Genomic DNA, 56680 nt, shown 5'->3' with positions numbered 1-56680 from the left:
CCCTCGAGAGGAACGAGCGATGAATATTCACGAATATCAGGCCAAGGCTGTCTTGCGCGAATTCGGTGTGCCGGTTTCGCGGGGCGTGCCGATTTTTTCCGCCGACGAGGCTGAAGGCGCGGCGCGCCAGCTGCCCGGCCCGCTCTATGTGGTCAAGAGCCAGATCCACGCCGGCGGCCGCGGCAAGGGCAAGTTCAAGGAGCCTTCGGCGGGTGAAAAGGGCGGCGTGCGTCTTGCCTTCTCGCTCGACGAGGTGAAGGCCTATGCGCAGCAGATGCTTGGCGCAACGCTGGTGACCGTGCAGACCGGCCCGGCCGGCAAGCAGGTCAACCGGCTCTATATCGAGGACGGCTCCGATATCGAGAAGGAATTCTACCTCTCGATGCTGGTGGACCGGACATCGTCGCGCGTGTCTTTCGTGGTATCCACTGCGGGCGGCGTCAATATCGAAGATGTGGCGCATGAAACGCCGGAATTGATTCACACCATTCCGGTGGATCCGGCGACCGGCATCATGCCGCATCATGGCCGTTCGATTGCCAAGGCGCTCGGCCTCTCCGGCGATCTGGCCAAGCAGGCCGAGAAACTCAGCGCCCAGCTCTATGCCGCCTTCACTGCCAAGGACATGGAGATGCTGGAAATCAACCCGCTGATCGTCACCAAGCAGGGCCAGCTGAAATGTCTGGACGCCAAGGTGTCCTTTGACGGCAATGCGCTTTTCCGTCATCCCGATATTGTCGCCCTGCGCGATGAATCGGAGGAGGACGCCAAGGAGATCGAAGCTTCCCGATACGACCTCAACTACATCACGCTCGACGGAACCATCGGCTGCATGGTCAATGGTGCCGGGCTTGCCATGGCGACGATGGATATCATCAAGCTTTATGGCGAAGCTCCGGCCAATTTCCTCGATGTCGGCGGCGGCGCCACCAAGGAGAAGGTAACCGCCGCGTTCAAGATCATCACCGCCGATGCCAATGTGAAGGGCATCCTCGTCAATATTTTCGGCGGCATCATGCGTTGCGACGTTATCGCCGAGGGCGTGATCGCGGCGGTGAAGGATGTCGGTCTCAACGTTCCGCTGGTGGTGCGCCTCGAAGGCACCAATGTGGAGCTTGGCAAGAAGATATTGTCCGAGTCGGGTCTCAATGTTCTGCCCGCCAATGATCTCGATGACGCCGCGCAGAAGATTGTCAAAGCCGTGCAAGACGCACGCAAGGGGGCCTGAGCATGTCGGTTCTTATCAACAGTGAAACAAAAGTCATCTGTCAAGGCTTCACCGGCAAGAATGGCACCTTCCATTCCGAGCAGGCCATTGCCTATGGCACGAAAATGGTCGGCGGCACGTCGCCGGGCAAGGGCGGCTCCGTGCATCTTGGCCTGCCCGTATTTGATACGGTCGGCGAGGCAAAGATGGCTACCGGCGCCGATGCCTCTGTCATCTATGTGCCGCCGCCGGGTGCGGCAGACGCCATCTGCGAGGCCATAGCCGCCGAGATCGGCCTTATCGTCTGCATCACGGAAGGCATTCCGGTGCAGGACATGATCAAGGTGAAGCGCGCGCTCTCGGGCTCGAAATCGCGGCTGATCGGCCCCAACTGCCCCGGTGTCATGACGGCGGGCGAATGCAAGATCGGCATCATGCCGGGCAATATTTTCAAGAAGGGCAATGTCGGCATCGTTTCGCGCTCCGGCACGCTCACCTATGAAGCCGTGTTCCAGACCACGCAGGAAGGCCTTGGCCAGACCACCGCGGTTGGCATCGGCGGCGATCCGGTCAAAGGCACCGAATTCATCGACGTGCTCGAAATGTTCCTGGCTGATCCCAAGACCGAATCGATCATCATGATCGGCGAAATCGGTGGTTCGGCCGAAGAGGATGCCGCGCAGTTTCTGGCCGATGAGGCCCGGCGCGGGCGCAAGAAGCCGATGGTGGGCTTCATTGCCGGGCGCACCGCCCCTCCGGGACGACGCATGGGCCATGCGGGAGCGATCATCTCCGGCGGCAAGGGCGGCGCGGAAGACAAGATCGCTGCGATGGAGGCCGCGGGCATCCGCGTTTCGCCGTCTCCGGCACGCCTTGGAAAAACCTTGGTTGAGGTTTTGAAGGGCTGAATATTGATGAGGGATACAGGCGCGCGTGGCGCCTGTATCCGTATTGAAGCGGGAAAAATGCCATGTCACGTCAGGAACAGAACGACATTTTGCTGCAAACCTCTTTCCTCTATGGTGCGAATGCCGCCTATATCGAGGATCTCTATGCGAAATATGAGGTCGATCCGGCCTCCGTCGATGCGCAATGGCAGGACTTTTTCGCCCAGTTGCACGATGATCGCGCCGCAGTAACCTCGAGCGCCCGGGGCGCGTCCTGGAAAAAGCCGAACTGGCCCGTGGCCGCCAATGGCGAACTGGTTTCGGCGCTCGATGGAAACTGGGCCGTTCCTGAACAGAAGATCGCCGAGAAAATCAAGGCCAAGGCCGCCGAGGCCGGTGCGCCGGAGCTGTCTGCCGCCGATATCGCCCGCGCAACCCGGGATTCCGTGCGCGCCATCATGATGATCCGCGCCTATCGCATGCGCGGCCATCTGCATGCCAATCTCGACCCGCTTGGCATAGAGGCCCGCAAGGATCACGAAGAGCTGCATCCTTCATCCTATGGCTTCACGGAAGAGGATTACGACCGTAAGATCTTCATCGACAATGTGCTTGGGCTGGAATTCGCCACCCTGCGCGAGATGCTGGTGATCCTGCGACGCACCTATTGCGGCACGATCGGCTTCGAGTTCATGCATATCTCCGACCCCGCGGCCAAAAGCTGGCTTCAGGAGCGCATCGAGGGGCCGGACAAGGAAATCACCTTCACCAAAGAAGGCAAGCGGGCCATTCTCGCCAAGCTGGTCGAGGCCGAGGGCTTCGAGAAATTCATTGATATCAGATATACCGGCACCAAGCGTTTCGGTCTGGACGGCGGCGAGGCCATGATTCCGGCTCTCGAGCAGATCATCAAGCGCGGCGGTGCGCTCGGTGTGAAGGATATCGTGTTCGGCATGGCGCATCGCGGCCGCCTCAACGTGCTCAGCCAGGTGATGGGCAAGCCGCATCGCGCCATTTTCCATGAGTTCAAGGGCGGTTCTTTCGCTCCGGATGAGGTCGAGGGTTCGGGCGACGTCAAATATCATCTTGGCGCTTCGTCCGACCGCGAGTTTGACAATAACAAGGTGCATCTCTCGCTTACCGCCAACCCTTCGCATCTCGAGATCGTCGATCCGGTGGTGCTGGGCAAGGTCCGCGCCAAGCAGGATCAGCTTGGCGATGTTGTCGAGCGCACACAGGTTCTGCCGCTGCTCATCCATGGCGACGCGGCCTTCGCCGGACAAGGCGTGATTGCGGAATGTTTCGGGCTTTCGGGCCTCAAGGGCCATCGCACCGGAGGCTCGGTGCATTTCATCGTCAATAACCAGATCGGCTTCACCACCTATCCGCGTTATTCGCGCTCCTCGCCCTATCCGTCCGATGTGGCGAAGATGATCGAGGCGCCGATCTTCCATTGCAACGGCGACGATCCGGAGGCCGTGGTCTTCGCCGCCAAGGTGGCGATCGAATTCCGGCAGAAATTCCATAAGCCTGTCGTTATCGACATGTTCTGCTATCGCCGTTTCGGCCATAATGAGGGCGATGAACCGGGCTTCACCCAGCCCCTGATGTACAAGAATATCCGCGCGCACCGCACCACGCTGGAAATCTACGCCGAAAAGCTGATTCAGCAGGGAATCGTGACCCAGGGCGAGGTGGACAAGCTGCGCAATGACTGGCGCTCGCGGCTCGAGGCGGAATATGAGGCCGGTCAGGCCTACAAGCCGAACAAGGCGGACTGGCTGGATGGCCGCTGGTCAGGCCTCAAGGCTGCTCAGGAACTGGCTGACGACGACCGCCGCGGCCAGACCGGCGTCGAACTGGCCCGGCTCAAGGAAATCGGCCTTTCGATCAACAGCGTCCCGGCTGAGTTCAATGTCCATAAAACCATCCAGCGTTTTCTCGACAACCGCGCCAAGATGATCGAGTCCGGCGAAGGGCTGGATTGGGCGCTGGCCGAGGCGCTGGCCTTCGGCACGCTGGTCGATGAAGGCCATCCCGTGCGTCTTTCCGGACAGGATTGCGAGCGCGGCACCTTCTCGCAGCGTCACACGGTGCTGATCGATCAGGAAACCGAAGCCCGCTATATCCCGCTCAACAATATCCGGGACGGGCAGGCGCGTTACGAGGTTATCAATTCCATGCTCTCCGAAGAGGCAGTGCTTGGATTTGAATATGGCTATTCGCTGTCCGAGCCCAATGCGCTCACCATGTGGGAGGCGCAGTTCGGCGATTTCGCCAATGGCGCGCAGGTGGTGTTCGACCAGTTCATTTCGTCGGGCGAGCGGAAATGGCTGCGTATGTCGGGCCTCGTCTGTCTGCTGCCGCATGGCTATGAAGGGCAGGGGCCGGAGCATTCCTCCGCCCGTCTGGAGCGTTATCTGCAGATGTGCGCCGAGGACAACATGCAGGTGGCCAATTGCACCACGCCGGCCAATTATTTCCATATCCTGCGCCGCCAGCTCAAGCGCGATATCCGCAAGCCGCTGATTCTGATGACGCCCAAAAGCCTGCTGCGCCACAAGCGCGCCACCTCGCGGCTTGAGGAATTCGCGCCCGGCACCTCGTTCCATCGCCTGCTTGAGGACGATGCCGAGGTCCTGAAGAACGAAAAGATCAAGCTCGCCAAGGATGACAAGATCCGCCGCGTGATCCTGTGCTCCGGCAAGGTCTATTATGATCTTTACGAGGAGCGCGAGAAGCGCGGAATTGACGATGTCTACATTCTGCGCGTCGAGCAGCTTTATCCTTTCCCGCTCAAGAGCCTTGTGGCGATCCTGTCGCGGTTCAAGCGTGCCGATGTCATCTGGTGCCAGGAAGAACCGAAGAACATGGGGTCCTGGAGCTTTGTCGAGCCTTATATCGAATGGGTGCTGGCTCAGGTGGGCGGCAAGGCCAAGCGTGCGCGCTATGTCGGCCGCGCGGCATCCGCCGCCACGGCCACGGGCCTGATGTCGAAGCATCTTGCCCAGCTCAAGGCATTCCTTGACGAGTCCTTTGCCTGATCTGCCCGCGAATTAAAAATGAATGAGGAAGAACAATGACAACTGAAATTCGTGTCCCGACGCTGGGAGAATCGGTTTCCGAAGCCACCATCGGCAAATGGTTCAAGAAGGTGGGCGATGCAGTCAAGGCCGACGAGCCGCTCGTTGAACTCGAAACCGACAAGGTGACCCTGGAAGTCAACGCGCCTGCCTCCGGCACGCTGGCTGAGATCGTCGCCGCGGATGGCGAGACGGTGGGGGTCGGCGCGCTGCTCGGGCAGATCGCGGCGGGTGCTGGTGGCGTTCCGCCGAGTGCTCGTAACGCAATCCAGTCCGTGACTAGCGAGCACGTCGCTGAGCAGCTGGCTGTTCCGCCCCAATCAAATCGTGCGATCTCATCGACGTCATCGACCTCCATGCCGCTCGCCCCCTCAGCAGCCAAACTGGCCGCAGAAAGCAATATCGACACCAGCGCTATAGTCGGTTCCGGTAAGCGTGGTCAGGTGCTGAAGGGAGACGTGCTCACTGCCATCACTACGGGCGGCGCTTCCGCGTCCACGACGCCGGTTGCGGTTTCATTCCGTGCCCCATCCCCGGCAGATGACGCCGCGCGTGAAGAGCGCATCAAGATGACGAAATTGCGCCAGACTATCGCCCGCCGCCTCAAGGATGCGCAGAATACGGCCGCCATGCTCACCACCTTCAATGAGGTGGATATGAGCGAGGTCATGGCCATGCGCGCCCGATTCAAGGACAGTTTCGAGAAGAAGCATGGTGCCAAGCTCGGCTTCATGGGCCTGTTCGTGAAGGCCTGCGTACAGGCGCTGAAGGAAATTCCAGCCGTGAATGCCGAGATCGACGGCACAGACCTCGTTTACAAGAATTATTACCATGTCGGCATCGCGGTAGGTACCGACAAGGGCCTCGTCGTGCCGGTGGTGCGCGACGCCGATCAGCTTTCTGTCGCCGGAATCGAGAAGAAGATTGCTGAATTCGGCAAGCGTGCCCGCGATGGTCAGCTCAAGATCGAGGAAATGCAGGGCGGCACCTTCACCATCACCAATGGTGGCATTTATGGCTCGCTGATGTCGACGCCGATTCTCAATGCACCGCAATCCGGCATTCTGGGCATGCACAAAATTCAGGATCGTCCGGTGGTTGTCGGTGGCAAGATCGAGATCCGCCCGATGATGTATCTCGCGCTTTCCTATGACCACCGCATCGTCGACGGCAAAGAGGCGGTGACTTTCCTTGTCCGCGTGAAGGAGGCGCTGGAGGATCCGGCACGTCTCGTGCTCGACCTTTAAAAATTCTGCTTGAACAGGCTGAGCGTAAGCGTCCCCTCTCCTTAGGGAGAGGGTCAGGGTGAGTGGGCGTTGTCATTGCGAACGTAAGTGAAGCAATCCATTCCAATTTGCGGATTGCAGCGTCGGCTTCGCCTCCTCGCAAAGACCCCCCCTTTCTCACGCTCTCTTCCTCCTTCGACAGGCTCAGGATGAGGGAGAGGGGAGTTCCAGATCAATTTAGGGAATGTCGCATGTCTTATGATCTCGTTGTTATCGGTACTGGTCCGGGCGGATATGTCTGCGCCATTCGCGCGGCGCAGCTCGGACTGAAGGTGGCTGTCGTGGAAAAGCGCCAGACCTTCGGCGGCACCTGCCTCAACATCGGCTGCATTCCTTCCAAGGCGCTGCTGCATGCCTCTGAGATGTTTCATGAGGCAGCGCATGGTCTGGCGGCGCTCGGCGTGAAGGTGAATGCACCCGAACTCGATATGGCGGCGATGATGAAGCACAAGCAGGATACGGTGGACGCCAATGTCAATGGCGTCGCCTTCCTGCTGAAGAAGAACAAGGTTGAAACATTCACCGGTCTTGGCAGCATTGCCGCGCCGGGCAAGGTGAATGTCACCGCCGAGGATGGCACTTTCAAAACACTGGAGACGAAGAACATCGTCATCGCCACGGGTTCGGACGTGGCAAAACTGCGCGGCGCCGATGGCGAATTCATCGCTGTCGACGAAAAGATCGTCGTGTCCTCCACCGGCGCGCTGACGCTGGAAAAGGTTCCCGGTCATCTCGTCATTGTGGGGGCTGGCGTCATCGGACTGGAGCTTGGCTCGGTCTGGAGGCGTCTGGGCGCGAAGGTCACCGTCATCGAATATCTCGACCGCATCCTGCCCGGCATGGATGGCGAGGTCGCCAAACAATTTCAGCGCATTCTGGAAAAGCAGGGCTTTGCCTTCCGGCTCAGCGCGAAAGTTACGGCTGTCGCTAATTCCGGCGCGGGCGCGGCGGTTTCGTTCGAGCCGGTAGCGGGCGGGGCCGCCGAGCAGCTTGCCGCCGATGTGGTGCTTATCGCCACCGGCCGCACGCCCTATACCGATGGCCTCGGGCTGGAGGCGCTGAACGTTGCCATGGAGCGCGGACGCATCATTATCGACGGCCATTTCGCGACCAATGTTCCCGGCATCTATGCCATCGGCGATGTGGTGCGCGGCCCGATGCTGGCACATAAGGCTGAGGATGAAGGCGTCGCCCTTGCAGAGATTCTGGCTGGCCAGCACGGCCACGTGAATTATGATGTCATTCCCGGTGTTGTCTATACCGTGCCGGAAGTGGCTTCGGTGGGCAAAACTGAGGAAGAGCTGAAGTCCGCCGGCATCGCCTATAAGGTTGGCAAGTTCCCGTTCACTGCCAATGGCCGCGCCCGCGCCATGCGCCAGACCGATGGCTTCGTCAAGATTCTGGCCGATGCGACGACCGACCGCGTTCTGGGCGCGCATATCATCGGCTTTGGTGCGGGTGAAATGATCCATGAGGCGGCGGTGCTGATGGAATTCGGCGGTTCGGCCGAGGATCTGGCCCGCACCTGCCACGCGCATCCCACCATGTCGGAGGCGGTGAAAGAAGCCGCTATGGCGGTGGATAAGCGCCAGATTCACGCGTGACATGCGTCATTGCGAGCGCAAGTGCAGCATCCATTAGCATTGGATTGCCGCGTCGGCTTGGCCTCCTCGCAATGACGGGATCTGATTTTGTAAAATCAGGGCAATTCATGTTTTCATAAACTTAAAAATTCCCTCTCCCCGCTGCGGGGTGAGGGGCGCTATCACTTCGCGCGCGGATGGGCGGCGCGATAGGCGTCCATCAGCCGCACTGAGTCAATCGCTGTATAGATTTGTGTCGTTGAGAGCGAGGCATGGCCGAGCAATTGCTGGATGGTGCGCAGGTCGCCGCCGCCGCTTAAGAGATGCGTGGCGAAGGAATGGCGCAGGGCATGCGGCGTGGCCGTGTCCGGCAGGCCGAGCGCGCCGCGCAGGCGCTCCACCGCGAGCTGGATGAGACGCGGGCTCAATGGCCCGCCGCGCGCTCCCAGAAACAGCGGCCCGTCGCTCAGCGGATAGGGGCAGAGCTTCATGTAATCTTCCACGGCGGCGCGGATCGGCGCAATGATCGGCACGCTGCGTGTCTTGTTGCCTTTGCCGGTGACGGTAAGCTGGTCGCGCAAGCCGACCGGCGCGTCCGCGCAGTCTATCGACAAAGCCTCGGAAATACGCAGGCCGGCGCCATAGAGCAAAGCCAGAACGGCGGCATCGCGCGCCAATATCCAGGCTTCCTGCGCCTCGCCCGCACGGATATCCGGCGAGGCCATGGCTTTGGCCGCTCCCGCTGCAATGGGTTTTGGCAGGCTGCGCGCCAGTTTGGGGCTGCGCACGGCTGAAAAGGGCGCGGCGAGGCCCTTGCCCTCCCGTTCCAGATGGCGGGCGAAGGAGCGGATTCCGGCAAGGCTGCGCATCAGGGTGCGGCTGGACGCCTCTTCCCGCCGCCGCGCGGCCATGAATGCGCGAATTTCTCCGGGTTTCAGGCTTTTCATCATGGCGAAATCAACCGGCGCGCCCATATGCTGCGCAAGAAACGCAATGAACTGGCGCAGATCGCGGGCATAGGCCTCCAGTGTCCGGGGTGACATCCGCTTCTGGTTTTGCATCTCGCCGAGCCAGACCTGCGCTTCAAGCGCGAGAGCTTCGGCGGCACCGGCAAATAGCGCGTTTGGCGTTCTGGTCATGGTTCAGATTTGCTCATAATGCTGAATTGTCCGTTAAGCCGATCATGCGCCGGATATCGGATGCGCTTGCACCCTCGCTCCGCCATTGCCGCAGCGGCTTCGAGAACTGGCTTTTTGCCAGCTTGTTGCCTTCATCATCCAGCAGCAGGCGGTGGTGGCGGTAAAGCGGCGTCGGCAGGTGCAGCAGCGCCTGCAGCAGGCGATGGATATGCGTGGCCGAGAAGAGATCCATGCCGCGCACGACATGGGAGACATTCTGGGCGGCATCATCTACCACAACGGCCAGATGGTAGGATGTGCCGATATCCTTGCGCGCGAGCACAATATCGCCCCACAGCAGCGGCTCGGCACGCACCGGCGCCGCTATTCCTTCCTCGTGCCAGAATAATTCAGGCTGAAGCGCGCAGGCGCGCTGCATGTCAAGGCGCAGGGCACAGGGCTCGGAAGCCATCCGGCGTTCCTGCTCCGCCGGATCGAGCGCGCGGCAGGTGCCGGCATAGAGCGGCGCTCCCAGCGGATCGCGGCCCCGGCTGGCACTACCCAGCGCCGAACGGCTGCAAAAACAAGGGTAAAGCAGCGGCTTGAGTTTGTGCAGCGCTTGCTTGTAGACGGGCATCCGGGTTGATTGGCGCAGGACGGGTTCGGGCCAATCAAGCCCCAGCCAGCGCAGATCCTCGAATATGGCGCTTTCGAACCGGGGGCGGCAGCGCGTGGTGTCGATATCCTCGATCCGCAGCAGGAAGGTGCCGTGCGCAGCCTGTGCCAGATCGAAATTCAGCAGCGCCGAATAGGCATGGCCGAGATGAAGAAAGCCATTGGGCGAGGGCGCGAAGCGGAAAACGGGTGGCGAATGATGTTCTGTCATGGTGAGATGACAAATCTAGCACCAAATCCTGGGGTAAGACATGCCGGTTCATCAATTGCCCACATTCATCCGTTCGGAAGCGGATCTGGAGAGCCATATCATGGCCCTGAGCGGCATCGCCCCTGAATTCGCGCCCATATACGGACAAACCGGCCTCCCGCCGCTGCGCCGGCATGATCCCGGCTTCGGCGGGCTGTTGCGCATCATCGTTTCGCAGCAGGTTTCCGTGGCGGCGACAGCAGCTATCATGGCGCGGATCGAGGCGGCTCTGGCGGCGCCCTGCGCCGCCGACTTTCTGTACATGGACGAGGCCGGATTGCGTGCGCTTGGCCTGTCCGCGCCAAAAATCCGCACACTCAGGGCTTTGAGCGCCGCCGTGGAGGCTGGCGCGCTTGAGCTTGCGCATCTTGAGCATATTCCGGCACAGGAGGCCCGTGCGGCTTTATGCGCCATCAAGGGCATAGGCCCCTGGACCGCCGACGTGTTCCTGCTGTTCAGCCTTGGCCATGTCGATATATTTCCCGCTGGCGATCTCGCCCTGCAGGAAGCGGCGCGGCTGATGCTGGCGCTTGAGCAGCGGCCGGATGCGGCGCAGATGGCGCAGCTTGCTGCACGCTGGCAGCCGTTCCGGTCTGCCGCGGCACGTTTGCTCTGGGCCTATTACCGGCTGACGAAGGGCCGCAGCGGCGTGGTTTAGTCGGCGGCCTTGCCATAGGGCGGTGCGGGAATGTTGTTATGCGCCTGCCGCAGCGCCGCCGACCAGCGCTCCGAGAGATCGTGGAAATAATTGTCGCCGGCATCAATCCGGCGGCTGATGTCCCAGTTCATTTCATTGTCCCGCAAGACGACGACATCCAGCGGCAGGCCGACGCCGAGATTCGAACGCATTGTCGAATCCATCGAGATCAGCGCCAGTTTCAGCGCATCATGCAGGCCGGTGGCATAACGCACGGCGCGGTCGAGGATCGGCTTGCCATATTTATGCTCGCCGATCTGCAGATAGGGTGTATCGACCGTTGCCTCGATGAAATTTCCGGCCTTGTAAAGCATGAAAAGGCGCGGCGGTTGGCCCGGCATCTGCCCGCCGAACAGCATCGAGACGTCGAGCGTCGCGCCGGCCTGTTCCAGAGCCGGGCCGTCCGAGCGATAGACCAGCCGGATCACCTCGCCGATAAACTGTGCGGCGCGGAACATATTGGGCTGATCAAGCAGGGTCTGCGTCCGGCCGTCGATCTCGATACCCTCGCGCAGAAGCGAGATCACCGCCTGCGTGAAGGCCAGATTACCCGCCGTGGCGATGGCCAGCATCTTTTCATTCTGGCGCTCGAATACGTGCAGCTTGCGAAAGGTGGAAATATTGTCGAGTCCGGCATTGGTGCGCGTATCGGCCAGCATCACCAGACCGTCCTTTACCAGCAATCCCACGCAATATGTCACGATCTTCCTCCGCCGGTTCTGTCAGAACAGGACCACATTTGCCCGGATCGGCTGCGGTTTTCAAGTCCGGATGCCTGAATACCGGCCCGGCGCCTTTTCAACTGATCATTCTTCGATGATTTGCCGTGTCGCGCTGACTTCCACCCTGACATTGAGTTGTTCGTCCTGTCCGCCGATACGCGCGCCGCGCACCGGGGCGGCATCGGCTGAATCCAGACCGCAGGCGACACGGATATAGCGATCCGTGGTTGAAAGACCATGGGCCGGATCAAAGCCGATCCAGCCAAGGCCATCGACATGGGCCTCCGCCCAGGCATGGCCGGCATCCTGTTCATGCGTGTCGGTGCGCAGGAAATAGCCGCCAATGTAGCGTGCTGGAATTTTGACAGCCCGGCAGGCGCTGACAAAAATCTGGGCGAGATCGGCGCAAACCCCCTTTTTCTGCGCAAAGGCCTCTGCGGCGGTTGTCGCTGGTGTTGTATCGCCGGGGACAAAGGCGACTTTCTCGTGAATTGCGGCGTTGAGCTTATGCAGGAAGGGCAGGGCCGCGCCGCCTTCGCTGGCGGCCAGCCGCCGGGCGAACATGCGGATTCCGGCATCGGAATGCGTAAGCCAGGAATCGCGCAGCCAGAGGCCGAGGGGAAGCCGCTCTGCAGTTCCCGTGATGAAGCCGTGGGTATTGTGCGTTTCAATCTCGCCCTCGACAGTGACCTTCATCGACTCGATCGGGCCTTCGATTGAAAATGTATGGGTCACGTTGCCGTAGGGGTCCTCATCACGGTAAAGGCGATAATCGGCATCGACCTCAAGCCGCCAGTATTTGACAAACTGGCCATCGTGATTGCGCGGCGTCAGGCGCAGAATCTGCACCGCCGAGAGGGCGGGCGTGCCGTAATGATAAGAGGTCTCGTGCCGGATTTTCAGACGCATGGCGGTTTACTGCAGATATTGCGCGGCCAGCGCTGCGCCAAGCCTGTTGTTGTCGCCGATGAAGCCGGAGAGAAACTCATGCAGGCCCGATTGAAACAGGGCATCGATCCTCCGGTTCTGCAGACTGGTCAGCGTTGAGCGGGCGATGCGCTGGCTCGCGCCCTGACGGCCATAGGTTTCGGCGATCATATCAAGAAACTGATTGATTCCGCCATAGATGGACACAAGCGAGCGCGGCTGCTCGGGCCGCAAAATCAGAAAATCGGCGACAAGCCAGGGCTTGACAGTCTCGCGGTAGACCCAGTGGAACGAGGTCAGGCCCGAGACGGAACGCAGCAGGGAGGTCCATTGGAAATAATCAAGGCCGCCGCCCACGGGCTCGGCATCGGGCAGAAGCACATGGTATTTCACGTCGAGCAGGCGGGCGGTGTTGTCCGCGCGCTCGATCAGCATGCCCAGACGCTGAAAATAATAATGGTCTGTGCGCAGCATAGTGCGGTAGGCCGCGCCATCGAATTGCAGCGACATATCCTTGATGAAATGCAGGAAACGGCCAAGTTCGTTGTTTTTCAGATCCTGCGCCCGGAATTTTTGCATCTTCTGCCAGCATTCATTGATGATTTCCCACATTTCCGTGGTGAGGGCGGTGCGCACGGCGCGGGCGTTGGCGCGGGCAATTTCAATGCAATTGCGGATGGAATTCGCGTTGCTTTCGCCGCTGACCAGAAAATCTATGACATTTTCCCGGGTGGCTTTGTCATGCACCGCGTAGAAACTGGCGTCGCAGCAGGCGGTCGAAATGGCGCCCTCCCATTCGTTCGACGTTCCGGCAAAGGCCGAAGGCAAGGTTGCGAGGCGCGCTGCCACGTCGATGATGCGGGCGAGATTTTCCGCGCGTTCGACATAGCGCGCCAGCCAGAACAAATTGTCAGCAGTACGGCTCAGCATGCTTCAGCTCCGCTCAATCGGCTCATTCCGTGACCCATGTGTCTTTTGTGCCGCCGCCCTGACTCGAATTGACGACGAGCGAGCCCTTTTTCATCGCGACGCGCGTCAGGCCGCCGGGCACGATTTCAACGCCGTCGGCGCCTGAGAGAATGAAAGGCCGCAGGTCGACATGGCGCGGGGCAAGCCCGGCGTCGACAAAACAGGGTACGGTGGACAGCGCCAGCGTTGGCTGGGCGATGAAACCTTCCGGATGCGCTCTGAGTTTGGCGCGGAAGGTCTCGATCTCGGCCTTGCTGGCATGCGGCCCGACAAGCATACCATAGCCGCCCGAGCCGTTGACTTCCTTGACCACCAGTTCCTTGAGGTGATCGAGCACATATCGGAGAGCTTCCGGCTCGCGGCAGCGCCATGTGGGTACATTATTCAGGATGGGCTCCTCGCCGAAATAGAAGCGGATAATGTCCGGCATGTAGGAATAGATCGCCTTGTCATCGCTGATTCCGGTGCCCACCGCATTGGCCAGCGTGACATTTCCCGCCTTGTAGGCCGACATCAGTCCGGGTACACCGAGCGTGGAATCGGGCCGGAAGGTGAGCGGATCAAGAAATTCGTCATCGAGGCGGCGGTAGATCACGTCGACGCGCTGGGGCCCCTCGGTTGTGCGCATGAACACGCAATTATTACGCACGAAGAGGTCGCGGCCTTCCACAAGCTCGATGCCCATCTTATCGGCGAGGAAGGAATGTTCATAATAGGCCGAATTATATTGTCCGGGCGTCAGCAGCACCACGGTGGGTTCGCGCGTTGCGGTTTTCGGTGCGACCGAACGCATGCAGGACAGCAGTTTGTCGGGATAATCCTCGACGGGGCGGATGCGATATTGTGCGAATAATTCCGGAAACAGGCGCAGCATCGCCTCGCGGTTTTCCAGCATGTAGGACACGCCGGACGGCGTTCGTGCATTATCTTCGAGCACGTAGAACGTATCTGCGGCAACGCGCACGATATCAATGCCTGAAATATGGACATAAATATCCGCAGCCGGACGGAACTGCATCATTTCCGGGCGAAAGGCCGGGTTCTGGAAGATCAGTTCTTCCGGAACGATGCCTGCGCGGATGATGTCGCGCCCGCCATATATATCTCCGATGAAGCGATTGAGCGCCTTGACGCGCTGTTCCAGACCAAGGGTAAGACGCTGCCATTCGTCGCCGGACAGAAGCCGCGGCACGATATCGAAGGGAATCAGCCTTTCCGTGCCCTGTGCATCACCGTAAACGGCAAAGGTAATCCCAATTCTGCGGAAAAAGGCTTCCGCTTCGGCGAAGCGGTTGGACAGAACATCAAGCGGCATGGCCTCGAACCAATCCGCCAGCCGGGCGTAGACCTCCCGGGTGGCTCCGTCCGTCCCCCGCATCTCATCGAAAATTCCGGCCATGGAGCGTCGCTTTCATTGATGGTTCCATCCATGATGAAGCAAGACAAATGCCAGCACCAGCCTGTATCCGCAGGCTTGATGCATTTTGATATATTAAATCTGCAGGCTGATTATTTGATGGGCGGCAGCGAGGCGTAATATTCGGCCAGTTCGCGGATCTCGGAGTCAGAAAGTTCCCGGGCGATGAACTTCATTTCGGCATGTTTGCGCGTGCCCTTGCGGAATGCCTTGAGCTGATTGGCAAGATAGGCCACATGCTGGCCCGCGAGATTGGGAATTTCGACGTCCCTGCCAATGCCGTCCGTCGTATGGCAGGGCGCGCAGACGCTGGCGGCGATTTCAGGCACGGGCAGCGGTTCTGCCCGGACGGACTGGCCGACGGAAAGAAAAAGGCCCAAACCGATGACGACGCCGGACAGACGATGTTTCATAGTTTGGGCCTTTCCTAATTATGCGAGCGACCGGGCGAGCACGCGTTCCACACGGGCCGCAAAGGCTACAATATCCTGCGGGGCTTCTCCTTCAAGCAATTTCGCCTGATCGAAGATCAGGAAGGTGCCGTCTTCCAGCAGGGATTTGTCCGAATCATTGACATGATTGGCCAGACTTTTCACCAGCGCATGGCCTGTATTAATCTCGAGCACCGGCTTCGACATGGTGGACAATTGGCCGTGCATGTTCAGAATACGCTCCAACGCGCGGTTCTGCCCGCCCTCCGGGGCGATGAGGCAGGCCAGCGACGTGGCGAGCCGGTCTGATTTACGCACATCGGCGACGGAATCGCCGAGCTTTTCCTTCATGTAGGCGATAAGGCTGGCTGTATTGGCATCGAGTTCTTCCACTTTCGGGGCTTCTGCGCCGTCGAGCAGCGGAATGAGGCCAAGATCGGCTGCACCCTGCGCCACAGATTTGAATGGCTTGCCGTCATAACCCAGCGCGTTCATGGTCCAGAAAGCGTCGATCGCATCGGGCAGCAGCAGCACCTCTATGCCGCGCGCTTTGAAGCCTTCCAGCTGCGGGCTGACGGCGAGGCGCTTGATATCCTGCCCGACGAGATAGTAGATCGCCGTCTGGTTGGGACGCAGGTCCTTGACGTAATCGGCGAGCGTCCGGTTGGCCTCCTCCGATTTTGTCGAGGCGAAGCGCGCAAGTCTGAACAGATCGTCGCGCCGTTCCATCTCCTCGTAGAGACCTTCCTTGATGACGGCGCCGAAATTGTCCCAGATTTTCCGGAACGTGTCCGGGTCATTTTCCGCGCACTTAATCAGATCCTGCAGGATGCGGTTGGCGATGGCCTTCTTGATGGCGCCGAAAACCGGACTTTGCTGAATCATCTCGCGTGAGACGTTGAGCGGGATATCGGCGGAATCGACGACGATGCGCACGAAGCGCAGCCAGCCCGGCAGAAGGTCGGACGAGTCGCTGATGAGCACGCGCCGCACATAAAGCTTGCCCTTGCCCTTGCGCTCCGGCTCGAACAGATCGAAGGGCCGGCTGCCGGGTATGAAGGCCAGCACATGATATTCATAGCGCCCTTCGGCCCGCCAATGGATGGTGAGCGCGGGTTCGTCAAACTGGCCCGAGAGATTGCGGTAGAAGTCCTGATAATCCGCGGCCGTGATCTCGGCTTTGGGCTTTGCCCACAAAGCCATGCCCTGACTAAGGCGCTGTGGTTCCTTGCCGGATTCCTCGATCAGGTCGATAGGTACCGAAATGGCGTTGGAATGCTGGCCGATGATGTTGCTGAGCGTGAAAGCCTGCGCAAACTGAGTTGAATCCGCATTGAGGTCGAGAATAACGCGCGTGCCGCAGGCGGGCGCCTCTTCCAGTGCAAGCGGCGAAATCTCATAAGTGCCCTTGCCGTCCGATACCCAGCGGAAGGCGGCGTCGCTGCCTGCGCGCCGTGTCTCCACGACAACCTTGTCGGCCACCATGAAGGCGGAATAAAAGCCAATGCCGAACTGCCCGATCAGCTCTGGCGCGGCCTTGCCTTCCTCCAGCTTGTCAAGGAAGCTTTTGGTGCCGGAGCGGGCGATGGTGCCCAGTGCCTCGGTGAGATCGGCCTCGTTCATGCCGATGCCGTTGTCAGATATGATCAGCCGGTTCTGATCGGGCTGGGCGGCGATGGTGATGGCGAAAGCATGGCCTTCATTCAGCAAAGCCGGATTTTGCACGGCTTCGTAGCGCAGCTTTTCGCAAGCATCGGCGGCATTGGAAATGAGTTCGCGCAAGAATACGTCGCGCTCGGAGTAAATGGAGTGCACCATCAGGTGCAGGAGTTTGGCAACATCCGCAGTAAAGGCCTGCGACTTTGGCGCGTTCAACGTTTCACTCATGTTTTCCCCCTTGTTGGTGCCGCTAGATATTTGTGTGCGGCCGCTGCTTTTCAAGGAGAAAAAAAGGGCCGGAAGATTTTCATCTTGCCGGCCCGAATTGGCTGAACTGGTGGCGATACGAGAGCAACCGGAGGGTTGGGGGGCAATTCCAAGGTTGCTCGTCAAGTCCGCCGTCAAGCCATGGTGCCAATTAATACCCTGTCTTTGGCGCAGAGAAGGCAAGATCGCGGCAAAAGTAAGATTTGTTGATTTTCATCCTCTTGCGGCGGAAGGTAGTTTTCGCCATCATGACAGGCAGATGACGGAGGTTGCATGAGCGAGCTTGAGGGAACGCCAAAGGTCGGGCAGGTTCTCGATTATGGCCTGAAGCACATGTCCCGGGCCGCGCCGGCGCAGGTGACATTCGAGCGCGGCGAGCTTACCCTGATTCTTGCCCTTTATGGACGCAATGTCGCCGCCGGCGAGTGGCGCGATTATGCGATTGATTTTCTGAAGGACAAGGCGGTGTTCAGCGTCTTTCGCCGCGCGACCGAGGTTGCGCTTTACCGCATAGAAAAAGACCCCCGTCTTGCAAGGAAGCAGGGGGCCTTCAGCGTCGTGAATTCGGCGGGACTGATTCTCAAGCGCGGACACGACCTGCACCGCGTGCTGCAGAGCCTGGAGCCGCGCCCCAGACTATCCGTCGTCTGAAGTTGAAGCAAAATGGCGCTTCAACCTGGGGTCTGGCCTGACCCCTTGAGTGATTGCCTGTTTCAGATGCCGCGACAAGCTCAGGAGAAACAGAGGAAATGCGCCTTCTCCCCTGATCCTGATTTTGTCAAAGGATGCGGGGAGAAGGCGATGATCCTGTCAGGACGCGCCGGTTTTAGCGGCGGTCGCCGAATATATAGAGCAGCGCCTGGAACATGTTGATGAAGTCCAGATAAAGCTGCACGGCACCATGGATGGACTTGCGCTGCATCGTATCGTAGCTGTCGCCTTCCCAGTACATCTGCTTGATGGCCTGTGTGTCCCAAGCGGTCAGACCGGCGAAAATGACGATCGACAACACCGACAGCATGAACTGCATCTGGCTGCTCTGCAGGAAGAGATTGACGAGGCTTGCGATGATCAGCCCGAAAAGACCCATCACCATAAAAGCGCCCATCGCGCTCAGATCCTTGCGCGTCGTATAGCCGAAAAGGCTGAGCGAGCCGAAGGAAGCTGCGGTCAAGAAGAAGACGCGCGTCACCGACTGGCCGGTGTAGCGCAGCAGCAAGGTCGACATGCTGACGCCCATCAGCGCCGAGAAGACGAAGAAGAGGGTGCGCAGCGTCGGGGTGGAAACCCGGCTGTTCATGGCGAAAATGATGCCCAGCGGCGCCAGAATCACGAGCCACATCAGCGGGCTGTGATAAAGCGCGTAGCCTGCGGCTGTCAGATGCAGCCCGGCGGCGTCCTGCGTGACTGTGAGCATATTGGTGCCAAGCGCCGTCACACCGGTGATGGCGAGGCTGAGCGTCATGTAATTATAGACCCCCAGCATGTATTGGCGAAGGCCCTGATCCATGACACGGGCAGACGACCCGGCCACTGAACCAGCGCGTGAAGAATTGAATCGCATGTCAGACATGTTACCCTCGTTATATGCGCCGCCTGCCCGATGAATATATTCATCTCCGGCAACCGGACATGCTGGTAATATGGGCGTAATTTATGGCTTTCACAAGGCCAATGTCGTTGTAAAAGGCGAGACGGACCGGCCAAAGCTTACATGTTGCGCAGATATCGTGCCGGGCGAAGGCCCAGAATACGCCAGGTTCCGGCAAGGCCAAGTCCGATCATCAGCAGCATGGCCAGCGCCGCAATCATGAGATCCGCCGGAACATGCATGTTAAAGGGAAATTTCATCAGGTTATTGATAATGAAATAAGCTCCCAGCACTCCGGCGAAGCCCGCGATTGCGGCGCTGGCGAGGCTGATCAGCGTGAATTCGAGCACAAGAACGGCAAGCAGGCGCCTCCGGCTGGCGCCTAGTGTTTTCAGGATAACCGCTTCATAGCTGCGCGCGCTCTGGGCCGCGCTCAGCGCACCGGCCAGAACCAGAACCGCCGCGACCCAGACCACCGACGAGGCCGCGCGGATGGCATTGGCCAGTTGCGCGACAAGTTTCTGGGCAAGATCGAGCGCATCGCGGACATTGAGGCTGGTCAGCGTGGGAAAGCGGGCGCTAGCCGCTTTGAGGATTCTTGCATCCTTTGCCGGATCATCTCTCGCGTTGGTCAGGGTCGCCAGATAGGTTGCCGGTGCTCCGGCGAAAGTATCGGGCGAGAACACCATGACGAAATTCATCGAGAAGCTGCGCCAGTCCACCTTGCGCAGGTTGGCGATGCGCGCCGTGACCGGCCGTCCAAGCACATTGACCGTGATCGTGTCGCCGATGGCGACATGAAGGCCATTGGCAATCTCGCCTTCCAGCGAGACGAGCGGCGGGCCGGAATAATCCGCCGGCCACCACGCGCCCGCGCTCAGCGCCGAGCCGTCGGGCAGGGTTGAAGAGAAGGTGATGCCGCGGTCTCCCTGCAGCACCCAGGCGGCGCTGTCGTCGACTTTAGCGGCATCGGCGGGCGCGCCGTTGAGCTTGACAATGCGTCCGCGCATCATCGGCACCATGTCGAGCCTGCCCTGCGGCGCTTCCTCGCCGATGAAGCTGCGGAATGCCGGACGGTCAGCGTCGCGGATATCCAGAAAGAAGAAGCTCGGCGTCTTGCCGTTTTCGCCAGCGGCAAGGCTGGCGCGTATATTGAGATCGACTTCCATCACCGTCAGCAGCAACGTGAGCCCGAGGCCGATGGAGAGCGTCATTGCCGGCGTCAGGCCGCCGGGGCGCTGGATATGGCTCAGGGCCAGACGCAGATTGAGCCAGGGCAGGCGCAGGTGCCGGGCCAGACGCATGAGCGCTGCGGCAGAAATGCGAAACAGACCCAGCGTCAGCAGGCTGCCGAGGCAATAATAGGCTGCCAGCCGGTGATTTTGCGTTGTGGCCACGGCAAGAGCGAAAAGCGCGCCGCCGCTGGCCGCGGCAATCAGCCAGGCGGAGGTGCGGCGCCCGGTCGGCTGCAGCAGGCTCTGGTCGCGGAACAGCGCCGCCACGCTCATGTCCCGGGCCCGGGCAAGCGGAAGGATCGAAAAGGCGAGCGCGGTCAGCAGGCCATAGGCAATGGCGAGGGCGATGCCCTGCCCGTCAAGCGCGGGCACCAGTTCAAACGGCAGCAGGCTATGCGCCAGAGGGGCGAGAGCGAAGGGCAGCAGCGCCCCCGCAGCGACGCCAATGACAATGCCGATGAGGGTGACAAGCCCGATTTCCATGAGCATGATGCGCAGGACGCGCCCCGGCGTTGCGCCAAGCGCCTTGTAAATGGCGATGATTTCTCGCTTGCGGTCGAGGAAGGCCTTGACCGCATTGGCCACGCCGATACCGCCCACCAGAAGCGCGGTCAGGCCCACCAGCGTCAGAAACTGCGTAAAGCGCGTGATGTTGCGCTCGAACTCCGGCGAGACATTGAGCCGGCTGCGGCTCTGCCAGCCTGCATCGGGAAAAGCCTTGTTTGCATCTGCGATGGCCTGCTCCGGATCGCGGGCATCGGGCTGGCTGAAGGCTATGCGATAGGTCCAGCGAACCAGCGCGCCGGGCTGGATGAGGCCGGTTTTGTCCAGCGCCGCGTCCCGCATGAGAATGCGCGGGCCAAGGCCAAACCCGTTGGAGAGTTGATCCGGCTCCTGCGTGATCGTGCCGCGAATGACGGCGGTCAGAGTGCCGATGTGAATCGGATCGCCGATTTTGACATTGAGCCGGGGCAGGAGAATCGGTTCCACGAGCACGCCGAATGTGCCGTCTGCCGCGTCGAGCGCTTTTGCCGCTGCTTCGGGCGGATCGCTTTGCAGCGTGCCGAGCGCGGGGTAATCCTCACCTACGGCTTTGATTTCCACCAGTGTTGCGTCGCCTTTGTCGTTGCGGCCCATGGCGCGCAGGCTGACGATGCGGCTGACGCGGCCCAATGTGCCGAAATAGGCCAGTTGCTGCGCGGTGGCGGGCTCGTGGATGCTGGAGAAGCTGACGTCGCCGCCAAGAATAATACGCGATTGCGCGCTCAATCCCTGCATCAGGCTGGCGGCAAGGCTGTTGACGCCTGAAATCGCAAAGACCCCGAGGGCGATACAGGCGAGAAAAATGGTGAAATGTCGCAAGGTGCCGCGCATGTCGCGCCGCGCCAGCCGCAGATCGGTGACCAGAGCGCTCAAGGGCCGGCCTCGATCTGTCCTGAGCGCAGGCGGATCTGCCTGCCGCAGAGCTGGGCCAGCGCCATGTCGTGCGTGACCAGAACCAATGTGGCGCCGCGCTCCGCCCGCAAGGCAAAGATCAATTCCATGATGGCCCTGCCATTGGCATCGTCCAGATTGCCGGTTGGTTCGTCCGCCACCAATATGGCCGGGTCCGGCGCCAGCGCCCTGGCTATTGCCACGCGCTGCTGCTCTCCGCCCGACAATTGCGCCGGATAATGATTAAGCCGCTCGCCGAGGCCGACACGCTCCAGCTCCTGCCGGGCGCGGGCAAAAGCATCGGCGCGCCCTGCCAGTTCCAGAGGCACGGCCACATTTTCCAGCGCCGTCATGGTGGGGATGAGATGAAACGACTGGAAGACTATGCCGATATGTGCGCCGCGGAACCGGGCAAGCGCGTCTTCGTCGAGCCGCGTGATGTCTGTGCCATTGACCTCTATCCGTCCGGAATCGGGACGCTCCAGCCCTGCCATGGTCATGAGCAGCGTCGATTTGCCGGAGCCGGAGGGTCCGAGCAGCGCCACGGCCTCGCCCCGGGCGATCTGCAGCGAAATGTTCCTGAGAATTTCGACGCGCGAGGCGCCCTCGCCAAGGGTCAGCTGGACTTGTGACAGGGAGATCACCATATGGGACGCAGTCAAGGCAAACCTTTGCGGGATAAGATGTTCAGATCATATGGGCCGGTTCGCCGGTTTCTCCAATGGGCCTCTCTGGTTTTTTTGCTGCTGCCCGCTGTTGCGCAGGCGCGGCAGCTGCAGATCGTCGCCTTCGGAGATTCGCTCACCGCCGGTTATCTTCTGCCGGAGCAGGATGGCTTCGCGGCCCGGTTGCAGGCGGCCCTGCGCGCGGCGGGGGATGATGTCGCCGTCATCAATGCCGGCGTATCCGGCGATACGGCCAGCGATGGCGCGGCGCGGGTGGATTGGTCCGTGCCGGAGGGGACGGATCTCGTCATTCTGGAGCTGGGCGCCAACGACATGCTGCGCGGGCTCGATCCGGGAGTGACGCATGATGCGCTGGCGCAGATCCTCTCACGCCTTCAGGCCCGCAAGATTCCGGTCCTGTTGTGCGGCATGAAGGCCGCGCCCAATCTTGGCGAGGCATACGGGCGCCGCTTCGAGGCGCTTTATCCCGAGCTGGCGCAAGCCTTCAAGGTGCCTCTATACCCGTTCTTTCTTGACGGCATGGCGCGTGACCCGGCCTATACGCTGGCGGATGGCATGCATCCCAACCGCGCGGGCGTGGATATCATCGTTGCCCGTATCCTGCCCATTGTGCGCGCACTCTTGGCGCATACTTGAAATTGTTCTATTCAGGGGCATCTTCCGCCCTTGTCGGGCAACATTCTCCCCAACGCTTATCTGGAGCATTTTATGCAATTGCGACAACTTGGCCGGACCGGTTTGATGGTTTCGGAAATTTGCCTCGGCACGATGACATTTGGTCAGCAGAACACCGAAGCCGAAGGTCATGAGCAAATGGATTATGCCCTCGATCAGGGCATCAATTTCTTCGATACAGCAGAGCTTTATGCCATTCCGCCCAGACCGGAAACACAAGGCTCGACGGAGAAAATCATCGGCTCCTGGTTCAAGGCCCGCAAAAACCGCGACAAGGTCATTCTGGCGAGCAAGGTGGTCGGCCGCACAGCCATGTCATGGTTCCGCAACGGCCGCCCGGCCGAGCTTAACCGCAGGGATATGACCGAGGCGCTTGAAGGCTCGCTCAAGCGTCTTGGCACCGACCATATCGATCTTTATCAGCTGCACTGGCCCGATCGCCCCGTGGCGATTTTCGGCGCCGACGACAATGTTTTCCGCCCGCACAGCGGCGCCGAAAACCCGGTCGAGGAAATTGTCGATGTGCTGACATCCTTCGTCAAGGCCGGGAAAATCCGGTATTTCGGCCTGTCGAATGAAACCGCATGGGGCACGATGAAATTTGTCTCGGCTGCGGAGCGGAGCGGCGGCGCACGGGTTGTTTCCATTCAGAATGCCTACAATCTTCTCAACCGCACATTTGAGATCGGGCTCGCCGAAGTCGCCATGCGCGAAAATGTGGGCCTGCTGGCCTATTCGCCGCTGGCGCAGGGCTATCTCACCGGCAAATATCTGCGAGGCGCCCGTCCGGCCGGCGCGCGCAGCACCTTGTTCAATCGCGGCCAGCGCTATGAAAAGCCCGGCGCGGAAGAGGCGATCGAGAAATATGTCGCGCTGGCGCGCGAATTCGGCATGGATGCTGCGCAAATGGCGCTGGCATTCGTCACAAGCCGCGTGTTTGTCACGTCCAACATCATCGGCGCGACCACCATGGAGCAACTCAGGAACGATATAGCCTCGGTGCATGTGCATATTTCGCCGGAACTGGAGGCGCGCATCAATGCGATCCACCAGCTTCACTGCAATCCCTGCCCCTGACAGGCCGAATTTTTCAGGCCGGACAATGTCTGGCCTGTGAATTGCTTGGCTGGAGACTGGTCACTGGCGGGCTAAATTGTTAGCCTGTTGGTGATTCGGCTCATAGACGGGAGGCTGCAATGCCCCGCTTGTTCACTGGCCTAGAAATTCCGGGTCCGCTCGCGCAGGAATTGTCCCTGTTCCGGGGAGGGATTGCCGGAGGACGATGGATCGATCCGGAAAACTATCACATCACGCTGCGCTTCATCGGCGACATTGATCACGCCACAGCGCGCGACATTTTCTTCACTCTGGAGAAAATCCGCCGCTCGTCCTTCACGGTTACGCTGGCGGGTCTCGACTTTTTCGGAGGGGACAAGCCGCGCGCCATTGTCGCCAGGGCGCAGGCCGCGCAGCCGCTCGTCGAACTGCAGGCCGAGCAGGAACGGCTGCTGCGGCGCATAGGCCTTGAGCCGGAGCCGCGCAAATTCACGCCGCATGTGACGCTCGCCCGGCTGCGTCAGGCTTCGCCGTTTGCTGTGGCCGATTATCTGAGCGCGCGGGGCTTTCTGTCGCGCAAGTTCGAGGCGCAGCGCTTCGTGCTTTATTCCTCGCGCGACTCGGTGGGCGGCGGGCCATATCAGATCGAGGCGGCCTATCCGCTGCTTTGACACGGACGCTGTTTCCGTACCATGATAGAGACATGAATTTCCTGCCTTCGCCCTCCGTTCTCGCCGGCTTTACGGCTGCCTGCGTCATACTGGCCCTGACGCCCGGCCCCGACATGACCCTGTTTCTGAGCCGCACGCTCTCAGGCGGGCGTAAGCTTGGTCTTGCCGCCCTGCTCGGTGCTTCCGCCGGTCTTGTGGTTCATGCCACGCTGGCGGCTTTTGGCCTTTCGGCACTGCTGGCAGCCTCGGTCACCGCCTTCACCGTTCTCAAGATCATCGGCGGATTCTATCTCCTGTGGCTGGCCTATCAGGCCATCCGCCATGGTTCGGCCCTGTCGCTCGCCAAATCCGATGGAAAGGTGAATTATCTTGCGACTTTTGCCACCGGCATCGGCATCAATCTCACCAATCCGAAAATCGTGATCTTCTTCCTGACCTTCCTGCCGCAGTTCGTTGAGGCGGGAGATGCCCATGCCAGCGGCAAATTTCTATTTCTCGGGCTCTATTTTCTTGTGCTGGGCACTTTGCTCAATATTGCCGTGCTGCTGCTGGCCGGAAAGTTCATTCATGCCGTCAAGACAAATCCGAAGGCATTGCGCGGCTTTGATTTTGGCTTTGCCGGGCTGATGGGCCTGTTCGCGCTGCGGCTGTTTACAGCGCAGGGGCGCTAGAATGAGTGCTGCGCGCAAAAGCAGCTTCAATATGCGCATATGAATTGCTGAGGAATGAAAGCTATGCTATTCTTTCTATAGAAAGAAAGAAGAGTGCTATGCCGCGTGTGCACCCCAAGCTTGATTCTCAGGAAGAGATTGTCTTTGCCAAGGCGCTGCGCAACGCTGCCGATTACTGGGGCCTGACCAACAGCCAGCTTGGCGACATGATCGGCCTGAGCGAGGCGAGCGTTTCGCGGCTGAAGAATGGTCAATATTTGCTTGAGCGGCATGGCAAGCCCTGGCAGCTCGCGGCCATTTTCCTGCGGATATTCCGCGGTCTTGACGCCTATATGGGCGGCCATCTTGAAAACGAGAAGATCTGGCTGCGGGCCGACAACAAGGCTCTTGGCGGCGCGCCGATCGATCTGATGCGCACTGTCGAGGGTCTTGCCGGCGTCGTGCAATATATCGATCATATGCGTGGCAAATGACCGGCGATCTCCTCTCGCTGCATCTGCCTGACTATTTTCAGACCTATGAAAATGAAATTTTCCGGCTGGTCGAAGACCAATATTTCATCGCGACCCGCAAGCTAGTCGACAGCGACGAGGAACAGCGGATTCTCGAGGATATTCTGGATGCGTCGAAGCCGCCGGTCCTGCAAAGCAATGCGCGCGGACCGCTGCATTACCTGCTTTTCACGCCCTTCCGCTATCCGCCGCTGAAAGCGGGCGGGCGCTTTCATACGCGGGCCGAGCAAAGCCTGTTTTATGCCGCGCAGGAGATAGAAACAGCCATGGCTGAGGTGGCCTATCACAGATTTCTGTTTCTTGAACACGCGCAAGCCGGATTTCAGCCGATGCAGGTGCCTTACACGCATTTTGCCGCCGATGTGGCGTCCGGCCGGGCGCTGCGCCTTACCCATGCGCCGTTCAGCGCGCATCGCGCCGATATCAGCCATCCGTCGAGCTATGCCTTTTCGCAGCGACTGGGCAGCGCCATGCGCACGGCAGGCGTCGAATTATTCACTTATATGTCGGCCCGGCGCACTGACGGCGTCAATGTCGGCCTGTTTTCGCCCGATGCCTTTGCGCGCAACAAGCCCGTCCCTGGCAAAGAGGGACGCTGGAGCCTCTATGTCAGCGCCGGTTCTGTCGAATTCAAGCGGGCGCATATTTCCGACAACCGCATGGAAACCCATGTCTTCCGGATAGAGGACTTTCATGTCCGTGGCCTGTTTCCGCTGGTCTTCTGACCCGCGCCGCAGTTCTTCGCTTCGCAGGCATGCCGCGCGAACAGTTCTCGTTCTTTCTCGACCTTCGACAAGCTCAGGATGAGCGGAAGCGGGGCGATCTGGCCTGTGCGGAAAACGGGTTAATCCGCGCCCAGCGCCAGACTTTCCTCCAGCATGAGCCGCGCGCGGGCACGCATCTTCTCAGTTTCGGATTTGAGCTGGCCGCAGGCGGCGAGAATGTCGCGGCCGCGCGGCGTGCGCACCGGCGAGGCATAGCCGGCGTTGAACACCACTTCCGAAAATTTCTCGATCACATCCCAGTCCGAGCATTCATATTTCGTCCCCGGCCAGGGGTTGAACGGAATAAGGTTGATTTTGGCCGGAATGCCTTTCAGCAGCCGCACGAGTTCTTTCGCATCCTTGATCGAATCGTTCACGCCCTTGAGCATGACGTATTCAAAGGTGATGCGCCGGGCATTCGAGGCGCCGGGGTAGTCCCGGCAGGCCCTGAGCAGGTCATTGATCGGATATTTCTTGTTGAGCGGCACCAATTCGTCGCGCAGTTCATTGCGCGTCGCATGCAGCGAAATGGCCAGCATCGTGCCCATCTCGCGGCCAAGCGCCTCGATCTGCGGCACCACGCCCGATGTCGAGACGGTGATGCGGCGGCGCGAAAGGCTGAGGCCCTCGCCGTCGCTCATCACGTCAATCGCGTCGCGCACTTCGTCGAAATTGTAGAGCGGTTCGCCCATGCCCATGAACACGATGTTCGAAACGGCGCGCACGCCTTCGCCGGAGGGCAGCAATCCGCCGTCGTCGGGCGGCGTGAGGCCGGGAAAATCGCCGATTCTGTCGCGCGCCATCACCAATTGCTGCACAATCTCCTGCGCGGTGAGGTTGCGCACGAGGCGCTGCGTGCCGGTGTGGCAGAAGGTGCATGTCAGGGTGCAGCCCACCTGGCTGGATACGCACAGCGTGCCGCGGTCGCTTTCCGGAATATAGACGCATTCGATCTCGGCGCCTTTGTCATGCGGGCCGGTCGGCGGCATTTTCATCAGCCATTTGCGGGTGCCGTCCTGCGAGACCTGCTCGGTGACGACCTCCGGCCGGGCGAGCGTAAAATGCGCGGCCAGTCTGGCGCGGAGCGGCTTGGCAATGTTGAGCATGGCGTCAAAAGATTGCACGCCGTGAAAATAGATCCAGTGCCAGAGCTGGGCGACGCGCATCCTGATCTCGCGGTCAGGCACGCCGATCTCGCGCAGCGCTGCGGCGAGCTGCACGCGCGTGAGCCCGACCAGAGAGCGGGCGGCTGAGGGCGAAGTCATATTGTCAGTCATGGGCGGGGATATAGTGCAAAAAAGCCGTTTCGCCAAATGGTTTAGCTTTTTTGTTCCCTGACGTTGAGCGCATCGGCAAGGCGCATGCGGGCGGAGCCGGGCCTGAGCGGCTTTTGCTGGCTTGGGTCGGGCGCCCAGCCCGAGAGCCAGATTATCTCGAAAGTGGCGCGGATCCGTCCATCCGCATCCGCGAAATTGGCGGCATATAATTCGGCCGCGCGCAAAATGATATCGCGGCGCAGAAAGCGCCGGCTGCGGCTGGCGAGGATGTTGGTTGCGCCCATGGCGCGCAGATCGCGCATCAGGGCGAACATGTCGCCATAGCGCACCGTCAGGCTGTCGATATCGGTGACGGGCAGCGCAAAACCGGCACGCTGCAGCAGGGCGCCCATGTCGCGCAGATCGGCGAAAGGCGCAACGCGCGGGCTGGCGCCGCCGGCAATATCGCTTTCCGCCTGCGTCAGACAATGGCGCAGTTCGCCAAGGCTCTGGCCGCCGATCATCGCGGCAAGAAACAGGCCGTCGGGCCTGAGTTGCCGCCGGATCTGCACCAGCATTCCCGGCAGGTCATTGACGAACTGCAGGCCGAGGGCAGACACGGCAAGATCGAAGGGCTGCTCATGCTGCGGCAGGATTTCGTTATCAATGACGCCGCAGGTCCAGTTTCCGGCGCCGGCCAGCGCCGTATCGAGCACAAGGCGATGACATGAGGGCGCGGCAATTGCCTGCACCAGTAGCGGCGCGGGCGTCATCACATCCAGCACCGTCTCAAACCGGCGCGAGACGGTGGCCAGGCGTTCGGTCAGATCCTGCGCCACATGCGCCAGCAGAAAATCGGCGGCACCGAGGGTACGGGCACGCAGAAGCCTTGCGCGCAGCAGCGGAATATCGAAAATGGTCTGGGTCACGCCGTCTATATGGCGCGCGGACAAGCTAAGGTCAAAGGCCTTTTGGCCGCAGGGGCACGACACGGGCGTTCACATGGTCGAACAGGCGGGGTTATTCCGGTCAGGAGCGCCATTGGGCGCGCTGCTTGCAGCGGCCGGGCGCGGGCTGCGTCATGCCGGCGCGATGATGCTCGATTTCATCTATCCGCCGGGCTGCATGGTCTGCCGCGCGGCGACTGCCGAGGCCGGGCATTTATGTGCCGCCTGCTGGAGCCGGATACGCTTTATCGAGCGGCCCTATTGCGAGCGGCTTGGCCTGCCTTTCGCGCAGGATTTCGGCCAATCCATCCTGTCGCCGCTGGCCATGGCCGATCCGCCCGTTTTCGGGCGGGCGCGGGCTGTGGCCTGTTTCGACGATGGTCCGGCGCGCGACCTTGTCCATCGTCTCAAATATGGCGACAGGATGGAGCTTGCCCGGCCGATGGGGCGCTGGATGGCGCGTGCCGGCGGCGAACTGCTGGCGGGGGCCGATGTTCTCGTTCCGGTGCCGCTGCACCGGAGCAAGCTGGTCGCGCGCCGCTTCAATCAGGCGATGGAACTGGCCCGCGAGATCGGCGCCGCCGCGCAAAAGCCAGTGGCGGCGCAGGCCCTGCGCCGCGTGAAGGCGACACAGCCGCAGGTGGGCCTGAGCAAGGTTCAGCGCGCTGCAAACGTGCAAGGCGCGTTCCGGGTCGATGAGTGCGAAGCGCATCTGGTTCACAACCGCGCAGTCGTGCTTGTCGATGACGTGCTCACCTCGGGCGCCACGCTCAATGCCGCCTCGCGCGCCCTGCTGCGCGCCGGCGCCCGGCAAGTCGACGTTTTGGTGTTTGCGAGGGTTGTGACAGGGCCATGACAGCCATATATTATGGGCAAAGGAGAGTTTTATGCCCGAAGTCATTATTTATACCAAAGGCTCCTGCCCCTATTGCCATGCCGCCAAGGATCTTCTCAACCAGAAGCGCGTGCCGTTCACCGAAATAGCGGTCGACGGCAAACGCGAGCTTCAGGCCGCAATGGCGGTCAAGGCGCATGGCCGGTCCACCGTGCCGCAGATATTCATCGGCGGCCAGCATGTCGGCGGCTGCGATGATCTTTATGCGCTTGACGCTGAGGGCAAGCTGGACCCGCTTCTGGAAATGGCATGATCAAATTCGCTCTGGTCTGCGACCAGTCCCATGAATTCGAGAGCTGGTTTCAGGATAACGAATCTTTCGAGCGGCTGAACGCTCAGGGGCTCGTGGCCTGTCCGCAATGCGCCTCCGTCAGGGTGAGCAAGGCCGTTATGGCGCCCTTTGTCGCGGTGCGCACACGCATTGACAAGAGCCACGGGGAGGGCGCGAGCCAGCAGCTTGCGCTCATGGAGGAGCAGCAGCAGGTGCGGCAGAAATTGCGCGCCCTGCGCGAGCATGTGCTGCAGAATGCCACCAATGTCGGCGAGAATTTCCCCGAGGAAGCCCGCAAGCAGCATTTCGGCGAGGCCGAAGAAAAGCCGATTTACGGCAAGGCCAGCGCGCAGGATGTTACAGAGCTGCTTGAAGAGGGCATTCCCGTCCTGCCGCTGCCGGATGTGCCGGACGAGATGAATTAGGCCTGCTGAAACGTGGCGGTGCCGGCCGCCACCATATAGTTCACGCTCAGGTCGCGGCTTGCGGCCCATTCGTCCTTCAGCGGATTGTAGCTCACCCCGCGTTTGTCGAAGACATTGAGGCCGCTGGCGGCGATAAAGCCGGATAATTCCTCCGGGGCGATGAATTTTTCCCATTGATGCGTGCCTTTCGGCACCCAGCCCAGCACATATTCGGCGCCGACAATGGCAAGGGCGAAGCTCTTGAACGTGCGGTTGAGTGTCGCGGCGAAGAACAGGCCGTCTTCCCGGACGAGATTGCAGGCGGTGCGGATAAAGTCCTGCGGGCGGCGCACGTGCTCCACGACTTCCATCGCCAGCACGACATCGAATTTCGCGCCGGAAGCGCTCAGTTCCTCGGCGGTGATGGCCTTGTAGCTGACCGGCAGGGCGCTTTTGGCGGCGTGGCGGGTTGCGATCTCGATATTGCCCGGCGCGGGGTCGATGCCGGTCACTTCCGCGCCAAGGCGCGCCAACGGCTCGGAGAGAATGCCGCCGCCGCAGCCGATATCGAGCAGGCGCAGCCCTGCCAGCGGCAGAGCGGCGCGCGGATCGCGGGCAAAATGGGCGCAGGCCAGATCGCGGATATAGGCGATGCGCACCGGATTGAACTTGTGCAGCGCTTTCATCGAACCGGATGTGTTCCACCAATCCTCGCCCAGCCGGTCGAATTTGGCGACATCCGCCGCGTCGATCGAGGGGCCCCGGGGGATGGACTGATCAGATGTCATGCTCGGACTTTCAATGGATTCGCGTTGAAGATGCGTTGACAGCCGCGCTGCGTCCCGCCATGTATAGCGCCGTTTTTTGGTTTCCGCGCGTGGCGCTTCGTCGCGTGCGGAGGTTAAGGTTTGTTGCGCAATGGCCCGTTTGGTGATGAAGTTTGGCGGAACATCCGTCGCGAATATAGAGCGCATCCGCAATGTCGCGCGTCATGTCAAGCGCGAAATCGATGCGGGTTACGATGCTGCCGTGGTTGTTTCCGCCATGTCCGGCGAGACCAACAAGCTGGTCGCCTTGTGCAAGGATGCCGCCGCCATTCACGATCCGCGCGAATATGACGCCATTGTCGCCAGCGGCGAACTGGTGACGGCGGGCCTGCTGGCAATCGTGCTGCAGGATATGGGCATCGCCGCGCGCTCCTGGCAGGGCTGGCAGATTCCGATCACGACCTCGGACGCGCACGGTTCGGCCCGTATCGAGGATATTGACGGCTCGGCCCTGATCGAGGGTTTCGAGGCACGCCGGGAAGTGGCGGTCATTGCCGGGTTTCAGGGCGTGCACAAGACCACCGGTCGTGTCACCACCCTGGGCCGCGGCGGCTCGGACACCAGCGCCGTGGCTGTCGCGGCGGCCATCCACGCCGAACGTTGCGACATCTATACCGATGTCGATGGTGTTTACACCACCGATCCGCGCGTGGTGCCGAAGGCGCGGCGTCTTGATAAGGTCGCGTTCGAGGAAATGCTGGAAATGGCCTCGCTCGGGGCCAAGGTTCTGCAGGTGCGCTCGGTGGAAGTGGCCATGGTGCACAGAGTGCCGACTTATGTGCGCTCTTCGTTTGACGATCCCGCCAGCCCCGGCACGGGCACTTTGATTTGTGATGAGGAGGACATTGTGGAAAACCAGATCATTACCGGCATTGCCTTCTCGCGGGATGAAGCGCAGATCACCCTGCGCAAGGTGGCGGACAAGCCGGGCGTTGCGGCAGCCATTTTCGTGCCGCTGGCCGAGGCCAATATCAACGTGGACATGATCATCCAGGTGGTTTCGGACGATACCACCACCACCGACATCACCTTTACCGTGCCTGCCGCCGATTATGTCAAGGCGCGCGCGCTGCTTGAGGCTGCCAAGGACAAGATCCAGTATGCAAGCCTGCAGGGCGCGACCGACGTGGTCAAGGTTTCGGCCATCGGCGTCGGTATGCGCTCGCATGCGGGCGTTGCCGCCAAGGCCTTCCGGGCGCTTGCGGAAAAGGGCATCAACATCCGCGCGATCACCACTTCGGAAATCAAATTTTCCGTCCTGATCGACGAGGCTTATACGGAACTGGCCGTGCGCACGCTGCACTCGCTTTACGGCCTCGACAAGGCGTAATGGCAATACCCGGCCCCTCTGCCTTCTTGCGGGCAGAGGGTGACGCAGGCCAACTGCGATTTTTTATTTCTTCAGCAGGCTCAGGCCGTAGGCGAGGCCACTCAGTGCCGTAATGCAGAAGGATGTCGGCCAGTCGGTGAGAATGGCAAGGCCGATGCCGCCCCAGGCAATGGCGAGCGACAGGACGAGCGAGAGCGCCAGTCCTGAGCGGATATGGCGGGTGAGGCGCTGGGCCGCGGCCGCAGGCGCGATCAGCAGGGTAAACACCAGCAGCATTCCGACAATCTGCGCGCAAAGGGCGATGGCCAGCCCCGCCAGTCCAAGAAACAGCATGGACACAAGGCGCATGGGCACGCCACGCGCCTCGGCAAGTTCCGGCTGGAGCGAGGCGAAGGTCAGAGGCCGGGCTATGGCGACGAGCATGGCCAGCACCAGGGCGGCGACAAGCGCCAGCGGCCGGAGCATCGCCGGATCGATGCCAAGCACATTGCCGAACAGCAATGCCGAGATCTGCGAGGCGAAGGCTGTGTAATAATGCAGGAACAGCAGGCCGAGGCCGAGCGCCAGCGCCAGAATCATACCGATGGCTATATCGCGCCCGGCAATTTTCTCGCCCAGAGCGCCCATGGCGAGGCCCGCCAGCGTGGCAAAGGCCAGCAGCCCCCAGAAGGGAGAAATGCCGATCAGCGCTGCACCGGTTGCGCCGGCAAAGCCCACATGCGAGAGCGCATGTCCGGCAAAGCTCTGGCCGCGCAGCACGAGGAAATAACCGATGAAGGCCGCCACCGCAGCCACAAGCCCCGCACCGGTGAGGGCCGTGAGGAGAAAATCATAATCACCCATGGGCGTGTCCCTGATGGTCATGTGCATGATCATGCTGGGCAAGGTCATGCGAGCCCGCCATGACGAAAATGCGGCCGTGCACGTGCAGCACCTCGATTGGCGCGCCGTAAAGCCGCGAGAGGACCGGGCCGGTCACCGTATCTTCCACCGAACCGAGCACCGCGCCGCCCTGACCGAGATAGAGCACCTTGTCGAGCGCGCCCAAAAGCGGATTAAGCTCATGCGCGCTGAACAGCACCGTGATGTGCAACTCGCTCTGCAGGTTTTTGACGAGCTGGATCACATCGTTCTGGCGGGCCGGATCGAGGCTGATCAGGGGTTCGTCGAGAATGAGCAGGTCCGGATCGCCCATCAGGCTCTGTGCGATGAGAATACGCTGGCGCTCGCCGCCCGAAAGCTCGTTGATGGCGCGATGGGCCAGATCGCGCGCGCCGGTGAGCGAGAGCACCCGGTCTATCGCGCGGTTGCGCTCTGCGCCATTGATCGTCAGGCCCCATTTCTGGCCGTTCCAGCCCGAAGCCAGATAGTCCCGGCAGGAAAGCCGGATATGCGGCACCAGATTGCGCGCCTGCGGCAGGTAGCCCACGCGAGTCTGCCCGCATTGCGCGGGCGTGCCGAAAACGCGGATCTCGCCGCTCACCGGCCTGATCAGGCCCAGAATGGCGCGGAACAGGGTGGTTTTTCCGGCGCCGTTGGTGCCCAGCACACCTATGAAGGCGCCCGGTTCAATATCGAGGGAAATGTTGCGCAGCACCATATGCCCCGCGACGGCGATGGTGGCGTTCTGAATGGATATGGCGGGCGCGCTGTCATTCATGAGCGGCAGCGTCCTGTCTGAGCGCCGCATCCAGCGCCCCGATCTCGCGCGTCATCCATGTCTGATAGTCCATGCCGGGCGGCGCGGTTTCGGTCACCGCAACCAGCGGCACCTGCGCCGCTTTAGCGCGCGCTTTGAGGCGCTCGGCGGCGGGTGAGGCCGCCTGCGCGTTGAACACCAGAGCCCTGACCTCGTGCCGGGACAGGCTGCGCTCGAAGGCGGCCACGTCCGAGACCGAAGGCTCGGCATTGTTCATCACCGCAAGCTGAAAGCTCTCGTTGCGCATGACAAGGTGTAAAGCCTGCGCCATATAGCCGAAGACCGGTTCGGTGGCGGTGATAACGGCGCCGTCATGCGCTTTTGCGAAAGCGGCAATCTGACCGCGCAAACCATCGAGCGCGGCTTCGAACCGGCCGAGATTGGCGGCATATTCAGCTGCGTTTTCCGGATCAATTGCCGACAGATCGGCGGCAATTTCGCGGCTGACCATGCTGATTTTGCCGATATCGTACCACAGATGCGGGTTTTCGCCCGCCTTCACGCCGGCGATATCCGCCGCGACGATCTGCCTGCGGCGCTCGGCGGGCGCGCTTCTGAGCAGCCGGTTCATCCATTCGTCATAGCCCGCGCCGTTGAGAATGACGAGATCGGCCTGCTGCACCTGCCGCGCAACGGAGGGGCTTGCCTCAAACAGATGCGGGTCCTGATCGGGATTGTTGAGAATGGCCGTTGCCTCGACATGCGCCGCGCCGATCTGGCGGGCAATTCCGGCATAAAAATTTTCCGCGGCCAGAATTTTGACGGAATTGGCCCACACTGGTGGGGAGATCAGCATCAGGCCGATCAATATCGGAAAACGCATATGTCTGTCTCTTGCTCCGGCGACGCGTCGCCAGCTTTAGCAAGATCGCCAAAGTGATACAATATATTATTTGATACTTTATATCACTTTTTTGCGCAGGCGGCGCAAAGGCCGGCAATCTCGATATTGCTGTGGCTGACATCAAAACCGCGCTTGTGCGCCAGATCCCGCACCGCTGCAACCAAGGCCTGATCCTCGGCCTCGATGGCGAGGCCGCATGAACGGCACACCAGAAACTGGCTGGTATGGCCGTGGTGGGGCAGCGCGCAGGCAATGAACGCCTTGGTCGTTTCCAGCCGGTGGGCCATGCCGTGGCGGGTCAGGAAATCGAGGCTGCGATAGACGCCCGCGGCGGTGGCGGATTCGTCTGCCGGGCGCAGCCTGTCGAGAATTTCATAGGCCGTCACCGGATGATCTGCGGCGCTGACAATATCCAGCACCCTGCGGCGCAGGGCTGTCAGGCGGGGCGGCGTTTCGGTATGCGGGTCATGCGGCATGGAGATTTGCTCCGTATTCACAGGCCGATACCTGATAGCTTTCGCGACAATCCGCAAGATATTATTGATATTTTGTCTACGAGACATCGGCAATTTCTGACACTTTTTACGATTTTTATCCTCATGGGCACGGTTTGGGGTGAATAAATGTTGCGGCCCGGACTTTGCATTGGCTATAGGGCAAACATAAACTAAGAACACGGCTGTTTTGGCATTGACTTGCGCGGGCGCATGGCCAAGAGCTTGAGCGGTGCTGGAGGAACGATTTGATGCGACCGGCTTTGGGAGGCCCCCGTCTGCTGTTGCGTCGGCTGCGCGAGATCATGGCGGAGCCGATCAATGCACAGGCGCGCCTTGACAAGATCGTCATCAATATCGCGTCCAACATGGTTGCCGAAGTGTGCTCGGTCTACGTGCAGCGCGCCGACGGGCGGCTCGAACTTTATGCCACCGAAGGTCTGAAGCGCGAAGCCGTGCATCTGACCACGATGCGGGCGGGCGAAGGTCTTGTGGGTCTGATCGCGGCCACCGCCGAGCCTCTGGCCCTGTCCGATGCGCAATCCAATCCGGCCTTCTCCTTCAAGCCGGAAACGGGCGAAGAAATCTATCAGTCGTTCCTTGGCGTGCCGATCCTGCGCGGCGGCAACACTCTGGGCGTGCTTGTCGTGCAGAACCGTGCGCGGCGCGCCTATTCCGAGGAAGAGATCGAGGTTCTGCAAACCACTGCCATGCTGCTGGCCGAGATGATCGCATCGGGCGAGCTGCAGGCTCTTGCCCAGCCCGGCGCGGACATTGCCTTGTCGGGTTCGGTCAGCCTGAAGGGGATCGGCATCGTCGATGGCGTGGGTCTCGGCTATGTCGTGCTGCATCAGCCGCGCGTCATTGTCACGCAGCTCGTGGCCGAGGATGTGACGCGCGAGACCCAGCGCCTTGAGGCCGCTATCGAGGAAATGCGCGCCTCGATCGATGTGCTGATCGAGCGGGGCAATCAGAGCGGACCCGGCGAGCACCGCGAGGTGCTGGAGACATTCCGCATGTTCGCGCATGACCGGGGCTGGATCCGGCGGCTGCAGGAAGCCGTCATGACCGGCCTCACCGCCGAAGCCGCTGTCGAGCGCGTGCAGAACGACGCCCGCGCGCGGATGCAGCGCCAGACCGACCCCTATCTGCGCGAGCGGCTGCACGATCTTGACGATCTTGCCGAGCGCCTGCTGCATCAGCTTACGGGCCAGAGCCTCGTCGTCGACCGTTCCGCCATTTCGGAAAACACCATTCTTGTGGCCCGCAGCATGGGCCCTGCGGCCCTGCTCGATTATGACCGCAGCATGTTGCGCGGGCTGGTGCTGGAAGATGGCGGCGCTTCGTCGCATGTCGCCATTGTGGCGCGCTCGCTGGGCATACCCATGGTGGGCGAGGTCGCCAATATCACGACAATGGTCGATACGGGCGACGCCATCATCATCGACGGCAGCTCCGGCGATGTGCAGGTGCGGCCTCAGGCCGACGTCGAGGCGGCCTATGCCGAAAAAGCGCGCCTGCGGGCGCGGCGGCAGGAGCAGTACCGCGGCCTGCGCGATGTGCCGCCGGTCACAAAAGACGGTGTCGCCGTTGGTCTGCATATGAATGCCGGCCTGCTGGTCGATGCGCAGCATGTCTGCGAATCAGGCGCGGCGTCCATCGGGCTGTTCCGCACCGAACTGCAGTTCATGGTCGCGGCGCAGTTTCCGCGCCCGGCGCAGCAATTCAGCCTTTACAAGAATATCATGGATGCCGTGCCGGACCGGCCGGTGACCTTCCGCACGCTGGATATCGGCGGGGACAAGATCCTGCCTTACATGACCCGCGTCGAAGAGGAAAATCCCGCGCTGGGATGGCGCGCCCTGCGCATCGGCCTCGACAGGCCCGCCCTGCTGCGCACGCAGATACGGGCGCTGCTGCGCGCCGGGGCCGGGCGCGAATTGCGCATTATGTTTCCGATGGTGACCATGGCTGCCGAATTCGATGCCGCCAAGGTTCTTGTCGAGCGGGAGATCGCGCATTTGCGGCGGCATGATCACGCCCTGCCTTCGGTGCTCAAGCTTGGCGTCATGCTGGAAGTGCCGTCGCTGCTCTGGCAGATGGACGAGCTTTTGCCGCGCGTCGATTTTGTTTCCGTCGGTTCGAACGATCTTTTTCAATATGTCATGGCGGTCGATCGCGATAACAAGCGCGTGGCCACAAGGTTCGATCCGCTTTCGCCCGCATTTTTGCGCGTTCTCCGGCACATTGCCGATTCGGCCGCCCGGCACAGAACGCCCCTGACATTATGCGGGGAAATGGGCGGCAAGTCGCTGGAGGCCATGGCTCTCATCGGTCTCGGCTTCCGTTCGCTGTCCATGAGCGCTTCATCGATAGGGCCGGTCAAGGCGCTGATTCTGGCGCTCGATTGCGCCAGCCTTACGGCAAACCTGCAGGGCTGGCTCGCCGCCCATGATGGGGAAACCTCGCTGCGCGAGAAATTACGGGCCTATGCCGAGGCCGAGCGACTGCCGATTTGAATGTGAGTTTTGGGTTTTAAATGCTTCCAAACGAAAAACTGGACCTTATCCTGCGCCGTCACGACGAAATTTCGGCGCGGCTCACGCAGCAGCCGGATGCCGCAACCTATGTGGCTCTTTCGCGCGAGCTGGCGGATATTGACGAACTGGCCGGCCTTATCCGCCAGTACAGGGCCCTGCAGCAGCAGGCCCGGGATGCCGGGCAGCTTTCGGCGGACCTCTCGCTCGATGCCGAGATGCGCGCCATGGCCGAAGAGGAGCTTGCCAGCCTGTCGCCGTCTCTGGCCGAACTGGAGCACAAGATCCGCATGGCCTTGCTGCCCAAGGATGCGGCGGATGAAAAAAGCGCCATTCTCGAAGTGCGCGCCGGAACGGGCGGGGATGAAGCCGCAATTTTTGCCGGCGATCTATTCCGCATGTATCAGCGCTATGCCGAACTGCATGGCTGGCGCGTCGAAGTGCTGTCAATGAGCGAGGGCACGGCTGGCGGCTACAAGGAAATCATTGCCGAGATCAACGGAAAAGGTGTGTTCGCGCGGCTCAAATTCGAGAGTGGCGTGCACAGGGTGCAGCGCGTGCCGGATACGGAGACGCAGGGCCGCGTGCATACATCGGCGGCGACGGTCGCCGTGCTGCCGCAGGCCGAGGAAGTGGATGTCGATATCCGGGATTCCGACCTGAAAATAGATACGATGCGGGCGCAGGGCGCGGGCGGCCAGCATGTCAACAAGACCGAATCGGCGATCCGCATCACGCATATCCCCACCGGGATCGTCATTTTCGTGCAGGAGGAGCGCTCCCAGCACAAGAACCGCGCCCGGGCGCTGGCCCTGCTGCGCGCGCGCATCTACGACGAGCAACGCAGCAGGCTCGACGCCGAGCGCGCCGCCGACCGGCGCGGGCAGGTTGGCTCGGGGGATCGCTCGGAGCGTATCCGCACCTATAATTTCCCGCAGGGGCGGCTCACCGACCACCGGATCAACCTGACGCTCTACAAGCTGGACAAGGTCATGACCGGGGAGGCGCTGGACGAGGTGATCGATCCGCTGATCACCGAGCATCAGGCGGCACAGCTGGCGGCAAGCGAAGCATGAACCGCGCGCAGGCCTATGACAGGGCCGAGCAGAGCCTGCGTGCCTTCGGCGTCGGCATGAGCGGGCTTGAGGCGCGCTATATCGTGGCCGAAGCCGCGGAAATTCTGCCCGCCTCGGTTCTGCTCAGCGGCGACGAACCGTTGTCCGCTGCAGCGCTGGCGCGTTTCGAGGCCATGCTGGCGCGCCGGCTCCGGCATGAGCCGCTGGCCCGCGTGCTGGGCCATGCCGAATTCTGGGGGCTGAACCTCAGGGTCAATCCGCATGTGCTTGATCCGCGCGGCGACAGCGAGACGCTGATTCGCGCCGCGCTCGAACTGCTGTCCGCCCGCCGGCAGGAGGCCCTGCGCATTCTTGATCTGGGTACGGGTTCGGGCGCGCTGCTGTGTGCCCTGCTCATGGAATTTGCCCAGGCAACCGGCGTCGGTGTCGATCTTTCGGAAAATGCGGCCCGGACGGCCCGGATCAACAGCCACCTGACCGGCGTGGCCGCGCGCGCCATGTTTGTTGTCGGGCAATGGGCGGCGGCTCTGCGCGGCCCGTTTGACCTGATTGTGTCCAACCCGCCCTATATCAAAAGCGGCGATATTGGCGGGCTTGATCCGTCCGTACGTGATTATGACCCCCTTCTGGCGCTGGATGGCGGTCCGGACGGGCTCGATGCCTATCGCATTCTGACGCGCGACATGGCTCGGCTGCTTGCACCCGGCGGATGGGCAATCTTCGAGGTTGGCGCGACACAGGCCGGCGAGGTCGCGGATTTATTCCGGCGCGCCGGCTTTTCCGCACCCCGCACGTTCGCGGATTACGGCGGTCACTTGCGCGCGGTCGCCGCTCAGAAAACAGAAATGGGAGCAACAGACCAATAGGCTCTTGGCGTTTGTGAAAAAAGCAGTTATGAAGGAGCAATATCGAGTTTTGAATCGGTTTTGGCGGTATCGGCCACGTTCAAGATCCGACTGATATATTTCCCTCATCAGAACAACAGACCAAATTCTGTAAAAGAGCGGGAACTGTATCGCAACGAATCCCGCTTTTGCGAATTGATTGGTTGGGGCATTGCAAGGATCGAAGGCAAACCGGCTGGCAGGCGGCGCAGCACTTCTTCGAAAGTGCGCGGGGATTGTTATTTTTCATGAGGCTTTTGAAATGGCCCGGCATTGAGCCTGCGCTGAACGGTTCGATACAGGCTGAATTTCAGGCAGGCGGAGCATATTCATGCAGCGGCAGCGTTGCAGTTCATCCCGGTCGGATCATCGGGATTTTGTGTTGAAGGATTGTCAATGAGACCAGGTCAGAACAAGCAGCGGATGCGCGGACGCGGCAATAACGGACGCAAGGGGCCAAATCCCCTGACGCGGTCATTCGAATCGAACGGGCCGGATGTGAAGATCCGCGGAACCGCCCAGCACATTGCCGAGAAATATCTGCAGCTGGCGCGCGACGCGCAGACCTCCGGCGATCCGGTCGCCGCGGAAAATTACCTTCAGCACGCCGAGCATTATTTCCGCCTGATTGCGGCAGCGCAGCTGGCGCAGCAGCAGGCCGTGCAGGGCTATGTGCGCAGCGAGAGCGAACAGGAAGAGCTGGACGAGGATGACGACATGGGCGGCCTGCCCGATCGGTTTGCCTCGCCGTTTGAACGTCAGGTTCAGCCGGTCCTGCCCGTGCAGCAGCCCCAGCAGCAGCCGCAGCCCGGCTCTGCCCAGCCCTACCTGCCCGATGCGCCGCGGTACGACCAGCCACGGGCGGATATGCCGCGCGAGGAGCAGCCCCGCAGCGAGCATTACCGCGCCGAGGGCCGGCCGGATTACCGTGGCCAGAACCGCGGGCAGGATGGCCGGGTTCAGGATCGCGCAGAGCGTCCCTATCAGGGCGAACGCGGTTTCAACCCGCAACAGCAGGGCGGCGAGCGTCAGGAGAGGCAGGAGCGGCCCGGCCAGCGCGACAACCGCTGGCAGCGCGACAATCGCCCGCAACGCCATGACCGGGACAACCGCCCTCAGCGTGAACCCTATGCGCCGCGCGAGCCCTATGCTCCGCGTGAGGCCGCCGAACAACGCATTGCGCCTGAGGCTGCCGCCGAGGCGCCCGTGGGTTTGCCGGCCTTCATCACCGCGCCTGTGCGCGCGCCTGTTGCTGTCGAGGCCGAGCCTGTGATGGCTGCGCCTGTGCCGGCCAGCATCGCTCCGGAACAACCGGCTGCGACGGAGGAAGCGCCCAAGGCGCGCCGCGCGCCGCGCCGCAAGCGTGTGAGCGCCGAAGCTTCCGGCGAGACGCCTGCTTCCGAGGAATAGCCCGGAGCGAGCCGCTGCATTGCAAGGTATGAACAGGGAGGCGAACAGCCTCCCTTTTTATATAAGGCTGACGGCCAGACTGGTGGCAGAACACATGGCCAGAACCGTGATCATCGACCATTTGAACCGGAATGTCGCGAGCGCGGCCACAAGCGAAAGTGCGAGCGCGAAAAGATTGACGCTTGTCCAGACCGGCAGATCAAAATCCAGTCCGAACTGATGGATGGGGCGCGTCTGGGCGAACAGCGTATGGATCGCCAGCCAGAGGCCGAGGTTGAGCACCACGCCGACGATGGCTGCTGTGATCGCCGCCAATGCACCGTTCAGCAGGCGGTTTTCCCGCAGCGATTCGACGAATGGTCCGCCGGTGAAAATCCAGAGAAAACAGGGCATGAATGTTACCCAAGTCGCCAGCAATCCGCCGATCACGCCATTCCATAGTGGCGGGAGGGCGGTTTCACCGCGATAGGCGGCGATGAAGCCGACGAATTGCAGGACCATGATCAGCGGGCCGGGTGTTGTCTCGGCCATGCCAAGACCATCGAGCATTTCATGCGCGCTGAGCCAATGAAAGGATTCGACGGCCTGCTGCGCCACATAGGCCAGCACGGCATAGGCGCCGCCAAAGGTCACGACCGCCATCTTGCTGAAGAAAATCGCGATCTGGCTGAAAATATGATCCGGGCCGAGCATGACGGCCAGCAGCACGGTGGGCATCAGCCAGAGCGTACCCCAGAACAGGGCCGTGGCGATGACCGTGCTCCAGCGCGGCACAGCGTGATCGGGCGTGAAATCGCCGAGGAGACTGTCGTCGGCGGCGGCTTCTCCTGCATCATGGCCCTGTTTTTCCAGAAATATCGACCAGCCATGCCGCACGCCGAAGAAGCCGAGCAGCGCCGAGGTCAGAATGATCAGCGGAAACGGCACCCGGAAAAAGAAAATGGCGATGAAGGCCAGCGCGGCAATGGCGAGCTTGGCGCGGGATTTAAGCGCTTTGCGCCCCAGCCGGATCACCGCGCCGGTGACAATGACAAGCACGGCGGATTTCAGGCCGAAAAACAATGCGGTAACGGCTGCCACCGTGCCGAACAAGGCATAGATGATGCTGAGCGTCATGATGGCGACGATGCCCGGCACGATGAAAAGCCCGCCCGCCACCAGCCCGCCGCGCGTGCGATGCATCAGCCAGCCGATGAACGTTGCAAGCTGCTGTGCTTCCGGCCCCGGCAGCAGCATGCAGTAATTGAGGGCGTGAAGGAATCTTTCGTCCGATATCCAGCGCTTTTCCTCGACGAGGATGCGATGCATGACGGCAATCTGCCCGGCCGGCCCGCCAAAACTCAGCAGTGCGATACGTATCCACACCGGGAGGGCAGCGCGAAGGGTGGGCAGGTTCTTCATGGCTTACAGCAACCCAGTCATGATTTCGGCGTTCTGTCGCCGCTGCCCGGCCAGGCGGATGCATAGCTCATAATGGCACGACGTCCATGCCTGTCCGGAGCAGGCCGCCGGAGATGACGCGGCCATACAGGCCGCAGTCGGTATGGCCGAAAGCGTGCATCAGCAGGTTGGGTATATTGACATCGCGCGTGGCGCTGGCCGGATTGACGTTGGTCGCGGCGCAGCGCTCGATGCGTTTGGTCAGTTCCATCTCAATTTCGCCGATCCGGACACGCCGTCCGAGCAGGGCGAATTCGCTCCACGGTTCCATGCCGTCGATGTACAGATTGCCGCGAAAGCGTACGGGATCGAGTTCCATGCCCGCGATGCGGCTAAGATCGCGCACGGAGGCCAGATTGATCAGCGAGACGAAACCCTTGCTCGAATCGGTGAAGCGGAAGCCGTCGGGCGCGGCGAGCATTCTGGGCGCGCCCCGCAGTTCGTCCCGCATGAAGGCGGAAAAAAATTGCTCGATGATGCTGCGGCCGAGCGGCGTGGAAATATCGCCATGCGTCACTGGCCGCCCGTCCCGGCTGATGGTGAGAACATGGCTGGCCGGGTCGAAGCTGGTCTCCAGCCGGGCGAGGCGTTCATTGCGCATCAGCATCAGGAATTTGATCTTGGGCTGATGTTCGGGCGCATCTTCGTCAAAGCCGGAAGGGCCGTTTTCGATGGCAAAAAGCCGGTCGCCGGGGAAATAGGCATCGGCGAGCACCTCGGCCTCGTCCAGCCTCTCGCCGGAGAGGCCTTTGACGGGATAGCGGCGCAGAGCGGCAAGATGAGGCTGGGTCATGCCGCAATTTAGCCTGCCCCGGCGGGAAGAGCCATAGAGTTCCTTTGACCTTGCTCAATATTTCCGCTTCGCCCCCTTCTCAAGGCGTTGGGCCGTTCTTACATCTGGGATGGCCGCCAAACGGGGCCGAATTTAAGAGATTTGTCGTAAAAATCGTGGCTTGAAGCACGGATTTTGCGGACTGGAGGCAGACATGAATCTGGAAAAATATACCGAACGCGCGAGAGGTTTTGTTCAGGCCGCGCAGAATCTGGCCCTGCGCGAGGGGCATCAGCAATTCACGCCCGAGCATGTGCTGAAGGTGCTGCTCGATGACGAGGAAGGCCTTTGTGCCGGCCTCATCGACAAGGCGGGCGGCAATGCGCGCGAAGCGCTGAAGCTGACCGAACTTGCGCTGGGAAAATTGCCGAAAGTGCAGGGTTCCGGCGCCGGACAGCTTTACCTTGCCCCGACCACGGCGCGTATTTTTGATCAGGCAGAGAAAATCGCGCAGAAATCCGGCGATTCATTCGTCACGGTCGAGCGGTTGCTGCTGGCGCTCGCCATGGAGAAAAGTTCCGATTCAGCCAGAATTCTGACCCAGAGCGGCGTTAGCCCGCAAACTCTGAATGCCGCCATTGCCGATCTGCGCAAGGGCCGTACGGCAGATTCCGCCAGCGCTGAAAATGCCTATGACGCCCTGAAAAAATATGCGCGCGACCTGACCGAAGCTGCCCGCGACGGCAAGCTCGATCCGGTTATCGGCCGCGACGAGGAAATCCGCCGCGCCATGCAGGTTCTGGCCCGCCGCACCAAGAACAATCCGGTGCTGATCGGCGAGCCGGGTGTCGGCAAGACGGCCATTGTCGAAGGACTTGCGTTGCGCATCGTCAATGGCGACGTGCCGGAATCCCTGCGCGACAAGAAGCTGCTCTCGCTCGACATGGGCGCCCTGATCGCAGGCGCCAAATATCGCGGCGAATTCGAGGAACGTCTCAAGGCCGTGCTGAACGAGGTGACGGCGGCTGAAGGCGGCGTGGTTCTTTTCATCGACGAGATGCACACGCTGGTGGGCGCGGGCAAGGGCGATGGCGCCATGGACGCCTCAAACCTGCTCAAGCCTGCTCTGGCGCGCGGCGACCTGCATTGCATCGGCGCGACCACGCTTGACGAATATCGCAAGCATGTTGAGAAGGACCCGGCTCTGGCCCGGCGTTTCCAGCCTGTTTTCGTTTCCGAACCGAGTGTCGAGGACACGGTATCGATCCTGCGCGGGCTGAAGGAAAAATATGAGATGCACCATGGCGTGCGTATCAACGACAGTGCCATCGTGGCTGCCGCGACACTCTCCAACCGTTATATCACCGACCGCTTCCTGCCGGATAAAGCCATCGACCTTGTCGACGAGGCGTCCAGCCGCCTGCGCATGCAGGTGGATTCGAAGCCCGAGGAGCTCGATGAGTATGACCGGCGCATCATCCAGCTCAAGATCGAGCAGGAGGCCCTGCGCAAGGAGACCGACAAGGCCTCGAAGGATCGCCTCGTCAAGCTGGAGGCCGAACTCGCCGATCTTCAGGAGAAATCCGACTCACTCACCGCCCGCTGGCGCGCGGAAAAGGACAAGCTGGGCACGGCGCAAAAGCTCAAGACCCAGCTGGAACAGGCGCGCGCCGATCTCGTCAACGCCCAGCGCCGCGGTGATTACGCCGAGGCCGGGCGTCTGACCTATGGCCTCATTCCCGACCTTGAGAAGCAACTCGCGGCTTCCGAGGCGAAGGGCGGCGACGTGCTGGTGGACGAGGCTGTCACGGCGGATCACATCGCGCAGGTTGTCTCGCGCTGGACGGGCGTGCCTGTCGACAGGATGCTGCAGGGCGAGAAGGAAAAACTGCTCAGAATGGAGGACGAGCTTGCCAAGCGCGTTGTCGGCCAGCGCGAGGCTGTTGCCGCTGTTTCGACGGCGGTGCGCCGTGCCCGTGCCGGATTGCAGGATCCGAACCGGCCGATCGGCTCGTTCATGTTCCTCGGGCCAACCGGTGTCGGCAAGACCGAACTGACCAAGGCGCTGGCGCAATATCTGTTCGACGATGAGACCGCCATGGTGCGCCTCGATATGTCCGAATATATGGAAAAGCATTCGGTCTCGCGGCTTATCGGCGCGCCTCCCGGCTATGTCGGCTACGAGGAAGGCGGTGCGCTGACCGAAGCCGTGCGGCGCCGGCCCTATCAGGTCGTGCTGTTCGACGAGATCGAAAAGGCGCATCCCGATGTCTTCAACGTGCTTCTCCAGGTGCTGGACGATGGCCGGCTCACGGACGGGCAGGGCCGCACGGTCGATTTCCGCAACGTGCTGATCATCATGACCTCGAATCTTGGTTCGGAATATCTGGTCAACCAGCGCGAGGGCGAGGATTCGGATCTGGTGCGGGTGCAGGTGATGAAAGACGTGCGCGCGCATTTCCGCCCCGAGTTCCTCAACCGTGTCGACGAGATCATCCTGTTCCATCGCCTCCGGCGCGAGAACATGGCCGCGATTGTCGATATCCAGATGAAGCGGCTTGCCGCCCTGCTGGAAGATCGCAAGATCGTGCTGGATCTGAGCGAATCCGCGCGCGAATGGCTGGCTGAGGCTGGTTATGACCCGGCTTATGGCGCCCGGCCCCTGAAGCGTGTGATCCAGAAGAACCTGCAGGACATGCTGGCCGAAAAGATCCTCTCTGGCGAGATCGCGGATGGCGCGCGCGTGCCGATCGGCGTCAGGGATGACGCTCTCTTCATTGGCGAAGACTCCGGCGTGCCGGAGGAAGGTAATGCCAGCCGGAAGCGCAAGCCAGTCGTTGTCACCTTTCCCAAGGGCTCGGTGAATTAAACAAGCCTTGTCAGAGGGGACCGGTCCGAGCGGTTCCCCTCTTGTGTTGCCAAACCTCATCCCGAGCTTGTCGAACCTCATCCTGAGCTTGTCGAAGGATGATCGCCCTCTCTCTCGCCCTTTGGAATGCTAAGGGCGAGGGGGCGAAATAGTGACAGGCGGGCCCGTTCAGACGGCCTTTGCCTCAATGGCGAGGGCGTGAATGCCGCTGCCGAGTTCTTCGGCAAGCACGTCGTTGATTGCCCGGTGCATCTGCACGCGGCTCATATTTCTGAATGCAGCCGCAGCAATGCGGACGCGATAATGGGTCTCCCCGCCCTCGCGCCAGCCGGCATGGCCGAAATGCTGCTGCGATTCATCGATGACCTCCAGCAGGGCGGGCGAGAAGGCGGCGGTCAGTTTGGCTTTCATGATATCGGCGCGCATGGGTTTTCCTTCAAAATCTTGATGATGCTGGCAATTACGCGGCATGTTGCCGCAAAATTTGTGCTATGCTTATGGCCCTATTGCCGAAAGGCCCCTAAAGGACATATCTAGGTCGCATGAATATCAATTCCCGTCTTTTTGATCGCATCCGGGTCAAGCCGCAGATCGATGAACCTGTAGCCGAGGCCGGCCCGCCATGCGCCCATGCCGGCTGTCAGGCGCGGGGAGATTACCGCGCGCCCATGGGCCGCAATCATGAGGGCTTGTTCTTCTGTTTCTGTATTGATCATGTGCGCGAATATAATGCCAGTTACAATTACTTTGATGGCATGAGCGACGAGGATGTCGCCAAATATCAGAAGGAGGCGATTGTCGGCCACCGGCCCACCTGGACGATGGGCGTTAACCGCGCCGCCCGGGGCCGTATGGATGATACGGGCGCCAGTGGCTATAACGAGTCTTTCGGCATGTTCGGTGCCCGCGCAGCGCCGCGTGCGCCGGAAAAGCCTCGCCGTTCGCTTGCTGCCATGCGTGCCTTGCAGACCTTGGGTCTGGACGAAACGGCAGATAAGGCTACGATACGCGTAAGGTACAAGGAACTGGTGAAGCGCATGCATCCTGATGCCAATGGCGGCGACCGGTCGACCGAGGACAGATTGCGCGAGATCATCCGCGCCTATAAGGAATTAAAAACAGCCGGCCTGGCCTGAGCTAACCGGCATGAACGAGGAGAGCCCGCGCCGTTGGCGCGGGAATCGGAGGTAGAATGCAAAGCGCAATTCATCAGCGGCAGGCTTCGACGATCGCAAATCTGCCGGATGCGACATTTTCTGTTCGGGATCTGTTTGGATTTGATACGGACATGACGGTGGCTGGCTATTCCGTGGCGGACGAGCATGTGCCCGATCTTGATCCGGATTATCTGTTCGACCGCGACACCACCATGGCCATTCTGGCGGGCTTTGCCTATAACCGCCGCGTTATGGTGACGGGCTATCACGGCACCGGCAAATCCACGCATATCGAACAAGTTGCCGCCCGCCTGAACTGGCCTTGCGTGCGCATCAACCTCGACAGCCATATTTCCCGTGTCGATCTCGTCGGCAAGGATGCCATTGTCCTCAAGGATGGCAAGCAGGTCACCGAATTCCGCGATGGCATTCTGCCCTGGGCGCTGCAGAATAATGTGGCGCTCGTCTTCGACGAATATGATGCCGGCCGCCCCGATGTGATGTTTGTCATTCAGCGCGTGCTTGAAGTCTCCGGCCGCCTGACACTGCTCGATCAGAACCGCGTCATCCGGCCTCACCCGGCCTTCCGTCTGTTCGCAACCACAAATACGGTGGGCCTCGGCGATACGTCCGGGCTTTACCATGGCACGCAGCAGATCAATCAGGGCCAGATGGACCGCTGGTCCATCGTCACCACGCTCAATTATCTCCCGCATGACAATGAAGTGAACATCGTTCTGGCCAAGGCCAAGCATTACCAGAACAAGGAAGGCCGCGACATTGTCAGCAAGATGGTGCGCGTGGCGGATCTGACGCGCAATGCCTTCATGGCGGGGGATCTCTCCACGGTCATGAGCCCGCGCACCGTGATCACATGGGCTGAGAATTCCCATATTTTCAACGATATCGGCTTTGCCTTCCGCCTGACCTTCCTCAACAAATGCGATGAACTGGAGCGTCCGCTGGTGGCGGAATTCTATCAGCGCTGCTTTGGCGTGGAACTGCCCGAAAGCGCCCTGAATGTGGCGCTGAGCTGAAACCATGTCGTCAAACCGCAAGCCCGGCGCCAAGGCTGACAGCCCGCAGGAACCTTTCCGGCGGGCCGTGGCCTCGTGCATGCGGGCCATTTCCCGTCACCCGGAACTTGAGGTGGGATACGGCTCAGAAAAACCGTCGCTGATCGCGGGGGAAGTGCCGAAAGCCCGCCTGCCGGAGCCGCCGCGCAAGCTCAGCGCGCGGGACGCTGCCATCGTGCGCGGCCATGCCGACGCTATGGCGCTGCGCCTGGCCTGCCATAATGACGCCGTCCATCGCAAGCTGGCGCCGCAGGGGCAGGCCGCACGCGCCGTTTTCGATGCGGTGGAACAGGCGCGCGTTGAATCGATCGGTGCGCGGCGCATGGCCGGAGTGGCGCAGAACATTTCCACCATGCTGGATGATCGCCTGACGCGCAGCAATCTTGCCGAAGTCACCCAGCAGGCCGATGCCCCGCTTGACGAGGCCGTGGCGCTGATGGTGCGCCAGCGGCTCACTGGCGAAGTGCTGCCCGCCGCCGGGCAGAACATTGTCAATCTCTGGCGCGAATGGGTTGAGAGCAAGGCCGGCGCCGATCTCGACCAGCTTGCCGGGCGGATCGAAGACCAGAAGGCCTTCGCGCGGCTGGTGCATAAGGTGCTGACCGATCTCGAAATGGGCGAGGAAAGTCCGCTTGAGCGCGAGGACTCGGAGGAGGAATCCGAATCCGAGCAATCTCAGGACGGCGAAGCCGATTCCGAGGGCCAGTCCGAGGATGAGCAGACGGGCGAATCGAAGCAGCTGCAGGATTCGGACGACTCCGCCGACGAAATGGAAGACGGCACGATGGAGGCCGATGACGCGCCTTCCGGCGAATTTCCCGAAGAGGCCGATGCGGGCGAGGCTGACGAGGCCGCGGAAAACTGGAAGCCGCCGGGCATGGACAGCGCCCATCACCGGCACAGCGATTACAAGGCCTTCACAACCCGCAACGACGAGGTCATCGCGGCGCAGGATCTGTGCGATCCTGAAGAACTTGACCGGCTGCGCGCCTTTCTCGACAAGCAATTGTCCAATCTTTCCGCCGTGGTGGCGCGGCTGGCCAACCGCCTGCAGCGCCGCCTGATGGCGCAGCAGAACCGCTCCTGGGAATTCGATCTCGAAGAGGGCATTCTTGACCCCGCGCGCCTCTCGCGCGTGATTGTCGATGCGCAGCAGCCCTTGTCGTTCAAGCGCGAGAAGGACATGGATTTCCGCGACACGGTGGTGACGCTGCTGCTTGATAATTCCGGCTCCATGCGCGGGCGGCCCATTACGGTTGCTGCCACCTGCGCCGATATTCTGGCGCGCACATTGGAGCGTTGCGGCGTCAAGGTCGAGATTCTGGGCTTCACCACCAAGGCGTGGAAGGGCGGCCAGTCGCGCGAGCAATGGCTGCAGGCCGGCAAGCCGGCCAATCCCGGACGCCTCAACGACCTGCGGCATATCATTTACAAGTCGGCGGATGCGCCATGGCGGCGCGCGCGCAAGAATCTTGGCCTGATGATGCGCGAAGGCCTGCTCAAGGAAAATATCGACGGCGAGGCGCTGGACTGGGCGCATAAGCGCCTGCTCGCGCGGCCCGAGCAACGCAAAATTCTGATGATGATCTCGGATGGCGCGCCGGTCGACGATTCAACCTTGTCGGTCAATGCCGGCAATTATCTGGAAAAGCACCTGCGCCATATCATCGAAGAGATCGAGACCCGTTCGCCGGTGGAACTCATCGCGATCGGCATCGGCCATGACGTGACACGGTATTACCGCCGCGCCGTGACGATTGTCGATGCCGAGGAGCTTGGCGGCGCCATGACGGAAAAACTGGCCGAGCTTTTTGTCGAGAGCAGCGGGCCGCCGCCGCGCGCGCCGCAGCAGCCTCAACGCCCGCGCGTCGAAGCCGCGAAAGTGGCCGGGGCGCGCTAGCGCGCCCTTGGTTTGCGTGTTTTTCCCTATTGACGCGGCGGGGCTCTGGCCGCTGCCCGAATTGATCCGTTCATAATTGGATCATGACGGGAACGCAACGTGTCCGAATCAGGCTTTCACGCGTTGTCCGGTTTTGTTCTGCATTGATATCATTGTATGATTTCCAGAAACTCGCAACGGCATCGCGGGTGTTCCGGGCCGGACGGCATTTCGGTTATTAAGAGTTCTGTGTATTTTCGGCACAGAATTGCCCGGCCGGATTCTTATGCTTTTCCGGCCTTTTGTTAAAATTTAAATCAAAACAGAAACAAAAGTGGCCCGAATCAGATTTTCGCCGCAGTTCCTGTTCTGTCTGGACAAGATATTGCGGCTTACCGCACTCAGCAGACCAGATATGGACGTGAAAAAGAAAAAGCCCGCCGGAAATGTCCAGCGGGCCTTAACTATTCTGTTCAGCTTTGGCACAATCAGGGCTGCGCGGTCCGGGGCCGGAGCGCCTCCACCGGCAGGACGGCCTTGAGCAGCGCGCCGTAGGGGATAAGCGAGACCAGAGCGAAGCCAGCCTTCACGATGAAGTCCCAGCTGGCAATGTTCTGCCAGACCGGCACCATCACGCCCGGCATGAACGAATAGGGCACCGGCACCGAGAGCGGCGCAAAGCCGGCAAAGGCAATGGTGAAGAACAGCCCGGTGTCGAGCGCCGAACCTATGAGGCTCGCGGCCAGCGGCGCATGCCACCAGCTTTGGCGGCGCAGACGGTTGAAGACGCTGATGTCGAGCAACTGGCCGACCAGATAGGCCGTGCCGGAAGCAAGGGCAATGCGCGGCGCCGCCAGATAAATGGACAGGATCACGGCCAGCACAAAGCCGATGGCGACGAGCCTGCGCGCCGGACCAACGCCGAAGCGGCGGTTGGTGAGGTCGGTGATGAAGAAGGAGAAGGGGTAGGTGAATGTCCCCCAGGTGAGATTATGCTCCAGCCCGAAATAGGGGAATGGATGCTGCACGAGGATATTGGAGGCGACGACCACGATGGTCATGGCCAGAATGGGCAGGAGGAGTGGCTTCAGGTTTGACATGGGAAGTCCTAGCATGGAGAGGGAGAAACGCCCGTGGGCGGTTCGGGTGTCTGGCCGGTCTGACGAGAAAATTCAAAACGGCATAAAAAAACGCGGCGCCGGGCGCCGCGTCCAATCCGCTGATGCAGCGGAATTATTCGGCGGCAGCAGCAGTGGCGGCCTGCTTCTTGAGGATATCGCGCTTGAGGGCCAGCGCACCGGCCGGAAGCTCAACATCGCGGGCCTTGAGCAGGAACGCGTCCAGGCCGCCGCGATGCTCGACCGAGCGCAGGGCTGCGGCTGTCACACGCAGGCGCACCGAGCGGCCGAGCGTGTCGGAAATCAGCGTGACATTGCACAGGTTCGGCAGGAAGCGGTGCTTGGTCTTGATATTGGAATGGCTGACGCGATGGCCAACCTGAACGCCGACACCGGTCAGTTCACAACGACGGGACATGAGTTTTATCCTTTTCTGCAGCCCCGGCGATGATGCCGGACGCCAAATTTTATCGGTTTAAGTTCTTTGCGAAAAAAGCACACCACGCACAAAGCCCGATGGCTTGCGGCGAGCATGCTTTTCATTGCTGGCCAAGCCTATAGTTCAGGGTTTCAGATCCGTCAAGCGCTCTCATCGCGATTTGCAAAATCGCTTTTGAAAGATTTGAGAAAAATGGCTTTGAGCAGGCCAAAATTTTTCTTTTTGAATGTGCGGTTCCCGCGTGTTTTGCGTGTGAGGGGCCGCATTTGACGGATTCTGCTCCGGGCGGCGCGCAAGGGCCGCCAAGCAGCTGGATCAGGCCAGAGCGCCGAGAACCGCGCCAAGAAAGATTAGGGCATCCTGCGCCGCAATTACGCCGCGGGACGGCTGTCCTCTGGCATAGAGCGCCAGCATGGCGCCGCTTGTGGCCAGAGACCAGCCAAGCCCCGCGCATGTCAGCGCCAGCCCGACGGGTATGATCTGGCCGTGGACGGAGAGCAGCAGCGCGACGACGAGCGCCGCCGTCCCGGCCAGGATGAAAGCCTGGGGCCGTATTTTCCGGCTCAGCGAAATCATCAGGGCGGAAGGCACATACATGGCGAGCATGTGCCAGGCGATGAAGCTCGTGGTGGTGGCAAGGCCGAGTCCGCAGCCGCTGAGCATCCCGGGAGCCGCGCCCATCATCCGTGTCATCACAAACCACGCAAAGGCTCCGGCAAGGCCGGTGCCCAGAAACAGGCGCAGGTTGACGCGGGCGGGCGGCGCTTCATCCGTGATGACGGGTGCGGGCGGCAGCGTCAGGGCCAGCGCAAGGGCAATCAGGCTGATAGCGCCCGCGCCGAGAAACAGCTGGCCCGTGCCGAGTGGATTTTGCCAGGTGAGAAACGTGACGCAGGCGGGGGCGAGGAGCATGCTCGCTGCGCCTGCCGCCAGCAGCAGGGCCAGAGCCCGCCGTCCGCCGCTGCGCAGCGCCGCGTGACGATAGTAAAGCCCGAAGCCCTGAGCCAGCCCCAGCCAGAAAGCGCCGAGTATCAGCGCGGAAAATTGGGCCGCCTGAAAGCCCCATGCCGCCAGCAATCCGCCAGCAAGGCCAAGGCTGGAGCCAAGCGCAAAAGCACTGCGCCGGCCAAACAGGCCGTCAAGCAGCGAGGCTGGAAAAGTGGCGGCAAGGCTGCCAAGCAGCCAGAGAGCGTAAGGCACGCCGGCCAACTCGGGCCGGGGCGCAAGAATTTGCGCTGCAGCGGGCAAAGCTGTCAGGACAAGGCTCTGCGCCAGAACCGAAAGGCCAAATCCGGCCGCAAGCCGCCGTGCACCTGTGGCAGATGCCCCTGTGGCGACATTGTCGGTCAGGGCGGCGCATTCGCAATGCAATTGTCCGGCGCGGCTCAGGCTCATTATTCGATGTCGTCATCAGCAAGAACGCGCAGGGCCGCGCCTTCCAGATCATCATATTGGCCGCTCTTCATCGACCAGATGAAGCCGCCAAGGCCAAGCAGGCCAAGGCCGAGCGCAATGGGTACGAGATAGAGCAGCACGGTCATGGGAGAATCCCCGGTTTGCGCGGGCGTATCTGCGCCCGCAGGGCATTGGATGTTACCAGAATGGATGAACCGGACATGGCGAGCGCGGCGATCAGCGGCGTTACCCAGCCGATCATGGCCAGCGGCAATGCAATGACATTATAAAGCACGCTGAGCGAGAGATTTTCAATCATCAGGCGCTTGGCGCGGCGCGAAAGCCGCAGCCCTGCGACGATTGGCCCGAGATCCTCGCTCAGGAAGACGGCATCGGCACAGGACTGGGCCAGATCGGTGGCGCTGACCGGCGAGATCGAGGCCGTGGCAGCGGCCAGCGCCGGCGCATCGTTGATGCCGTCACCCACCATCAGCACCTTTTTGCCTGCGGCCCGTAACTCGGCGATGGCGGCGGTCTTGTCGGCCGGTTTAACGCCTGCCTTCCATGAGTCTACGCCAAGACTGAGCGCGATCGGCGCGACTGCCTCTTCCCGGTCTCCGGAGAGAATGCCGATTTTGTACCCGTCCGCCTTAAGGGCCTGAATGGTGGCCAGAGCATCGCGCCGCAGCGACTGGCGGATGTGCAGCAGGGCATGGCGCCCGCCTGCACGCACGGCCAGCAGCGAACCCGGTTCGGTACCGGCTGGGATTTCGACGCCGCAGAATGCCGGAGAGCCAAGTCTGATCTCAAGCCCGTCGTGCAGCGCCGATACGCCCGCCCCCGTGGTTTCCTTCGCCTCAGGAAAAGGCGTCGACTTCAGCGCGCCCTGTGCCAGCGCGCGCGCCAGCGGATGACGGCTGGAGAGCGCGAGGCGGCAGGCGAGATCAAAAATATCGTCGGCAATTTCCTCGCGATTGGATATCCGCGGCTCAGGCAGGGTCAGCGTGCCGGTTTTGTCGAAGATGATGGTGTCGATATCGGCGAACCGCTCGATGGCGTCCCCCGCATTGAGCAGCAGCCCTGCGCGGAACAGCGCGCCGCTCGCGGCGATCTGAACAGCCGGAACGGCCAGAGCCAGCGCGCAGGGGCAGGTGATGATCAGCACCGTGATGGCGGCGATGATCGAATCATGCACGCCTGCGCCCAGAAGCAGCCAGGTTACAGCGGTCAGCAGCGCGGTCAGGTGCACGAAGGGCGCGTAGTAGCGCGCCACGCGATCGGCGAGGCGCATGGCTCCGGCCTTGGCGGTCATGGCATTGTCCATCAGGCGCTCGACTTCGCCAAGCAGCGTATGGTCGCCCGCGGCGCTGACGCGCAAGAGAATCTGGCCGGAAAAATTCATCGCTCCGGCATAGAGCTCGTCGCCGGCGCTGACGGGCCGCTGGCGGGTCTCGCCGGTGACGAGGCTGTCGTCGACCTCGCTGGCCCCCTCCAGCAGAACGCCGTCGGCGGGGATGCGCTCGCCGGGGCGCACGAGCACCAGATCGTCGCGGTTAAGCGCTCCGGCCGGTACGGCGGTCAGAGTGCCGTCTTTTTCTTGCCGCTGGGCCAGCGGCACACGCAGCGAGGCGAGATTCCCGGCAATCTGCCGCGTCTTGCGCCGCATCGCGTGATCGAGCGTGCGGCCAAGCAGCAGGAAGGTGAGCAGCATGACCGCCGAATCGAAATAGGCATGGTCGGCGTGATGCGCTGTCTCGTAAACCGACATCACCAGCGCCAAGATTATGCCGATGGAAATCGGCACGTCCATATTCAGACTGCGGGCGCGCAGGGCACGATAGGCGCTGGTAAAGAAGGGCTGGCCGGCAAAGGCGGCGACGGGCAGCGCGATCAGAGCCGACAACCAATGGAAGAAATCACGCGTTTCGACGCTCATCGCCGAGGCATCGCCCGCCCAGATGGAAACGGACAGCAGCATGATGTTCATCGCGCCGAAGCCGGAGACGGCGAGACAGAGCAGAAGCCACTTCATCTGCCGCGCTTCCTCGCTTTCGGCCGAACTGGCGTTGAACGGATGCGCGCCATAGCCAATCTGCTCCAGTTCGGAGACGAAGCGCGCAGGCTCTATGCGTCCGGCGGCCCATTCGACATGCAGGCGCCGGTTGGTGAAATTGACGCGGGCGCGCTCGACTCCGGGCAGGTGCGCAAGCCGGGTTTCGATCTTGGAAATGCAGGCCGCGCAGGTGATGTTGTCGACAGCGAAATCCATCATGGCGCTGCCGTCGCCATTGCGGCGGATATAATGGCTATAGTCGCTGGCCTGTGCCATGAATCACTCCAGCATCACCCGGTTGAAGGACTGGAACATCCTCTTGCCGTTCTGCATGGCGTCAAGCGCAAGCACCCAGTTGCCGGCGGCAGCTTCCGTCTCGCCGTGATACTGGCCGGGACCCGTCTGAATGAGCTGCACGCTGAGGTCGCGGCGCATGTCTGCGGGGGCCTGCAGCATCAATGTCACCTGAAGGTCGGAAAGCGGCTTGCCGTCGCGGTTATGGGCCCGGAGATCCAGTGAGACCTTGCCATCGGGTGCGCGGTCGGCCTTGACATCCATGGTCCAGTTGAGCGCGGCCTGCGCTTTGGCGCGGGCCAGCTCCCTGTTGTAGGCAAGCCCTTCTTCATAGGGGTGTGCGGTAGTCTCGCCCCGGTAGGTTGAAAGCGCGTAATGAACCATGGTGAAGTTAACGGCGCTGATCGTTCCGAAAAACAGAACAAGAATGCCGAGCACACGCCAGCCGGTCAGGCGGAATCCGCCGGGAACATAATCGCTGGTTGTTTCCTGTGCCATATGCAACTCCTCTTCAATATGGCGGTGAGACTTCGCTGCGCGCCTATGGCCCGCGGAAGAAATCCTTCACCTGCGTTGTCTCGGCCGTTCTGGCATCCGGCGATGTGATGTTCGTCAGCGTGAAGGCGACGGGAACGGCGGCATGCGGCGGCAAACTGGCCGAAGTGCTGATCAGCACGCGCAATTCGCGGGTGCGGTCGGGACCGACCTCAATTGAATTGTCGGCCGTATCCGCGCCGATGATGTCGATATGCGCATTTTCGAGGCCGGAAATGCTGATGCGGTAGCGCTGGGTCACTGTTTGCTTGTTGGCGACATGCAGCGTGTAGGCGTTGCGCAGTTC

Annotated in this window: 53 protein-coding genes (1 of these 53 running past the window's edge); 25 read left to right on the top strand and 28 right to left on the bottom strand. The window is 61.3% G+C overall.

The genetic code is table 11. The annotated features are described in order from the left end of the window. Window positions 1-19 precede the first annotated feature (19 nt). From sucC to lpdA, 5 genes are all read left to right on the top strand, one after another. On the top strand, window positions 20-1228 hold the full coding sequence (gene sucC / locus AC0N03_RS04375; protein ID WP_474287332.1) for an ADP-forming succinate--CoA ligase subunit beta: 1209 nt from the start codon (window positions 20-22) through the stop codon (window positions 1226-1228). A gap of 2 nt (window positions 1229-1230) precedes the next feature. Further along, window positions 1231-2115 carry a succinate--CoA ligase subunit alpha gene (gene sucD, locus AC0N03_RS04370; protein WP_474287331.1) on the top strand — a complete coding sequence of 295 codons (885 nt, stop codon included), beginning with the start codon at window positions 1231-1233 and terminating at the stop codon, window positions 2113-2115. A gap of 62 nt (window positions 2116-2177) precedes the next feature. Next, a complete protein-coding gene (locus tag AC0N03_RS04365) occupies window positions 2178-5138 on the top strand; it encodes a 2-oxoglutarate dehydrogenase E1 component (RefSeq protein ID WP_474287330.1) in 2961 nt (986 codons plus the stop codon). A gap of 35 nt (window positions 5139-5173) precedes the next feature. Continuing rightward, complete coding sequence (gene odhB, locus AC0N03_RS04360) at window positions 5174-6424, top strand: 2-oxoglutarate dehydrogenase complex dihydrolipoyllysine-residue succinyltransferase (RefSeq protein ID WP_474287329.1); 1251 nt, start codon at window positions 5174-5176, stop codon at window positions 6422-6424. 230 nt (window positions 6425-6654) lie between these two features. Further along, window positions 6655-8067, top strand: coding sequence for a dihydrolipoyl dehydrogenase (lpdA, locus tag AC0N03_RS04355; protein WP_474287328.1), 1413 nt, complete (start codon window positions 6655-6657; stop codon window positions 8065-8067). 161 nt (window positions 8068-8228) lie between these two features. Here the strand turns inward: lpdA and AC0N03_RS04350 are convergent, their stop codons facing one another. Continuing rightward, complete coding sequence (locus AC0N03_RS04350) at window positions 8229-9185, bottom strand: tyrosine recombinase XerC (RefSeq protein ID WP_474287327.1); 957 nt, start codon at window positions 9183-9185, stop codon at window positions 8229-8231. A 13-nt stretch (window positions 9186-9198) separates the two neighbouring features. Then, window positions 9199-10050, bottom strand: coding sequence for a tRNA glutamyl-Q(34) synthetase GluQRS (gluQRS, locus tag AC0N03_RS04345; protein WP_474287326.1), 852 nt, complete (start codon window positions 10048-10050; stop codon window positions 9199-9201). Between the two features lie 40 nt (window positions 10051-10090). Between gluQRS and AC0N03_RS04340 the strand changes: the two genes are divergently transcribed. Further along, window positions 10091-10747, top strand: coding sequence for a DNA-3-methyladenine glycosylase family protein (locus AC0N03_RS04340; RefSeq protein WP_474287325.1), 657 nt, complete (start codon window positions 10091-10093; stop codon window positions 10745-10747). Here AC0N03_RS04340 and AC0N03_RS04335 read toward each other — a convergent pair. The 6 genes from AC0N03_RS04335 to htpG all read right to left on the bottom strand — a co-directional run bounded on the left by AC0N03_RS04335 (window position 10744) and on the right by htpG (window position 17139). After that, window positions 10744-11487 carry a proteasome-type protease gene (locus AC0N03_RS04335; RefSeq protein WP_474287323.1) on the bottom strand — a complete coding sequence of 248 codons (744 nt, stop codon included), beginning with the start codon at window positions 11485-11487 and terminating at the stop codon, window positions 10744-10746. The genes AC0N03_RS04340 and AC0N03_RS04335 overlap by 4 nt on opposite strands. Window positions 11488-11592: 105 nt before the next feature. Next, window positions 11593-12417 (bottom strand): transglutaminase family protein, encoded by an 825-nt coding sequence (locus AC0N03_RS04330; RefSeq protein WP_474287322.1) that lies wholly within the window; start codon window positions 12415-12417, stop codon window positions 11593-11595. Window positions 12418-12423: 6 nt separating this feature from the next. Beyond that, window positions 12424-13365 carry an alpha-E domain-containing protein gene (locus AC0N03_RS04325; protein ID WP_474287321.1) on the bottom strand — a complete coding sequence of 314 codons (942 nt, stop codon included), beginning with the start codon at window positions 13363-13365 and terminating at the stop codon, window positions 12424-12426. Between the two features lie 22 nt (window positions 13366-13387). Continuing rightward, window positions 13388-14803: a circularly permuted type 2 ATP-grasp protein gene (locus AC0N03_RS04320; RefSeq protein ID WP_474287320.1), complete on the bottom strand. Its 1416-nt coding sequence runs from the start codon at window positions 14801-14803 to the stop codon at window positions 13388-13390. 110 nt (window positions 14804-14913) lie between these two features. Continuing rightward, window positions 14914-15234, bottom strand: a complete 321-nt coding sequence (locus tag AC0N03_RS04315; protein ID WP_474287319.1) for a c-type cytochrome — start codon at window positions 15232-15234, stop codon at window positions 14914-14916. Between the two features lie 18 nt (window positions 15235-15252). Further along, window positions 15253-17139, bottom strand: a complete 1887-nt coding sequence (gene htpG, locus AC0N03_RS04310; protein WP_474287318.1) for a molecular chaperone HtpG — start codon at window positions 17137-17139, stop codon at window positions 15253-15255. Window positions 17140-17511: 372 nt separating this feature from the next. Here htpG and AC0N03_RS04305 point away from each other — a divergent pair, with 372 nt between their 5' ends. Then, the gene (locus tag AC0N03_RS04305) at window positions 17512-17829 is read left to right on the top strand and encodes a DUF2794 domain-containing protein (RefSeq protein WP_474287699.1); all 318 of its coding nucleotides are present in this window, start codon (window positions 17512-17514) and stop codon (window positions 17827-17829) included. A 175-nt stretch (window positions 17830-18004) separates the two neighbouring features. On the opposite strand, the gene AC0N03_RS04300 is transcribed toward AC0N03_RS04305, so the two are convergent. The 3 genes from AC0N03_RS04300 to AC0N03_RS04290 form a co-directional block, all read right to left on the bottom strand. After that, window positions 18005-18751, bottom strand: coding sequence for a Bax inhibitor-1/YccA family protein (locus tag AC0N03_RS04300; RefSeq protein WP_474287317.1), 747 nt, complete (start codon window positions 18749-18751; stop codon window positions 18005-18007). A gap of 137 nt (window positions 18752-18888) precedes the next feature. Beyond that, window positions 18889-21420 (bottom strand): ABC transporter permease, encoded by a 2532-nt coding sequence (locus AC0N03_RS04295; protein ID WP_474287316.1) that lies wholly within the window; start codon window positions 21418-21420, stop codon window positions 18889-18891. Further along, a complete protein-coding gene (locus AC0N03_RS04290; protein ID WP_474287315.1) occupies window positions 21417-22085 on the bottom strand; it encodes an ABC transporter ATP-binding protein in 669 nt (222 codons plus the stop codon). Before AC0N03_RS04290 ends, AC0N03_RS04295 begins: the two co-directional genes overlap by 4 nt. Between AC0N03_RS04290 and AC0N03_RS04285 the strand changes: the two genes are divergently transcribed. The 6 genes from AC0N03_RS04285 to AC0N03_RS04260 all read left to right on the top strand — a co-directional run bounded on the left by AC0N03_RS04285 (window position 22086) and on the right by AC0N03_RS04260 (window position 26434). Then, on the top strand, window positions 22086-22760 hold the full coding sequence (locus AC0N03_RS04285) for an arylesterase (protein WP_474287314.1): 675 nt from the start codon (window positions 22086-22088) through the stop codon (window positions 22758-22760). 72 nt (window positions 22761-22832) lie between these two features. Next, window positions 22833-23876, top strand: a complete 1044-nt coding sequence (locus AC0N03_RS04280; RefSeq protein WP_474287312.1) for an aldo/keto reductase — start codon at window positions 22833-22835, stop codon at window positions 23874-23876. 119 nt (window positions 23877-23995) lie between these two features. Next, window positions 23996-24526, top strand: a complete 531-nt coding sequence (thpR, locus tag AC0N03_RS04275; protein WP_474287310.1) for an RNA 2',3'-cyclic phosphodiesterase — start codon at window positions 23996-23998, stop codon at window positions 24524-24526. Between the two features lie 32 nt (window positions 24527-24558). Beyond that, window positions 24559-25197 carry a LysE family translocator gene (locus tag AC0N03_RS04270; RefSeq protein ID WP_474287309.1) on the top strand — a complete coding sequence of 213 codons (639 nt, stop codon included), beginning with the start codon at window positions 24559-24561 and terminating at the stop codon, window positions 25195-25197. Window positions 25198-25295: 98 nt separating this feature from the next. Further along, window positions 25296-25670, top strand: coding sequence for an antitoxin Xre/MbcA/ParS toxin-binding domain-containing protein (locus AC0N03_RS04265; RefSeq protein WP_474287308.1), 375 nt, complete (start codon window positions 25296-25298; stop codon window positions 25668-25670). After that, window positions 25667-26434 carry an RES family NAD+ phosphorylase gene (locus AC0N03_RS04260; RefSeq protein ID WP_474287307.1) on the top strand — a complete coding sequence of 256 codons (768 nt, stop codon included), beginning with the start codon at window positions 25667-25669 and terminating at the stop codon, window positions 26432-26434. Before AC0N03_RS04265 ends, AC0N03_RS04260 begins: the two co-directional genes overlap by 4 nt. 119 nt (window positions 26435-26553) lie before the next feature. Here AC0N03_RS04260 and rlmN read toward each other — a convergent pair whose 3' ends face one another. Both rlmN and AC0N03_RS04250 read right to left on the bottom strand, forming a co-directional pair. Further along, a complete protein-coding gene (gene rlmN, locus AC0N03_RS04255; protein ID WP_474287306.1) occupies window positions 26554-27738 on the bottom strand; it encodes a dual-specificity RNA methyltransferase RlmN in 1185 nt (394 codons plus the stop codon). Window positions 27739-27791: 53 nt separating this feature from the next. After that, on the bottom strand, window positions 27792-28682 hold the full coding sequence (locus AC0N03_RS04250) for a methyltransferase domain-containing protein (protein ID WP_474287305.1): 891 nt from the start codon (window positions 28680-28682) through the stop codon (window positions 27792-27794). A 49-nt stretch (window positions 28683-28731) separates the two neighbouring features. Here AC0N03_RS04250 and AC0N03_RS04245 point away from each other — a divergent pair, with 49 nt between their 5' ends. From AC0N03_RS04245 to AC0N03_RS04235, 3 genes are read left to right on the top strand one after another with little or no spacing between them, the layout of a single operon-like run. Further along, window positions 28732-29532, top strand: coding sequence for a ComF family protein (locus tag AC0N03_RS04245; protein WP_474287304.1), 801 nt, complete (start codon window positions 28732-28734; stop codon window positions 29530-29532). 31 nt (window positions 29533-29563) lie between these two features. Beyond that, window positions 29564-29824 (top strand): glutaredoxin 3, encoded by a 261-nt coding sequence (gene grxC / locus AC0N03_RS04240; protein WP_474287303.1) that lies wholly within the window; start codon window positions 29564-29566, stop codon window positions 29822-29824. Continuing rightward, window positions 29821-30267: a DUF1178 family protein gene (locus AC0N03_RS04235; RefSeq protein WP_474287302.1), complete on the top strand. Its 447-nt coding sequence runs from the start codon at window positions 29821-29823 to the stop codon at window positions 30265-30267. Before grxC ends, AC0N03_RS04235 begins: the two co-directional genes overlap by 4 nt. Here the strand turns inward: AC0N03_RS04235 and ubiG are convergent. After that, the gene (gene ubiG / locus AC0N03_RS04230) at window positions 30264-31034 is read right to left on the bottom strand and encodes a bifunctional 2-polyprenyl-6-hydroxyphenol methylase/3-demethylubiquinol 3-O-methyltransferase UbiG (RefSeq protein WP_474287301.1); all 771 of its coding nucleotides are present in this window, start codon (window positions 31032-31034) and stop codon (window positions 30264-30266) included. The two genes, AC0N03_RS04235 and ubiG, sit on opposite strands and share 4 nt — an antisense overlap. 130 nt (window positions 31035-31164) lie before the next feature. On the opposite strand from ubiG, the gene AC0N03_RS04225 reads away from it, so the two are divergent. After that, window positions 31165-32403 carry an aspartate kinase gene (locus AC0N03_RS04225; RefSeq protein ID WP_474287300.1) on the top strand — a complete coding sequence of 413 codons (1239 nt, stop codon included), beginning with the start codon at window positions 31165-31167 and terminating at the stop codon, window positions 32401-32403. Between the two features lie 63 nt (window positions 32404-32466). On the opposite strand, the gene AC0N03_RS04220 is transcribed toward AC0N03_RS04225, so the two are convergent. The 4 genes from AC0N03_RS04220 to AC0N03_RS04205 form a co-directional block, all read right to left on the bottom strand. Continuing rightward, complete coding sequence (locus AC0N03_RS04220; RefSeq protein WP_474287298.1) at window positions 32467-33294, bottom strand: metal ABC transporter permease; 828 nt, start codon at window positions 33292-33294, stop codon at window positions 32467-32469. Beyond that, window positions 33239-34063, bottom strand: coding sequence for a metal ABC transporter ATP-binding protein (locus AC0N03_RS04215; protein WP_474287297.1), 825 nt, complete (start codon window positions 34061-34063; stop codon window positions 33239-33241). Before AC0N03_RS04215 ends, AC0N03_RS04220 begins: the two co-directional genes overlap by 56 nt. After that, entirely contained in the window at window positions 34056-34925 is an 870-nt protein-coding gene (locus AC0N03_RS04210; protein ID WP_474287296.1) for a metal ABC transporter solute-binding protein, Zn/Mn family, read from the bottom strand. The genes AC0N03_RS04215 and AC0N03_RS04210 overlap by 8 nt, the downstream gene beginning before the upstream one ends. Before the next feature lie 83 nt (window positions 34926-35008). Next, window positions 35009-35422 (bottom strand): Fur family transcriptional regulator, encoded by a 414-nt coding sequence (locus tag AC0N03_RS04205; protein WP_474287295.1) that lies wholly within the window; start codon window positions 35420-35422, stop codon window positions 35009-35011. Between the two features lie 269 nt (window positions 35423-35691). Here AC0N03_RS04205 and ptsP point away from each other — a divergent pair, with 269 nt between their 5' ends. From ptsP to AC0N03_RS04185, 4 genes are all read left to right on the top strand, one after another. Continuing rightward, window positions 35692-37959 carry a phosphoenolpyruvate--protein phosphotransferase gene (ptsP, locus tag AC0N03_RS04200; protein ID WP_474287294.1) on the top strand — a complete coding sequence of 756 codons (2268 nt, stop codon included), beginning with the start codon at window positions 35692-35694 and terminating at the stop codon, window positions 37957-37959. Window positions 37960-37979: 20 nt separating this feature from the next. Then, complete coding sequence (prfA, locus tag AC0N03_RS04195) at window positions 37980-39053, top strand: peptide chain release factor 1 (RefSeq protein WP_474287293.1); 1074 nt, start codon at window positions 37980-37982, stop codon at window positions 39051-39053. After that, window positions 39050-39919, top strand: a complete 870-nt coding sequence (prmC, locus tag AC0N03_RS04190; RefSeq protein WP_474287292.1) for a peptide chain release factor N(5)-glutamine methyltransferase — start codon at window positions 39050-39052, stop codon at window positions 39917-39919. Before prfA ends, prmC begins: the two co-directional genes overlap by 4 nt. Window positions 39920-40333: 414 nt before the next feature. Beyond that, entirely contained in the window at window positions 40334-41347 is a 1014-nt protein-coding gene (locus AC0N03_RS04185; RefSeq protein ID WP_474287291.1) for a DUF4167 domain-containing protein, read from the top strand. A 57-nt stretch (window positions 41348-41404) separates the two neighbouring features. Here the strand turns inward: AC0N03_RS04185 and chrA are convergent, their stop codons facing one another. Next, the gene (gene chrA / locus AC0N03_RS04180) at window positions 41405-42748 is read right to left on the bottom strand and encodes a chromate efflux transporter (protein ID WP_474287290.1); all 1344 of its coding nucleotides are present in this window, start codon (window positions 42746-42748) and stop codon (window positions 41405-41407) included. Window positions 42749-42815: 67 nt separating this feature from the next. Then, window positions 42816-43580 (bottom strand): MOSC domain-containing protein, encoded by a 765-nt coding sequence (locus AC0N03_RS04175; RefSeq protein WP_474287289.1) that lies wholly within the window; start codon window positions 43578-43580, stop codon window positions 42816-42818. A gap of 193 nt (window positions 43581-43773) precedes the next feature. On the opposite strand from AC0N03_RS04175, the gene clpB reads away from it, so the two are divergent. Beyond that, on the top strand, window positions 43774-46428 hold the full coding sequence (gene clpB, locus AC0N03_RS04170) for an ATP-dependent chaperone ClpB (RefSeq protein WP_474287287.1): 2655 nt from the start codon (window positions 43774-43776) through the stop codon (window positions 46426-46428). A gap of 168 nt (window positions 46429-46596) precedes the next feature. On the opposite strand, the gene AC0N03_RS04165 is transcribed toward clpB, so the two are convergent. Next, window positions 46597-46854 (bottom strand): BolA family protein, encoded by a 258-nt coding sequence (locus AC0N03_RS04165; protein ID WP_474287286.1) that lies wholly within the window; start codon window positions 46852-46854, stop codon window positions 46597-46599. 116 nt (window positions 46855-46970) lie between these two features. On the opposite strand from AC0N03_RS04165, the gene AC0N03_RS04160 reads away from it, so the two are divergent. From AC0N03_RS04160 to cobT, 3 genes are read left to right on the top strand one after another with little or no spacing between them, the layout of a single operon-like run. After that, window positions 46971-47564, top strand: a complete 594-nt coding sequence (locus tag AC0N03_RS04160) for a J domain-containing protein (RefSeq protein ID WP_474287285.1) — start codon at window positions 46971-46973, stop codon at window positions 47562-47564. A 56-nt stretch (window positions 47565-47620) separates the two neighbouring features. Next, entirely contained in the window at window positions 47621-48622 is a 1002-nt protein-coding gene (gene cobS, locus AC0N03_RS04155; RefSeq protein ID WP_474287284.1) for a cobaltochelatase subunit CobS, read from the top strand. A gap of 4 nt (window positions 48623-48626) precedes the next feature. Continuing rightward, entirely contained in the window at window positions 48627-50561 is a 1935-nt protein-coding gene (gene cobT, locus AC0N03_RS04150; RefSeq protein WP_474287283.1) for a cobaltochelatase subunit CobT, read from the top strand. Between the two features lie 467 nt (window positions 50562-51028). Here the strand turns inward: cobT and AC0N03_RS04145 are convergent, their stop codons facing one another. From AC0N03_RS04145 to ccoG, 7 genes are all read right to left on the bottom strand, one after another. Then, entirely contained in the window at window positions 51029-51655 is a 627-nt protein-coding gene (locus AC0N03_RS04145) for a queuosine precursor transporter (RefSeq protein WP_474287282.1), read from the bottom strand. A 118-nt stretch (window positions 51656-51773) separates the two neighbouring features. Next, window positions 51774-52076 carry a 50S ribosomal protein L28 gene (gene rpmB / locus AC0N03_RS04140; protein WP_474287281.1) on the bottom strand — a complete coding sequence of 101 codons (303 nt, stop codon included), beginning with the start codon at window positions 52074-52076 and terminating at the stop codon, window positions 51774-51776. Between the two features lie 336 nt (window positions 52077-52412). Then, entirely contained in the window at window positions 52413-53492 is a 1080-nt protein-coding gene (locus tag AC0N03_RS04135) for a hypothetical protein (RefSeq protein ID WP_474287279.1), read from the bottom strand. Continuing rightward, window positions 53492-53638 carry a cbb3-type cytochrome oxidase assembly protein CcoS gene (ccoS, locus tag AC0N03_RS04130; protein WP_474287278.1) on the bottom strand — a complete coding sequence of 49 codons (147 nt, stop codon included), beginning with the start codon at window positions 53636-53638 and terminating at the stop codon, window positions 53492-53494. The genes AC0N03_RS04135 and ccoS overlap by 1 nt, the downstream gene beginning before the upstream one ends. Then, window positions 53635-55821, bottom strand: coding sequence for a heavy metal translocating P-type ATPase (locus AC0N03_RS04125; protein ID WP_474287277.1), 2187 nt, complete (start codon window positions 55819-55821; stop codon window positions 53635-53637). Before AC0N03_RS04125 ends, ccoS begins: the two co-directional genes overlap by 4 nt. A gap of 3 nt (window positions 55822-55824) precedes the next feature. Then, window positions 55825-56337: a FixH family protein gene (locus tag AC0N03_RS04120; protein ID WP_474287276.1), complete on the bottom strand. Its 513-nt coding sequence runs from the start codon at window positions 56335-56337 to the stop codon at window positions 55825-55827. Window positions 56338-56380: 43 nt separating this feature from the next. After that, a protein-coding gene (gene ccoG / locus AC0N03_RS04115) for a cytochrome c oxidase accessory protein CcoG (protein WP_474287274.1) crosses the window boundary here: on the bottom strand, window positions 56381-56680 show its 3' end. Its footprint extends 1158 nt past the window's final position; the window shows 300 of its 1458 coding nt (coding positions 1159-1458); its start codon lies beyond the right edge, outside the window; it ends in the stop codon at window positions 56381-56383.

It is taken from the genome of Methylocystis sp. sgz306128 (assembly GCF_056032725.1).
Note: the sequence above shows the minus strand (reverse complement) of the source record. Positions and strands in the feature narration are given on the sequence as shown.

Bases quoted from the DNA above. Each gene is read 5' to 3' on its own strand.
- sucC (WP_474287332.1), top strand. From the start codon at position 20: ATGAATATTCACGAATATCAGGCCAAGGCTGTCTTGCGCGAATTCGGT.
- sucD (WP_474287331.1), top strand. From the start codon at position 1,231: ATGTCGGTTCTTATCAACAGTGAAACAAAAGTCATCTGTCAAGGCTTC.
- AC0N03_RS04365 (WP_474287330.1), top strand. From the start codon at position 2,178: ATGTCACGTCAGGAACAGAACGACATTTTGCTGCAAACCTCTTTCCTC.
- odhB (WP_474287329.1), top strand. From the start codon at position 5,174: ATGACAACTGAAATTCGTGTCCCGACGCTGGGAGAATCGGTTTCCGAA.
- lpdA (WP_474287328.1), top strand. From the start codon at position 6,655: ATGTCTTATGATCTCGTTGTTATCGGTACTGGTCCGGGCGGATATGTC.
- AC0N03_RS04350 (WP_474287327.1), bottom strand. From the start codon at position 9,185: ATGACCAGAACGCCAAACGCGCTATTTGCCGGTGCCGCCGAAGCTCTC.
- gluQRS (WP_474287326.1), bottom strand. From the start codon at position 10,050: ATGACAGAACATCATTCGCCACCCGTTTTCCGCTTCGCGCCCTCGCCC.
- AC0N03_RS04340 (WP_474287325.1), top strand. From the start codon at position 10,091: ATGCCGGTTCATCAATTGCCCACATTCATCCGTTCGGAAGCGGATCTG.
- AC0N03_RS04330 (WP_474287322.1), bottom strand. From the start codon at position 12,417: ATGCGTCTGAAAATCCGGCACGAGACCTCTTATCATTACGGCACGCCC.
- AC0N03_RS04325 (WP_474287321.1), bottom strand. From the start codon at position 13,365: ATGCTGAGCCGTACTGCTGACAATTTGTTCTGGCTGGCGCGCTATGTC.
- AC0N03_RS04320 (WP_474287320.1), bottom strand. From the start codon at position 14,803: ATGGCCGGAATTTTCGATGAGATGCGGGGGACGGACGGAGCCACCCGG.
- AC0N03_RS04315 (WP_474287319.1), bottom strand. From the start codon at position 15,234: ATGAAACATCGTCTGTCCGGCGTCGTCATCGGTTTGGGCCTTTTTCTT.
- htpG (WP_474287318.1), bottom strand. From the start codon at position 17,139: ATGAGTGAAACGTTGAACGCGCCAAAGTCGCAGGCCTTTACTGCGGAT.
- AC0N03_RS04305 (WP_474287699.1), top strand. From the start codon at position 17,512: ATGTCCCGGGCCGCGCCGGCGCAGGTGACATTCGAGCGCGGCGAGCTT.
- AC0N03_RS04300 (WP_474287317.1), bottom strand. From the start codon at position 18,751: ATGTCTGACATGCGATTCAATTCTTCACGCGCTGGTTCAGTGGCCGGG.
- AC0N03_RS04290 (WP_474287315.1), bottom strand. From the start codon at position 22,085: ATGGTGATCTCCCTGTCACAAGTCCAGCTGACCCTTGGCGAGGGCGCC.
- AC0N03_RS04285 (WP_474287314.1), top strand. From the start codon at position 22,086: ATGGGACGCAGTCAAGGCAAACCTTTGCGGGATAAGATGTTCAGATCA.
- AC0N03_RS04280 (WP_474287312.1), top strand. From the start codon at position 22,833: ATGCAATTGCGACAACTTGGCCGGACCGGTTTGATGGTTTCGGAAATT.
- thpR (WP_474287310.1), top strand. From the start codon at position 23,996: ATGCCCCGCTTGTTCACTGGCCTAGAAATTCCGGGTCCGCTCGCGCAG.
- AC0N03_RS04270 (WP_474287309.1), top strand. From the start codon at position 24,559: ATGAATTTCCTGCCTTCGCCCTCCGTTCTCGCCGGCTTTACGGCTGCC.
- AC0N03_RS04265 (WP_474287308.1), top strand. From the start codon at position 25,296: ATGCCGCGTGTGCACCCCAAGCTTGATTCTCAGGAAGAGATTGTCTTT.
- AC0N03_RS04260 (WP_474287307.1), top strand. From the start codon at position 25,667: ATGACCGGCGATCTCCTCTCGCTGCATCTGCCTGACTATTTTCAGACC.
- rlmN (WP_474287306.1), bottom strand. From the start codon at position 27,738: ATGACTTCGCCCTCAGCCGCCCGCTCTCTGGTCGGGCTCACGCGCGTG.
- AC0N03_RS04245 (WP_474287304.1), top strand. From the start codon at position 28,732: ATGGTCGAACAGGCGGGGTTATTCCGGTCAGGAGCGCCATTGGGCGCG.
- grxC (WP_474287303.1), top strand. From the start codon at position 29,564: ATGCCCGAAGTCATTATTTATACCAAAGGCTCCTGCCCCTATTGCCAT.
- AC0N03_RS04235 (WP_474287302.1), top strand. From the start codon at position 29,821: ATGATCAAATTCGCTCTGGTCTGCGACCAGTCCCATGAATTCGAGAGC.
- ubiG (WP_474287301.1), bottom strand. From the start codon at position 31,034: ATGACATCTGATCAGTCCATCCCCCGGGGCCCCTCGATCGACGCGGCG.
- AC0N03_RS04225 (WP_474287300.1), top strand. From the start codon at position 31,165: ATGGCCCGTTTGGTGATGAAGTTTGGCGGAACATCCGTCGCGAATATA.
- AC0N03_RS04220 (WP_474287298.1), bottom strand. From the start codon at position 33,294: ATGACCTTGCCCAGCATGATCATGCACATGACCATCAGGGACACGCCC.
- AC0N03_RS04215 (WP_474287297.1), bottom strand. From the start codon at position 34,063: ATGAATGACAGCGCGCCCGCCATATCCATTCAGAACGCCACCATCGCC.
- AC0N03_RS04210 (WP_474287296.1), bottom strand. From the start codon at position 34,925: ATGCGTTTTCCGATATTGATCGGCCTGATGCTGATCTCCCCACCAGTG.
- AC0N03_RS04205 (WP_474287295.1), bottom strand. From the start codon at position 35,422: ATGCCGCATGACCCGCATACCGAAACGCCGCCCCGCCTGACAGCCCTG.
- ptsP (WP_474287294.1), top strand. From the start codon at position 35,692: ATGCGACCGGCTTTGGGAGGCCCCCGTCTGCTGTTGCGTCGGCTGCGC.
- prfA (WP_474287293.1), top strand. From the start codon at position 37,980: ATGCTTCCAAACGAAAAACTGGACCTTATCCTGCGCCGTCACGACGAA.
- prmC (WP_474287292.1), top strand. From the start codon at position 39,050: ATGAACCGCGCGCAGGCCTATGACAGGGCCGAGCAGAGCCTGCGTGCC.
- AC0N03_RS04185 (WP_474287291.1), top strand. From the start codon at position 40,334: ATGAGACCAGGTCAGAACAAGCAGCGGATGCGCGGACGCGGCAATAAC.
- chrA (WP_474287290.1), bottom strand. From the start codon at position 42,748: ATGAAGAACCTGCCCACCCTTCGCGCTGCCCTCCCGGTGTGGATACGT.
- AC0N03_RS04175 (WP_474287289.1), bottom strand. From the start codon at position 43,580: ATGACCCAGCCTCATCTTGCCGCTCTGCGCCGCTATCCCGTCAAAGGC.
- clpB (WP_474287287.1), top strand. From the start codon at position 43,774: ATGAATCTGGAAAAATATACCGAACGCGCGAGAGGTTTTGTTCAGGCC.
- AC0N03_RS04165 (WP_474287286.1), bottom strand. From the start codon at position 46,854: ATGCGCGCCGATATCATGAAAGCCAAACTGACCGCCGCCTTCTCGCCC.
- AC0N03_RS04160 (WP_474287285.1), top strand. From the start codon at position 46,971: ATGAATATCAATTCCCGTCTTTTTGATCGCATCCGGGTCAAGCCGCAG.
- cobS (WP_474287284.1), top strand. From the start codon at position 47,621: ATGCAAAGCGCAATTCATCAGCGGCAGGCTTCGACGATCGCAAATCTG.
- cobT (WP_474287283.1), top strand. From the start codon at position 48,627: ATGTCGTCAAACCGCAAGCCCGGCGCCAAGGCTGACAGCCCGCAGGAA.
- AC0N03_RS04145 (WP_474287282.1), bottom strand. From the start codon at position 51,655: ATGCTAGGACTTCCCATGTCAAACCTGAAGCCACTCCTCCTGCCCATT.
- rpmB (WP_474287281.1), bottom strand. From the start codon at position 52,076: ATGTCCCGTCGTTGTGAACTGACCGGTGTCGGCGTTCAGGTTGGCCAT.
- AC0N03_RS04135 (WP_474287279.1), bottom strand. From the start codon at position 53,492: ATGAGCCTGAGCCGCGCCGGACAATTGCATTGCGAATGCGCCGCCCTG.
- ccoS (WP_474287278.1), bottom strand. From the start codon at position 53,638: ATGACCGTGCTGCTCTATCTCGTACCCATTGCGCTCGGCCTTGGCCTG.
- AC0N03_RS04125 (WP_474287277.1), bottom strand. From the start codon at position 55,821: ATGGCACAGGCCAGCGACTATAGCCATTATATCCGCCGCAATGGCGAC.
- AC0N03_RS04120 (WP_474287276.1), bottom strand. From the start codon at position 56,337: ATGGCACAGGAAACAACCAGCGATTATGTTCCCGGCGGATTCCGCCTG.